This is a genomic window from Affinundibacterium baiyunense (genome assembly GCF_018139645.1).
GTDB classification, from domain to species: domain Bacteria; phylum Pseudomonadota; class Gammaproteobacteria; order Burkholderiales; family Burkholderiaceae_D; genus Undibacterium; species Undibacterium baiyunense.
On record NZ_JAGSPM010000001.1, the window covers coordinates 173,015 to 230,685 of the forward strand.

The 57,671-nt window shown below is 44.2% G+C and carries 50 protein-coding genes (2 of these 50 running past the window's edge); 29 read left to right on the forward strand and 21 right to left on the reverse strand.

Going from position 1 to position 57,671, the window contains the following annotated elements:
- Nucleotides 1-426, forward strand: the 3' portion of a protein-coding gene (locus tag KDM92_RS00745) for a M56 family metallopeptidase (RefSeq protein WP_212682565.1). It extends 885 nt beyond the left edge of the window; only the last 426 of its 1,311 coding nucleotides appear in the window; its start codon lies beyond the left edge, outside the window; the stop codon is at nt 424-426.
- A gap of 77 nt (nt 427-503) precedes the next feature.
- Nucleotides 504-1,232: an SIMPL domain-containing protein gene (locus KDM92_RS00750; protein ID WP_212682566.1), complete on the forward strand. Its 729-nt coding sequence runs from the start codon at nt 504-506 to the stop codon at nt 1,230-1,232.
- A gap of 89 nt (nt 1,233-1,321) precedes the next feature.
- Here KDM92_RS00750 and serB read toward each other — a convergent pair whose 3' ends face one another.
- On the reverse strand, nt 1,322-2,170 hold the full coding sequence (gene serB / locus KDM92_RS00755) for a phosphoserine phosphatase SerB (protein WP_212682567.1): 849 nt from the start codon (nt 2,168-2,170) through the stop codon (nt 1,322-1,324).
- A gap of 5 nt (nt 2,171-2,175) precedes the next feature.
- Entirely contained in the window at nt 2,176-5,616 is a 3,441-nt protein-coding gene (mfd, locus tag KDM92_RS00760; protein ID WP_212682568.1) for a transcription-repair coupling factor, read from the reverse strand.
- A gap of 151 nt (nt 5,617-5,767) precedes the next feature.
- Here mfd and ispD point away from each other — a divergent pair, with 151 nt between their 5' ends.
- The 3 genes from ispD (at nt 5,768) to KDM92_RS00775 (ending at nt 7,378) form a co-directional block, all read left to right on the forward strand.
- The gene (ispD, locus tag KDM92_RS00765) at nt 5,768-6,499 is read left to right on the forward strand and encodes a 2-C-methyl-D-erythritol 4-phosphate cytidylyltransferase (RefSeq protein WP_212682569.1); all 732 of its coding nucleotides are present in this window, start codon (nt 5,768-5,770) and stop codon (nt 6,497-6,499) included.
- On the forward strand, nt 6,496-7,020 hold the full coding sequence (gene ispF / locus KDM92_RS00770; protein ID WP_329603109.1) for a 2-C-methyl-D-erythritol 2,4-cyclodiphosphate synthase: 525 nt from the start codon (nt 6,496-6,498) through the stop codon (nt 7,018-7,020). Before ispD ends, ispF begins: the two co-directional genes overlap by 4 nt.
- 85 nt (nt 7,021-7,105) lie before the next feature.
- The gene (locus KDM92_RS00775) at nt 7,106-7,378 is read left to right on the forward strand and encodes a DUF4404 family protein (protein WP_189344115.1); all 273 of its coding nucleotides are present in this window, start codon (nt 7,106-7,108) and stop codon (nt 7,376-7,378) included.
- A gap of 167 nt (nt 7,379-7,545) precedes the next feature.
- Here the strand turns inward: KDM92_RS00775 and KDM92_RS00780 are convergent, their stop codons facing one another.
- From KDM92_RS00780 to KDM92_RS00815, 8 genes are all read right to left on the reverse strand, one after another.
- Nucleotides 7,546-8,319: a peptidylprolyl isomerase gene (locus KDM92_RS00780; RefSeq protein WP_189344116.1), complete on the reverse strand. Its 774-nt coding sequence runs from the start codon at nt 8,317-8,319 to the stop codon at nt 7,546-7,548.
- A gap of 54 nt (nt 8,320-8,373) precedes the next feature.
- Nucleotides 8,374-8,649 (reverse strand): BolA family protein, encoded by a 276-nt coding sequence (locus tag KDM92_RS00785; protein ID WP_212682570.1) that lies wholly within the window; start codon nt 8,647-8,649, stop codon nt 8,374-8,376.
- Nucleotides 8,646-9,263 carry a septation protein A gene (locus tag KDM92_RS00790; RefSeq protein WP_212682571.1) on the reverse strand — a complete coding sequence of 206 codons (618 nt, stop codon included), beginning with the start codon at nt 9,261-9,263 and terminating at the stop codon, nt 8,646-8,648. Before KDM92_RS00790 ends, KDM92_RS00785 begins: the two co-directional genes overlap by 4 nt.
- Nucleotides 9,264-9,270: 7 nt before the next feature.
- Entirely contained in the window at nt 9,271-9,666 is a 396-nt protein-coding gene (msrB, locus tag KDM92_RS00795) for a peptide-methionine (R)-S-oxide reductase MsrB (RefSeq protein WP_230408102.1), read from the reverse strand.
- An 82-nt stretch (nt 9,667-9,748) separates the two neighbouring features.
- A complete protein-coding gene (locus tag KDM92_RS00800) occupies nt 9,749-11,248 on the reverse strand; it encodes a protein adenylyltransferase SelO (RefSeq protein WP_212682572.1) in 1,500 nt (499 codons plus the stop codon).
- A gap of 123 nt (nt 11,249-11,371) precedes the next feature.
- Nucleotides 11,372-13,177 (reverse strand): chemotaxis protein CheA, encoded by a 1,806-nt coding sequence (locus tag KDM92_RS00805; RefSeq protein WP_212682573.1) that lies wholly within the window; start codon nt 13,175-13,177, stop codon nt 11,372-11,374.
- A complete protein-coding gene (locus KDM92_RS00810) occupies nt 13,178-13,918 on the reverse strand; it encodes a protein phosphatase CheZ (RefSeq protein ID WP_212682574.1) in 741 nt (246 codons plus the stop codon). It abuts the gene before it with no gap.
- Between the two features lie 223 nt (nt 13,919-14,141).
- Entirely contained in the window at nt 14,142-14,588 is a 447-nt protein-coding gene (locus tag KDM92_RS00815) for a putative toxin-antitoxin system toxin component, PIN family (protein WP_212682575.1), read from the reverse strand.
- Between the two features lie 150 nt (nt 14,589-14,738).
- On the opposite strand from KDM92_RS00815, the gene yaaA reads away from it, so the two are divergent.
- On the forward strand, nt 14,739-15,515 hold the full coding sequence (yaaA, locus tag KDM92_RS00820) for a peroxide stress protein YaaA (RefSeq protein ID WP_212682576.1): 777 nt from the start codon (nt 14,739-14,741) through the stop codon (nt 15,513-15,515).
- Between the two features lie 95 nt (nt 15,516-15,610).
- Here yaaA and KDM92_RS00825 read toward each other — a convergent pair whose 3' ends face one another.
- Nucleotides 15,611-16,408: an outer membrane protein assembly factor BamD gene (locus tag KDM92_RS00825; protein ID WP_189344122.1), complete on the reverse strand. Its 798-nt coding sequence runs from the start codon at nt 16,406-16,408 to the stop codon at nt 15,611-15,613.
- A gap of 42 nt (nt 16,409-16,450) precedes the next feature.
- Between KDM92_RS00825 and KDM92_RS00830 the strand changes: the two genes are divergently transcribed.
- Both KDM92_RS00830 and pgeF read left to right on the forward strand, forming a co-directional pair.
- Nucleotides 16,451-17,479, forward strand: a complete 1,029-nt coding sequence (locus KDM92_RS00830; RefSeq protein ID WP_212682577.1) for an RluA family pseudouridine synthase — start codon at nt 16,451-16,453, stop codon at nt 17,477-17,479.
- Complete coding sequence (gene pgeF, locus KDM92_RS00835) at nt 17,476-18,261, forward strand: peptidoglycan editing factor PgeF (protein ID WP_230408103.1); 786 nt, start codon at nt 17,476-17,478, stop codon at nt 18,259-18,261. The genes KDM92_RS00830 and pgeF overlap by 4 nt, the downstream gene beginning before the upstream one ends.
- Before the next feature lie 6 nt (nt 18,262-18,267).
- Here pgeF and KDM92_RS00840 read toward each other — a convergent pair whose 3' ends face one another.
- A complete protein-coding gene (locus tag KDM92_RS00840) occupies nt 18,268-18,492 on the reverse strand; it encodes a hypothetical protein (protein ID WP_212682578.1) in 225 nt (74 codons plus the stop codon).
- A gap of 99 nt (nt 18,493-18,591) precedes the next feature.
- On the opposite strand from KDM92_RS00840, the gene phaC reads away from it, so the two are divergent.
- From phaC to KDM92_RS00870, 6 genes are all read left to right on the forward strand, one after another.
- Nucleotides 18,592-20,325 (forward strand): class I poly(R)-hydroxyalkanoic acid synthase, encoded by a 1,734-nt coding sequence (phaC, locus tag KDM92_RS00845; RefSeq protein ID WP_438947451.1) that lies wholly within the window; start codon nt 18,592-18,594, stop codon nt 20,323-20,325.
- Nucleotides 20,326-20,392: 67 nt separating this feature from the next.
- Nucleotides 20,393-21,133 (forward strand): 3-ketoacyl-ACP reductase, encoded by a 741-nt coding sequence (locus tag KDM92_RS00850; protein WP_189344124.1) that lies wholly within the window; start codon nt 20,393-20,395, stop codon nt 21,131-21,133.
- A 168-nt stretch (nt 21,134-21,301) separates the two neighbouring features.
- Nucleotides 21,302-21,856, forward strand: coding sequence for a polyhydroxyalkanoate synthesis repressor PhaR (phaR, locus tag KDM92_RS00855; RefSeq protein ID WP_212682579.1), 555 nt, complete (start codon nt 21,302-21,304; stop codon nt 21,854-21,856).
- 98 nt (nt 21,857-21,954) lie between these two features.
- A complete protein-coding gene (gene rimO, locus KDM92_RS00860; protein ID WP_212682580.1) occupies nt 21,955-23,337 on the forward strand; it encodes a 30S ribosomal protein S12 methylthiotransferase RimO in 1,383 nt (460 codons plus the stop codon).
- Nucleotides 23,338-23,413: 76 nt separating this feature from the next.
- Nucleotides 23,414-24,583, forward strand: a complete 1,170-nt coding sequence (locus KDM92_RS00865) for a cystathionine beta-lyase (protein WP_212682581.1) — start codon at nt 23,414-23,416, stop codon at nt 24,581-24,583.
- A gap of 26 nt (nt 24,584-24,609) precedes the next feature.
- Nucleotides 24,610-25,089: a GNAT family N-acetyltransferase gene (locus tag KDM92_RS00870; protein ID WP_212682582.1), complete on the forward strand. Its 480-nt coding sequence runs from the start codon at nt 24,610-24,612 to the stop codon at nt 25,087-25,089.
- Between the two features lie 120 nt (nt 25,090-25,209).
- Here the strand turns inward: KDM92_RS00870 and KDM92_RS00875 are convergent, their stop codons facing one another.
- From KDM92_RS00875 to KDM92_RS00895, 5 genes are all read right to left on the reverse strand, one after another.
- A complete protein-coding gene (locus KDM92_RS00875; protein WP_212682583.1) occupies nt 25,210-25,473 on the reverse strand; it encodes a hypothetical protein in 264 nt (87 codons plus the stop codon).
- Between the two features lie 121 nt (nt 25,474-25,594).
- Nucleotides 25,595-28,330 carry an aconitate hydratase AcnA gene (gene acnA / locus KDM92_RS00880; RefSeq protein ID WP_212682584.1) on the reverse strand — a complete coding sequence of 912 codons (2,736 nt, stop codon included), beginning with the start codon at nt 28,328-28,330 and terminating at the stop codon, nt 25,595-25,597.
- 102 nt (nt 28,331-28,432) lie between these two features.
- Complete coding sequence (locus KDM92_RS00885) at nt 28,433-28,939, reverse strand: hypothetical protein (protein WP_230408104.1); 507 nt, start codon at nt 28,937-28,939, stop codon at nt 28,433-28,435.
- 64 nt (nt 28,940-29,003) lie between these two features.
- Nucleotides 29,004-29,981 (reverse strand): HpcH/HpaI aldolase/citrate lyase family protein, encoded by a 978-nt coding sequence (locus KDM92_RS00890; protein WP_212682585.1) that lies wholly within the window; start codon nt 29,979-29,981, stop codon nt 29,004-29,006.
- A 155-nt stretch (nt 29,982-30,136) separates the two neighbouring features.
- Entirely contained in the window at nt 30,137-31,126 is a 990-nt protein-coding gene (locus KDM92_RS00895) for a malate dehydrogenase (protein ID WP_212682586.1), read from the reverse strand.
- 412 nt (nt 31,127-31,538) lie between these two features.
- Here KDM92_RS00895 and KDM92_RS00900 point away from each other — a divergent pair, with 412 nt between their 5' ends.
- The 13 genes from KDM92_RS00900 to KDM92_RS00960 all read left to right on the forward strand — a co-directional run bounded on the left by KDM92_RS00900 (nt 31,539) and on the right by KDM92_RS00960 (nt 45,622).
- Complete coding sequence (locus KDM92_RS00900; protein WP_230408105.1) at nt 31,539-32,291, forward strand: GntR family transcriptional regulator; 753 nt, start codon at nt 31,539-31,541, stop codon at nt 32,289-32,291.
- Nucleotides 32,292-32,449: 158 nt separating this feature from the next.
- On the forward strand, nt 32,450-32,857 hold the full coding sequence (gene sdhC / locus KDM92_RS00905) for a succinate dehydrogenase, cytochrome b556 subunit (RefSeq protein ID WP_212682587.1): 408 nt from the start codon (nt 32,450-32,452) through the stop codon (nt 32,855-32,857).
- Complete coding sequence (sdhD, locus tag KDM92_RS00910; RefSeq protein WP_212682588.1) at nt 32,858-33,226, forward strand: succinate dehydrogenase, hydrophobic membrane anchor protein; 369 nt, start codon at nt 32,858-32,860, stop codon at nt 33,224-33,226. It begins immediately after the preceding gene.
- A 2-nt stretch (nt 33,227-33,228) separates the two neighbouring features.
- Nucleotides 33,229-35,004, forward strand: a complete 1,776-nt coding sequence (sdhA, locus tag KDM92_RS00915) for a succinate dehydrogenase flavoprotein subunit (RefSeq protein WP_212682589.1) — start codon at nt 33,229-33,231, stop codon at nt 35,002-35,004.
- 10 nt (nt 35,005-35,014) lie between these two features.
- Nucleotides 35,015-35,725, forward strand: a complete 711-nt coding sequence (locus KDM92_RS00920) for a succinate dehydrogenase iron-sulfur subunit (protein ID WP_189344137.1) — start codon at nt 35,015-35,017, stop codon at nt 35,723-35,725.
- Between the two features lie 147 nt (nt 35,726-35,872).
- Complete coding sequence (locus KDM92_RS00925; RefSeq protein WP_212674450.1) at nt 35,873-36,142, forward strand: FAD assembly factor SdhE; 270 nt, start codon at nt 35,873-35,875, stop codon at nt 36,140-36,142.
- A 102-nt stretch (nt 36,143-36,244) separates the two neighbouring features.
- Entirely contained in the window at nt 36,245-37,549 is a 1,305-nt protein-coding gene (gene gltA, locus KDM92_RS00930; protein ID WP_212682590.1) for a citrate synthase, read from the forward strand.
- Between the two features lie 311 nt (nt 37,550-37,860).
- Entirely contained in the window at nt 37,861-40,716 is a 2,856-nt protein-coding gene (locus KDM92_RS00935) for a 2-oxoglutarate dehydrogenase E1 component (protein WP_212682591.1), read from the forward strand.
- A gap of 75 nt (nt 40,717-40,791) precedes the next feature.
- Nucleotides 40,792-42,045 (forward strand): 2-oxoglutarate dehydrogenase complex dihydrolipoyllysine-residue succinyltransferase, encoded by a 1,254-nt coding sequence (odhB, locus tag KDM92_RS00940; RefSeq protein ID WP_212682592.1) that lies wholly within the window; start codon nt 40,792-40,794, stop codon nt 42,043-42,045.
- Nucleotides 42,046-42,070: 25 nt separating this feature from the next.
- Complete coding sequence (locus KDM92_RS00945; RefSeq protein WP_212682593.1) at nt 42,071-42,418, forward strand: PspC domain-containing protein; 348 nt, start codon at nt 42,071-42,073, stop codon at nt 42,416-42,418.
- A 91-nt stretch (nt 42,419-42,509) separates the two neighbouring features.
- Nucleotides 42,510-43,937, forward strand: coding sequence for a dihydrolipoyl dehydrogenase (gene lpdA, locus KDM92_RS00950; protein ID WP_212682594.1), 1,428 nt, complete (start codon nt 42,510-42,512; stop codon nt 43,935-43,937).
- Between the two features lie 169 nt (nt 43,938-44,106).
- Nucleotides 44,107-45,216: a cell division protein ZapE gene (gene zapE / locus KDM92_RS00955; protein ID WP_212682595.1), complete on the forward strand. Its 1,110-nt coding sequence runs from the start codon at nt 44,107-44,109 to the stop codon at nt 45,214-45,216.
- Between the two features lie 49 nt (nt 45,217-45,265).
- A complete protein-coding gene (locus tag KDM92_RS00960) occupies nt 45,266-45,622 on the forward strand; it encodes a hypothetical protein (RefSeq protein ID WP_212682596.1) in 357 nt (118 codons plus the stop codon).
- Between the two features lie 33 nt (nt 45,623-45,655).
- Here the strand turns inward: KDM92_RS00960 and KDM92_RS00965 are convergent, their stop codons facing one another.
- Nucleotides 45,656-46,822, reverse strand: coding sequence for a pyridoxal phosphate-dependent aminotransferase (locus tag KDM92_RS00965; protein WP_230408106.1), 1,167 nt, complete (start codon nt 46,820-46,822; stop codon nt 45,656-45,658).
- Between the two features lie 305 nt (nt 46,823-47,127).
- On the opposite strand from KDM92_RS00965, the gene KDM92_RS00970 reads away from it, so the two are divergent.
- Entirely contained in the window at nt 47,128-52,275 is a 5,148-nt protein-coding gene (locus KDM92_RS00970; protein ID WP_212682597.1) for a hypothetical protein, read from the forward strand.
- Between the two features lie 170 nt (nt 52,276-52,445).
- Here the strand turns inward: KDM92_RS00970 and KDM92_RS00975 are convergent, their stop codons facing one another.
- Nucleotides 52,446-53,018 (reverse strand): hypothetical protein, encoded by a 573-nt coding sequence (locus KDM92_RS00975; protein ID WP_212682598.1) that lies wholly within the window; start codon nt 53,016-53,018, stop codon nt 52,446-52,448.
- A gap of 529 nt (nt 53,019-53,547) precedes the next feature.
- On the opposite strand from KDM92_RS00975, the gene KDM92_RS00980 reads away from it, so the two are divergent.
- Nucleotides 53,548-54,912 carry a hypothetical protein gene (locus tag KDM92_RS00980; protein WP_212682599.1) on the forward strand — a complete coding sequence of 455 codons (1,365 nt, stop codon included), beginning with the start codon at nt 53,548-53,550 and terminating at the stop codon, nt 54,910-54,912.
- 150 nt (nt 54,913-55,062) lie between these two features.
- Here KDM92_RS00980 and KDM92_RS00985 read toward each other — a convergent pair whose 3' ends face one another.
- Both KDM92_RS00985 and KDM92_RS00990 read right to left on the reverse strand, forming a co-directional pair.
- Nucleotides 55,063-57,075, reverse strand: a complete 2,013-nt coding sequence (locus KDM92_RS00985) for a hypothetical protein (protein WP_212682600.1) — start codon at nt 57,073-57,075, stop codon at nt 55,063-55,065.
- A 100-nt stretch (nt 57,076-57,175) separates the two neighbouring features.
- Nucleotides 57,176-57,671 carry the 3' end of a hypothetical protein gene (locus KDM92_RS00990; RefSeq protein WP_212682601.1) on the reverse strand. 1,373 nt of this gene lie beyond the right edge of the window, so only the last 496 of its 1,869 coding nucleotides appear in the window; its start codon lies beyond the right edge, outside the window — the gene reads right to left on this strand; the stop codon is at nt 57,176-57,178.

A 57,671-nucleotide genomic window follows, 5' to 3' on the forward strand; every position in this document is an offset into this window, starting at 1 on the left:
GTGCGTCCAGAAGCACAAAGTATCAGTTGGAAAACCGCGGTTACTGTGATTGGGATTAGTGCAGCATGCCTTGGTTTGGCGGCGCACGCAAATGTAGCTCCGATCCAGACAGCTAAATCTAATCAAGTGGTTCCAGCTAAGGAATTTATGGGAAGGTTGAATTTCCTCAATGATGGTTGTACCCCAGAATACCCCAAAGAATCTCTAGCGACGAAGGAGGTTGGAGTAACTAGACTAAAAGTTTTCATGGCGACTGATGGTCGTGTTGAAAAAGTTGACGTGTTGAAGTCGAGTGGCTGGCCAAATCTCGATAATGCTGTGAAGGGGAAATTATTAGCTGGAAAGTGCAAAGGCACGATCGTTATGTTCAAAGGCGTTCCTCAAGCCACAGTGTCACTTGTCGATTATGTTTGGAAACTCGATTAATTCAATTTAAGCGGCACATAAGCCTTGAACCCAAGGCTTATGGTATCGATGAAAACCATTTGTGATTGGAATTATTCGTGAAGCTATTATTAAAGAGTATTTGTAGCCGACTGTGTATTGTGTTGACTAATTTTGCGCTGGCATCATCACTACCAAACTATCCTTTTATCCATGCCACTGGTGAAGCTAGTTTGAGCCTGCGGCCAGATATTAGTGAAATTGATTTTGAACTGACGGAACTTTCTGCTGATCCCGAATTAACTTTAAGCATGATAGAAAAAAGCTCTGCCGATGTGATGGGATTGCTTGCATCGTATGCGGTGGATGCCAATGATATTGAAGCCGCAGAAATTAAAAAATATGTGAGTCCTGTGGAATATTTGGAAACGCCAGAGACAGCAAAGAAATATCGTTTGATGCGTAATTTCCGTGTGATTGTTAGAGACATTCAAAAATGGAATAGCATCGTCACAAGTTTATTGGCGAAACCTTATTTGGGAAATTTTTCTATTAATTTTGGACGTAGCGACATGGATAGGATTCAAGCGGATTTAGTCATGATGGCGACGGCCAACGCCAAAGAAAATGCGAAACGATTGGCGCAAGGTTTATCAGTACGTTTAGGTGTTGCGAATGGAGATTCTCAATCTCCACTCAAAAGTATTTCCACATTATTGGGTTTAGATGGTGCCGTTAAGAGAGAGGAAATTTCAGTGCAAAATAAACCGATTACGAAAGATTTTGCTGTGCCGGCTTGGCTGAAATTTAAACAAAATGTGGAAGTCGTATTTCGAATCAAGCCTTGATTTATTTTCTTTATTGCTCTCCCTTGATAGGAATTTAAGCCGGATTATGTGATGCGCTCCGGCTTCTTTATTGAGAAGAAAAGAGGAGATCAAAACAAATTTAAAACCCCATCCAAGCCAACAAAATTCAAAGCGACATTTGCTTGCGCACGCACGACGGGCTTAGCTCTGAACGCGACGGACAATCCCGAGACGCCCATCATCTTCAAATCATTGGCACCATCTCCCATGACAATCGCTTGTCGGGTGCTGATGCCAAGCTCTTGGCAAACCTTTTCGACGGTTCGTTTTTTTTCTTCGGCATCAACGATGGTGCCAACCACTTTGCCGGTCAATTTGTCATCGACAATTTCCAGTACATTGGCATGGCTGTAATCGAGATTTAAACGGGATTTGATTCTGTCTGTAAAAAATGTGAATCCGCCCGATACCAACAAGGTTTTCAAGCCCGCTTGTTGCACTCGCTTAAGCATATTTTCAGCACCGAGCGAGAGTTGTAGGCGTTGATCATAAACTTTTTGCAGTGCAGACGCATCCAGCCCTTTTAGCAAACCAACGCGGCGAATCAAGCTTTCTTGAAACTCGATTTCACCCCGCATTGCCGCTTCTGTGATTTCGGCTACTTGTGGTTTGAGACCTTGCATATCGGCGATTTCGTCTATGCATTCTATGGTGATTAAAGTGGAGTCCATATCCATCGCCACCAATTTAAATTCATTGAGTTGGCGTGACGGACCATGATAGACGTCTAGTTGCGCGTTTAAGCAAAGTTCTTGTATCGATTGCAGTATCGAGGCATCGCACTGTACATTTTCTAAACGAACTGCGTTGCTTTTTAGTGGAATGATTTTTTCTGCCGCCGACATGGTCGCGATACTTTGCACCGTTGCCGTATGCTGCGATAAGACGGCATTTAAGCCTTGTATGATTAAGTTCATATTGATTATTTAGAGGGCGCGGAAGACGAATGTAATGATTTCATCGTGCTCTTAATCTGTGCAACGCGCGCTGCAAGATCAGGCATGTTGGCACTGATGCGTAATTTGTCTTGTCCGTTTAGTTTGATATGTTTGTGCTTTTGTACCAACTCGATGATACGCATCGCATCAATTGGCGGTTGTGGTTCAAATTGCAGAGTTGCGGCTTCGCTATGTGCATCGATTTTAATAATGCCAAGCGGCTTTGCGGCAACGCGTAGTCGGTGTGTTTCTAATAGCGATTTGACTGGCTCTGGTAATTTGCCGAAGCGATCAATCATCTCTTCTTGTAGGTCATCGATAGCATCAAGTTTGTTGCAATTTGCTAGACGTTTATAGATCGATAAACGCTCGTGTACATCACCGCAGAAATCACTGGGTAAGAGAGCTGGGATGTGTAAATTAATTTCGGTTGTGGTCGAAAGTGGTGCTGCCAAGTCGGGTTCTTTACCGTTCTTTAAACTACGTACAGCTTCGTTAAGCATGTCTGAATACATTTGGAAACCAATCTCATGCATTTCTCCAGATTGATGGTCACCCAATACTTCACCGGCACCGCGAATCTCTAGATCATGCATGGCGAGATAGAAGCCACTACCCAATTCTTCCATCTGTTGAATGGCTTCTAAACGACGGTTGGCTTGTTTGGTTAAGCCTTGCACATCATGGACCAGCAGATAAGCGTAGGCTTGATGGTGGGAGCGACCAACACGACCACGTAGTTGATGCAACTGTGCTAGGCCAAATTTATCGGCACGATGCATGATGATGGTATTGGCACTTGGTACGTCGATACCGGTTTCGATAATCGTTGTACATAACAAGATGTTGTAACGTTGCGCAACGAAATCTCGCATGACGCGCTCTAGGTCACGTTCATTCATTTGACCGTGCCCAACCCCAATTCGTGCTTCAGGTAACAAGGCTTCCAGCATCGCTTTACGATTTTCTATCGTTTCAACCTCGTTGTGCAAAAAGTAAACTTGCCCACCGCGTTTAAGTTCGCGTAAACAGGCTTCGCGTATGACAGAATCACCTTCACTACGCACAAAAGTTTTGATCGCCAAGCGTTTTTGCGGTGCGGTGGCAATGATAGAGAAATCGCGTAACCCCTCTAATGCCATGCCCAAGGTACGAGGGATTGGAGTAGCGGTCAGGGTCAGTACATCAACCTCGGCGCGTAAGGCTTTTAAGCTTTCTTTTTGGCGTACACCAAAGCGGTGTTCTTCGTCGATAATCACTAAGCCTAGTCTTGAGAACTTGACGTCATCGGACAATAATTTATGTGTACCGATCACGATATCAACCGTGCCATCACCCATGCCTTTAATTGCTTGCGTGATTTCTTTACCGCTTCTGAAACGAGACAATTCAGCAATCTTGACTGGCCAATTGGCGAAACGGTCGGTGAACGTTTGAGCATGCTGTTCAGCGAGTAGGGTAGTTGGCGCTAAGATAGCAACTTGTTTGCCCCCCATCACCGCAACAAACGCAGCGCGTAATGCGACTTCGGTTTTGCCAAAACCAACGTCACCACAGATCAAGCGATCCATTGGTTTGCCGGAAGTCATATCACTAATTACCGCATTAATTGCTGCGGCTTGATCAGGGGTTTCATCGAAGCCGAAACTTTCTGCAAAGGCGGCATAATCGTGCGCTGAATATTCAAATGCATGACCGTGACGTAAAGCTCGGCGCGCGTATAAATTGAGTAATTCTGCGGCGGTATCACGAATTTGTTGTGCGGCTTTGCGCTTGGCTTTTTCCCATTGACCCGAACCGAGTGTATGTAAAGGGGCGTCATCCGGAGAAGCACCTGAATAGCGAGAGATCACATGTAGCTGCGACACAGGTACATATAACTTGGTATCTTTGGCATATTCCAAGTGCAAGAATTCGGTCTCGCCTTCGCCCAAATCCATGCTGATTAAGCCCATGTAACGACCGATGCCGTGGTTACTATGGACAACTGGGTCACCGATTTTTAATTCAGATAAGTCGCGCACCATGTGCTCGACTTGTGTCACCGCTTCTTGTTTCTTGCGACCGATACGTTTGCCCGAACCAGCGTATAACTCAGCCTCAGTGATGAAGGCAATATCCTGTAATTGAAAGCCAGCATGGATAGGTGCAACACCCAGAACTAATTTCGCGCTACTTGTGAGAAAGTCGGTGTAATCCTCACAGATACTGATATCGAGTTGAAAGTCGCGGAAATATTGTTGCAGGGTCTCGCGCCGACCAGCTGTTTCTGCACAGATGAGTACGCGTTTATCTGTTTGCAACAAATAAGAGCGCAAATTCGTTAAAGGGTCATCGGCGCGACGATTGACTGCGAGATCGGGTAAGAAGCTAGAAACTTCCGATGCCGCTCCACCATTTTGTATGATCCAGCGTGACTCTGATTTAAGTGTGGCGAAGAAATCTTCGTCACGCAAAAAGATCGATTCTGGTGCCAGAACTGGGCGCTCTCTGTCTGATTTTAAAAACTGATAACGCGAGCGGGTATCTGTCCAAAAGCGTTGTATCGCTTCTTCAATATTGCCAATTAAAACGTAATGCGTTTGCTGGGGCAAATAGTCAAATAAGGTGGCGGTCGATTCAAAAAATAAAGGCAAGTAGTACTCGATACCGGCAGAGGCGATGCCATTACCGATGTCTTTATAAACCGTGGAACGAGACGGATCGCCTTCAAACTGTTCGCGCCATCTGTTTCTGAATGCGCTGCGACCTGCTTCATCTATAGGAAACTCGCGTCCAGGCAACAGCCGAACTTCTTTTACTGGATAGAGTGAGCGCTGCGTATCGGCATCAAAGGTACGGATACTTTCGATACTGTCACCGAACAAATCTAGTCGATATGGCAGCACCGAACCCATAGGGAATAAGTCAATTAAACCACCACGCACCGAATATTCGCCGGGTGACATGACTTGTGAAACATGGGTGTAACCAGCCAGCGTTAATTGTGATTTGAGTTTGCTTTCATTAAGTGTTTCCCCCACTTTAAAGAAAAAGGTATAAGCCGCCAAAAATGAGGGTGGCGCCATTCTGACTAATGCCGTGGTCGCTGGAACGATCAAGACATCACAGTTGCCGCTATTGATTTCATATAAGGTCGCCAGACGCTCCGACACTAGATCTTGATGCGGTGAAAATGCATCGTAAGGCAGTGTTTCCCAATCTGGTAGCAAGTGACAGCGTAGTTCGGCAGCAAACCAAGGTAATTCGCTAAGCAAGCGTTGCGCATCGGCAGGGCTGGCGACGAAGACGGTTAAAAACCGTTGTTCAGCCTTTAGTTTGACCGCTGCTTGTGCAATTGCGTAAGAATCGGCTGAGCCATGCGTCGCGGGCAATACGAATCGTTGACCAGCTTTGGGTAGCGCTTTGATGAAATCGAAAGACATTAGATGTAAAGCAAGGAGTTCTGCTAATTCCTGCAAAACAGCCTGGAAGAGGCTTGCAAAAAGCCTAGAAAAAGCCCAGACGCAGGAATTGGCGGTTAAAATGAGCGTCAATTATAAACGATGCACAAGCAGCGCTACTTGTATCCTGAAAATGACCCAACAATCTTCTGATTTAGCTGATTTGTCCCAGCATTTGCCAACAGAAAATTCGCGCTATATTGCCCTGATTCCAGCTGCTGGCATCGGTGCGCGCATGGCGAGCAATATTCCTAAGCAGTACCTCAATTTAGCGGGAAAAACTGTATTGCAGCGCACCGTAGATTGTTTTCTGGCGTGTGAAAAAATCGAGCATGTTTTTGTCGTGGTTGGTGCTGAAGATGGCTATATTGATGCTGCCTTGCTCCCAGATCCAAAATTAACAATCTTAAACTGTGGCGGCATTACGAGACGAGATACGGTGCAGAATGGCTTGGAAGTGATACGCCAATTTAGTCATTTCCAAGACCATGATCAAGTGTTGGTGCATGACGCTGCAAGACCTGGCCTGACACCGATGTTGGTGGATAAATTGATTGAGGCGGTTGGAATTGATGTAAATGGTGGCTTATTGGCCTTGCCAGTCGTAGATACCGTTAAGCGTTGTATCGCTGGTCAGGTCGAAACGATTGATAGACAACATCTCTGGCTGGCGCAGACGCCACAAATGTTCACACTAGGATTATTGTCGCGTGCACTAACCATGGCAATTGAAGTTACCGATGAAGCTAGCGCAATCGAGGCCATAGGATATCACCCCAAATTGGTCGAAGGGACGATGCGAAATCGAAAACTCACCTTGCCTGAAGATCTAGAATTATTGAACTTATTTTTCAAAGCATCATGAATTCAAATGTAGAACAAACAAACCCGATGCCACCACCATTTCGTATCGGTCAGGGCTATGATTGTCATGCCTTAGTAGCAGGACGTAAATTAATTATTGGTGGCGTTGATATTCCCCACAAAACGGGCTTATTGGGACATTCTGATGCCGATGTATTGCTGCATGCAATTACTGATGCATTACTCGGAGCAGCGGCACTTGGTGATATTGGAAAATTATTCCCTGACACTGATGCCAAGTTTGCTGGTGCGGATTCGCGTGTGCTGTTAAGAGAGGCAATTGCACGTGTGCACGCAAGTGGCTACTTATTGGGAAATCTCGATGCCACGATTATTGCGCAACAACCGAAAATGGCGCCACATATTCCCAGCATGATTGCGAATATTGCGGCTGATTTGCAAGTGTCGTTAGCGCAAGTTAATATCAAAGCCAAGACCAATGAAAAGCTTGGATATCTAGGAAGAGAAGAGGGTATTGCTGCTGAAGCTGTTGCGCTGTTATACAAAGCTACACGATTTTAATTGTGCCTATGCTGCCCTCAAGACAGTCAACTGATTGACACTTAGAGTGAACAAATTTGTGATTGTAAGAACTAAGGAGAAAATGATGAAACGCGATATGTTAAAAGGGTTGTTAAAGCAATTACAGGATGGCTTACATACCACAGAACAGGTTGATGCTGAGATGCGCACCTTGTTACAGCATCTGCATCAAGATATCGAAACGGTATTGGCGAAAGATGAGAATCCAGATGATCCGCTGTATGCCGCATTGAGTGATCGTTCGCGCGCGATTTATGCCGAATTTGCAAGCAAACATCCCAAGTTGGAACCTGCATTGCGTGAGCTTGGCAGTATGTTAGAAAAAATGGGTGTGTAGTTTCGCCATGCAATCAATTTATTTTGTCCGCCTTGCTTGAGTAGCTTAGCTTGCAAACGCGGCTAACGTAGCTAACGCATAAAAACAAAAAAAGACGCCTAGGCGTCTTTTTTGTTGTGTCATCTATCGAGGCATCAAAACATTTATGTTGAGCCTTGATAGTTGAATTATTTAATGACAGCTTGTTTGATCAATGATTGTTGATACGCCTGTACTTTTTCCTGTACCAAGCTTTCACCGATTTGCTGCTTTACTTCATCCAATGTTGGCAACTTTAATGGACGTACATCATCCAATTTGATGACATGGTAGCCAACTTCGGTTTTTACTGGTGTTTCAGTAAATTGACCTTTTTTCAAAGACGCTAAAGCAGTTGCAAATGCAGGAGGAACGTTGGCTTGGGAAACCCAATCCAAGTCACCACCTTTTGCTGCAGAACCTGTATCTTTTGATTGTTTTGCCAATTCTTCAAATTTAGCGCCACCTTTTAATTTAGAGATAATCGCTTTTGCGTCATCTTCTTTTTCTACCAAGATGTGGAATGGATGGTACTCATTGTCACCATTTTGTGCTTTCCATTTATCGTATGCAGCTTTGATGTCTGCTTCAGATACTGGATTTTTTTCGACGTGCGCACGCATCAAAGCTTGAATCAAAATTTGTTGGCGAGCCATTTCGATTTGGATTTTGACATCTTCATTTTTCGAGTAGCCAGCTTTTTCTGCGGCTTGCAACAATACTTCAGTACCAACCAAACGGTCTTTAATCATAGCGCGCAATTGTGGCGTGTCTTTTTGACCTTGTGCCAAAGCTTGCTTTACAAATGGTTCTGCTTTTGAAGCAGGGATTGCTTTTCCATTGACCGTTGCCAAGTTCTGCGCCATCGCAGGGAATGCGGTTACTAGAAGTACAACCAGCAAATGAGCGGGTTTAAAAGTCATTATCTGTTCCTAAAATACAAAGTAAGTAAAACAAAAAACGGTTAATAAAAATGTTTAATTGGGTGTTTCTGAAGGACTTAAAGCTTGGATAACAAGTGCATGTATTTCCGTATGCATTAAATCGCCAACGGCATCATACACTAGTCGGTGACGAGAAATGCGATTTAAACCGTCAAATTTTTCGCTAATAATTGTCACAGAGAAATGTCCAGCTCCACTCGCTGCGCCAGCATGCCCTTTATGCGCGGCTGAATCATCTGTTATCTCGCATAGAGTCGGTTGAAGAGCCGCTTCTAGAGATTGTTGTATACGTTCCACGCGTGTACTCATTTGGGTTCCTGTATATGTTTAGCAAGAAAAAAGCTTTGTAAAATCAAAAAGACGGGCAGTGCACCAATCGAATACAACTTGAAGCTGACCCAAGTACTTTGTGAAAAATGAAAAGCGACATAGATATTGAGTGCGCCCATAACGACAAAGTAAACCGCCCACACAAGATTTAATTTACGCCAAATCGCATCTGCCATGATGATTTGCCCGCCCATCGCCATTTTCAATAAATTTTTATTAAATAGGAAATCACTGATTAAGAAAGCTGCGCCATAGCACCAGTAAATAATGGTCGGTTTCCATTTAATGAACGCATCATTCTGGAAATAAATGGTGGCACCGCCGAACACGGTGATGATAAAGAAGGAGATCCACAGCATCGCATCAACTTTTTTCTTGGAAACAAGGAGATAGCCAATCTGAATCACTGAGGCGACAATCGCTAGTGCTGTTGCTAATAAGATAGGTGCTTGTTCTAGTCCGACACCATTGCCCGCGGTGAAGTGAGACAAAACTTGGTTGGCTAATTGTTGTGAGGATTCTGCATTTTTTTCACCCCATTTATAGGTGATGAAAAAAAGAATTACTGGAAAGACGTCAAACAGGAATTTCATCATAGCGTTAATTTTTTGCTTTAAATTTGAGTGAAGCGGAGTTTATACAATAACGTAAGCGGGTTGGTGGAGGTCCGTCAGGAAAAACGTGTCCTAAATGAGCGTCGCAGATGTTACACACAATTTCGGTGCGCGTCATGCCATGCGAATGATCCGCGATCTCTCTTACATGTTGTGGATTGAGCGCCTTGAAATAACTTGGCCAGCCACAACCCGAATCAAATTTGGCGTCGGATTCAAAAAGAGGCGTCTCACAACAGACACAAGTGTAGATGCCGTGCTCATGATGATCCCAAAATTTGCCTGTGAACGCACGTTCAGTCGCAGCGTGTCGGGTTACTTGATATTCAATTTCAGATAATTGTTGGCGCCATTCGGCATCTGTTTTTTTGATTTTATCCATGATTTTTAGATCAATAAGTTAACTTGAGGTCGATGTCTGTTCGTTTTCGATGTTTCAGATTTCTTTATCTCGATAGTATGCATCAAGACGAGCAACTAACAGATAATTGCGCCGTCCAATCGGGTGGCTGCTGCGCATAGGATTCAAACTCACTTTGTTCGGCATAAGGATTCTCAAGAATTTGGCGCAATCGATTGATCTCACTAAAGTCTTTTTGTTCTGCTTTTTCGATTGCTTGCTGTGCTAAATAGTTACGCAATATGAACTTCGGATTAACTAAATTCATCTGTACCGATCGTTCTGCATCGATCGAATTTTCTTGCTGCAAACGTTGGCGATATCTGATTAGCCATTGATCGAGTTCATCGCGATTGATGAATAAATCACGCAGGGCATTTTCTTGAGGGCTTGCTTGGGAGGTGATTTTACTAAGTATTCTGAATGCTAAAGTAAAATCGGTTTTGGTTGTGGCCATGACGTCTAGATAGCTATCAAATAAATCTTGATCACCAGGTAACTCGATACGAAGCCCAAATTTTGGACGTAGTTTCTTTAGGTAAGATGACTCATAGTGTTCTACATAGCAAGACAACGCATCTTGGGCTGCATCGACATCGCCAATGAGGGGCAACAGCGCTTGCGCTAAAGCATGACAGTTCCATTGGCCGATACGCGGCTGCATTTGATACGCGTAACGACCTTGCGAGTCACTGTGATTGCAGATGTGACTTGGATCAAAGCCATCCATAAAACCAAAGGGGCCGTAGTCTAGCGTTAGTCCTAAAATCGACATGTTGTCGGTATTCAGTACACCATGCATAAATCCTACACACTGCCACTGTGCGACTAATTCAGCGGTTCTTTTTACAACCTCTTTCAATAATTCTTGATATGGATTTGCCAGCTCTTTCAAATGTGGATAATAGTTGTCGATCACAAAATCGGCGAGTTGTTGTAATTGTTCTGGCTTATTATTGTAGTACCAGTGTTCAAACGATCCGAAGCGAATGAAGCTTGGCGCGGTGCGCGTAACAATAGCTGTTTTTTCTGGCATCTCTCGCATCGTATATTGATCCGATCCAATAATGCATAGCGCACGTGAACTTGGAATTCCTAAGCCAGCCATCGCTTCAGAGCACAAAAATTCTCTTACTGAAGACCTTAAAACCGCGCGCCCATCACCCATCCGAGAGTAGGGCGTCGTGCCAGCCCCTTTTAGTTGAATCTCGTGCAGGTCTGATTGTGTTTCGTGAGCGCGGCTTGCATTCAGATCTCCCAATAAGATCGCACGACCATCGCCTAGTTGACCTGCCCATACACCAAACTGATGTCCTGAATAAACAGTAGCCAGAGGTTTGCTGCTGTGATGGACGCGATTGCCGCTAAATACTTCGACAAAATCCCGAGTGTTTGTCACAGCTGGATCAATTTCAAATTGCTTCAATAAGGAAGGACTCACCGCGATTAGATACGGTGATTTGACTGGAGTCGGTTGTAAGTGCGTATAAAACTGCGAACCCAAGCGCGAGAAACGATTTTGAAAATTTAGATTGAGTTGAGTTTTTAATTCTGAAGTATTCATGAATTTTAAGACGGTGCCAAAAATTGGTTTGCGCTATTTTGACAGAGAAGCCAAGTTCATGTTGAAACGGCGGCAGATCGAATGATCAGCCGCCGTTGTTGATTTTACTGCTAGGATTTCGTATTAGCTGCTCAGTCGTTCTACCACTTTGCAGCCATCGAGCAAGAATGACAAACTTATCACCAAGACGAGTTCACCTTCAGCTGAGCGTGCCGTTCCGGATATGCCTGGTGTTGAAATGCAGGTTAGAGGTTTAATCACTAAATCGGAAGTGCCATCAACTGAATCCACAGAAATGATATAGGGATTCGGTGCCGCAATCACAATGCCGACACGTTCCGTGCTCTTTTCATAGCCCAATACTTGTCCAAGTGAACGGATAGGTAGAGGACGACCGAGATCGCGCAATACTGGTTGGCCACCAACACTTTCGAAGGTTTCTGGCAACTCGACTACGCGTTGCACGGTTGACATTGGCAGCGCAAGCGAGGCACCTGCGGTACGCACTAACATCGTTGGAACAATCGATAGCTCGATAGGCAAGCGAATGATAAAGGTCGTTCCTTTACCAAGCTGTGAGTTAATACGGATGGCTCCGCGATGTCTCTCGACAGCCGTCTTGACCACGTCCATACCGACACCACGGCCAGAAACACTAGAAGCAACTTCCTTGGTGGAGAATCCAGGTAAGAATACCAATTGAAACGCTTCATCATCGCTGCGCGCTTCGTGTGAATTAATTAAGCCTTTAGAGATGGCTTTCTCGCGCAAACGATTGGCATCCATGCCTTTGCCGTCATCGGTCACTTCGATCATGACGCTGCTAGCTTCTTGCCATGCTTTGAGTAAGATTTTGGCGCGAGCTGGTTTGGTTGTTTGCGCACGTTCTTCGCTTGATTCAATACCGTGATCAAGTGAATTACGTAACATGTGCACTAAAGGATCATACAAACTATCGACGACCACGCGATCAACTTCAGTTTCAGCACCAGAAATTTCCAAATCGACTTCTTTGCCGAGATCTTTGGCAAGTTCGCGAATTAAACGTGGGAACTTCTGGAATAATCGACCTACTGGCTGCATCCGTGTTGCTAAGGTCGCTCGTTGCAATTCGGTGGAGTAGCGAGAAGCTCGATTTAACGTCTCTGTGAGCGCGGTCATCAAAGGCGCAGCATCGCCATCAAATGAAAACTGCGATAATTTCTCTAATAATACAGCTGCTTGATTTGCTGCCTGCACCGATTCACCCGCAACTTCAAGCAAAACGTCGAGCTTAACTGCATCAATACGAATACTTTCTTCTTTAACGGGCGCGTTCTGCTTGATTTCATTGCTTGCCAGAGAAGACTTAACTGCTTCTTGCTCTTGCTTGATGACGGGATTAACCACCGCCGGCTCAGGCAAGGTGCCTGCTGGAGTGACGGCGCGGTAATAAGCCTCCCAAGGAACTTCGCCTTCCGCTACTTCAACTTGCGCGGCCGGCGCGGCAACCGCACTGCTTACCTTAGGTTCAGTCGTTTTGCTTGATGGTGCACTTGAAGTTGACTTGCCTTCAATTGCGTCATTCAGCAATTGCTCCAGTGCGGCGGGCATGGTTGATAGCTGATCAGGATCTGTACCATTGGAGAGCGCAGTTAATTGATCAGAAACGAAACCGCTTGCCTCCAAAGCTGCTTCGATCGCGATCGGCGTGACTGGCGACTTACCCGTGCGCAAAGCATCAAATAAATTTTCCGTTAAGTGGCAGGCTGACACCATTGCCGTCAGGTTCATAAAACCCGCGCCACCTTTGATTGTATGAAAAGATCTAAATACCGCGTTGAGCGTATTCATATCCTCTGGATTTCGTTGCAAAGAGAGCAAATGCTCCTCTACATTGACGGCCAGATCTAATGCCTCAACGACAAATTCTTTGAGCATGTCATCCATTTAGAAACCCAAACTATCAAGTAGGTTGTCTACATCGTCCTGCTCGAGTGCCGCATTTGGAACGGACGGGCCTTCCATCAATTCAATGGCTTTTTCTTTCAATTCAGTTGGTGCATTATCGAGCAAGATTTGTGCTAGTTCGCGTTCAACTGCTTGCGTAATGATTAATACTTTTTTAATCAATTGGCCAGTTAAATCTTGGAAGTCTTGCGCCATCATAATGTCGAGCAGGCGAGCTTTTTCTGCATCGGTTGATGCCACAACTTTATTCGCGAAGGATTTTGAATCAGAAGCCAATAATTTAAAGTCATCAACACTCATCTTGCCACTGAAAAGGGCAGCCCAACGCTCATCGATATCTTTGGCGTTTTTCGCTAAACCGTCTTGTTCAGGAATGCCAGCATCGGTTGCATTTAATACTTTGTTGGCCGCTTGTTCTGTCAGTGTGGCGACGTATTCTAAGCGTCCTTGCGCGTCAGCGATTTGTGAAGCGACATCGGAAAGTGAGCGATCGTACCCGAGTTCACGCATGGAATCATGCATCATACGAACTAGGTTGCCCAAGCGATCAAACATGGGTTTTCCAGCTTGCCCACCATCTAGATTGAGCGACAATTTATTATGAGACTGATCGTGTGCTGGCGCTTCTGGCTCTGGCGCAGGAGTAGCTGGGGCACTTGTATCTCTCTGACTGGACATCTCTTCAAATAATGCATCTAGATCATCTGCTGAATCTGTCATAATCTTTTTCTCTCCTAAATGCCAATCGTGGGGTGCAAAACACGCGTGAAAGTCTTGTGTTTTTGCTCATCGAAATTGCATCAAAATCAATCCCTAGGCATAGATGCTGCCTAATCAGAATCATTCGACAATATTTATCGATGGCAAGCTGACTTATGTGTTGTAAGGATAACCCCGAGCAACAAAATTTGTCATCACTTTATTGTGTATTTAATGAAATTAGTTACGAAACTTGCGCTTTTGCAACTAGCCTCGCAACAAATTTCTCAGGCGTTTCAATAATGAATAGATTCAAGTTCTGTATTTTTCGAGCAAGCTTTAATAAAGCCTTGTCCTTTGTAATCAAAACCTGCGCGCCTGCATCTCTGCAGGTTTCTAGGAATTTTTGGTCGTCTTTGTCGCTACATACAGGAAGCTTGATTTCCTTTGTTGGATTTTCTTCTACGCAAATCAATTCATCAAAACTTGATACAATTTGCGCGCGATTTTCCTCGTTGACTGGTAAGTGTTGGTAATGCAAAACCGCCAGCCACTCATCTCTGCAATCTTGACGAGTAATTGCTGTCAGCTTGTGGTTATTTAATTCGTCTAATATTTTTTGCCAACGTGGGTCTTTGAATACAAATAAGTCTAAACAGACGTTGGTATCCAACACGATTTTAAATGACATGATTTTTATCCTGTTTTGATTGTGCAAGCTTTGAGCTTGTGCGCAATGATTGCCCTGTACGATTTTTGAATTTGTTTTCAGAGTTTTGAGTATTGCTCAATAATGCTGACATTCTGAGATATTTGTACTTAATCTTCTAATTTTTGATTTATGTTGATACTGCTGTCCCCCGCAAAAAGTCTTGATTTTGATTCACCAAGCATCGTAAAGACGTCCAGCGAAATACAATTCCCAAATGAGGTAAATTACTTAGCAGATGTTGCCTCGCAATTATCTGCGTCCGATTTACAAACCTTGATGAAAATATCTCCAAGCTTAGCCAATTTAAATGTGGAGCGTTTTACAAATCTGGTTGATAGCGAAGCGCCAAAACTGACAAGACAAGCGGTATTTGCATTTGATGGCGACGTCTACTCTGGCTTGCAAGCACGAGCTTTGGCAAAGAAAGAAATTAATTATTTACAAAAGAATCTGCGGATTCTATCAGGCTTGTATGGTTTGCTAAGGCCTTTAGATCTCATTCAAGCTTATCGCTTGGAGATGGGAACTGCATTAAAAAACGTGGCGGGCAATAATTTATATGCTTATTGGTCAGAAAAATTAACTGCGCATTTAAATGCAGAGATTAAAACGCTAGGCGCAAAATTTCTAGTTAATTTGGCTTCAGAAGAATATGCAAAAGCGATTAAGCTTAAAGCCTTAAGCGTCCCAGTTATTCATCCAATTTTTCAAGATTATTCTAGCGGACGGTACAAGGTCATATCGTTTTTTGCAAAAAAAGCGCGTGGCAGCATGGTGAGATTTTGTGCTGTTAATCAAATTAAAAACGCCGCAAAGCTGAAAGATTTTGCTGAGCATGGTTACCAATTCGTAGAGGAAGAGTCTACTGCGTTGCAGTATGTTTTCCGTCGTAAAGAAGCGCTTTAAAAAAAACAGAGCCTCAAATAAATTTGAGGCTCTGTTATTAGGGGCATCTATTTTCTTCGAACCAAACTTAGCTAACTGAGTTTTAGCTCACTGAATTAGCTCCAAAACTTCCACCAAGCTTTTTTGCTGCCATAGGTTTCTAAAAGCGTACTTTTCGGGAAGTTGCTGGTGAATACTCTTTTCGCATCATCGCGCAATTCGACCATTCCCATTCCATCATAGGCTTTAATTAATACAACTAAAGCTTCTTCAACCGCTGGTGCATCTGGATATTCCTTGATCGCAGATTGTGCGCGGTTTGCTGCAGCGACGAATGCATTCCGACGCAAATAGTATTTTGCTACGTGTAAGTCATATTGCGCCAATGCATTTACCAAATACTTCATGCGTGCGATCGCATCTGGCGTATACTTACTATTTGGAAATCTGACTGCTAATTCTTTAAACGCATCAAATGAATCGCGCGTCGCTTTTGGATCACGTTCGGTTACATCTTGATTGGCGATAAAGCTAAAAAAGCCCATATCGTCATTAAAATTGATTAATCCACGTAGATAGTACATGTAATCAACGTTGGCGTGATTGGGGTGTAATTTAATGAAACGATCAACTGCCGCTAAAGCTTGTGCTTGATCGCCTTGTTTATAGTGTGCATAAGCGATTTCTAATTGTGCTTGCTGCGCGTAAGCACCAAAAGGGAAGCGGGATTCGAGTTTTTCGAATAATTGTACTGAGCGATCGTAAGATCCAGATGCTAATTCATCCTTTGCTTCAGCGTATAATTTCTCAGCGGTCCAATTCTTACTTTCCTCTACTTTGTCACCGAAAATACCGCAACCTGCTAGTGAAAAAGATAGAGCCAAACCTAACAATTTTATATATTTAATGTGCATAAACTTTGCATGTGCATGAGAATAATTTACGGATTATAGCCGATGGTAAATACTGTTATACCAAAAGACCAAATGATTTTAACCGATACTGAACTAGAACTTGATGAAATTGATCATGAAGAATCAATTAAGTCAGATCAAGGGAGTGATCCGATTAGTTTAATCTTGCCTGATAGTATTTGTGGTGATCGTTTAGATAAAGTTTTGTCAAAGTTGGTTCCACAATTTTCTCGTGGACGCCTACAACAATGGATTGAAGACGGACACGTACAAGTTGATGGCAAAACATCGAAGATCAAAACGACGATGCTCGGTGGCGAGTTAATCACAATTCAACCGCAGCTTGCAGCTGAAGATAATGCTTTTGTGCCGGAAGATATCCCGTTAACTATTGTTTATGAAGATGATGCAATACTGGTGATTAATAAGCCAGCAGGTTTGGTTGTGCATCCTGGGGCAGGGAACTGGTCTGGTACCTTGCTGAACGGATTATTGTTTCATCGACCAGCGCTAGCCAGTGTGCCGCGTGCCGGCATTGTGCATCGACTTGATAAGGACACCTCAGGTTTGATGGTGGTCGCCAAAACTATCATGGCGCAGACAGAATTGGTACGTCAGTTGCAAGCACGTACGGTAAAGCGTGAGTATGCTGCTTTAGTTTGGGGAACGCCAAACGCTTCGGGAACCATCGATGCGGCGATGGCGAGACACTCCAGAGATCGCTTGAAAATGGCGGTTTCTCAAAGTGTTTTAGCCAAGCCAGCCATAACGCATTTTCAAAGATTGGCGACTGGTATGCTGGAAAAGTTTCCGGTTTGCTTGGTTGCATGTCATTTAGAAACGGGACGTACGCATCAAATTCGCGTACATATGTCGTCTTCTGGCTTTCCTTTGGTTGGCGACACTTTGTATGGCAAGCAGCATCTAGCACGATTTTTCCCTCGCCAAGCACTACAAGCACGTAAATTAGGATTGGTTCATCCAGTAACCCATCAGACGATTGAGTGGGAAATACCTTTAGAGCCTGATTTCATTGAATTATTAAGCCGCGCAGGAATGTCTGAATCATGACTATGATTTTAGATGACGACACAGGCTTGATGCTAATTAAGCCTGATTGGCCCGATTGTCCAACAAATGTGCAGGCTTTTTCTAGTACGCGAGTTGGCGGCGTGAGTCTAGCGCCGTATGGTGATGCCAGTGGTGATGCCGGTCTTAATTTGGGTGATCATGTTGGCGACTTAGACGAATCAGTTCAATTAAATCGCGCGTGTATCGCCGAATATATGCCGCAGCCTGTCATATTCTTATCACAAATTCATGGCAACATGGCGGTCAATCTTGCTCAACGTTCGAATACAAATCCTGTGCAGGCTGATGCCAGTTATACCAATTTACCGAATCAGGCATGTGCAGTACTAACAGCGGATTGCTTACCCATTTTGCTTGCCTCTTTAGATGGGAAATATGTTGCGGCGATTCATGCCGGGTGGCGTGGCTTGGCCAATGGCGTCATTCAAAATACTTTGCAAGAGTTACGCGTGAAAACATATGCTGAATTTACTGTTTGGTTTGGCCCTGCAATTGGATCGAACGCGTTTGAGGTGGGTCAAGAGGTTTTTGATCAATTCGTTCAACAATCGAATGAGCATCGTGCTAGCTTTAAACAAGCAAAATCAAGCGGTAAATTTTTGGCTGATATTTATGGTTTAGCGCGTCATATCTTACACGGTTGTGGCGTTCAACGAATACATGGAGGCCAGTACTGTACTTATGAAGAAGAGACACTTTTTTACTCTTACCGACGCGATGGAATTACTGGTCGTATGGCAAGTTGGATTTGGCTTGAGTAGCGTATGCTATTGGTTGTTCTCATGCCGCTGCCGCTCTTCCAATGCGGCGCGCTCACGTTCTTTGATCTGACGTTTACGCGCAGGAGAGCTGAGAATATATAGCACCAAACCAAGAGGTATGACGCAATAAAAAATAAAAGTCATGATGCCAGCGATAAATGAGGATTCCGCTAAAGACATCAAGAGTACGACATAAATCCACGCGATTGCGATAAGATATAAGAAAGCCATAGTTGTTCTATTAGATGTTTCGTTTTAAATGTTCGGTTTTAAATGGTCGATCGATTGTCGAAAGCATCGACAATACTCTATAACGAGGAAAATTGCATAATGAGTGACACTTCTCAGTCGATGTACATGAATTGGATGCAGGAATTAATCAAGCATAGCCCTATGCAAGAGTGGATGAAAAATGCGGGAGCGGGAGTGCAAAATCCTTTTGCGCCAGACTCATCAATTCTCGCTAGTTTAAAAGAATACGGTGCTGAGATCGATCCTGCCGTGCTCACTCGATTGCAATCCGAGTACTTCATTGAACTCGGAAATCTCTGGAAAGATTTTATCGCTGCCAAGTTACCACAATTTGATGATCGACGTTTTTCTTCCAGCAATTGGCATGAGCAAACAAATCATGCTTATAACGTCGCGATTTACTTACTGAATGCGCGTTTCCTCAGTTTGCTAGCTGAATCAGTGCAAGCACCAGAAAAGAAGAAACAAAAGATTCGATTCGCTGTACAGCAAATGGTTGACGCGATGTCGCCCGCAAACTTCCTCGCCACCAACCCCGAAGCGCAAGCCAAGCTGATTGAAACGAAAGGCGAAAGTTTAATGTCGGGCATTGCGCTGATGCTGGAAGATTTGCAAAAGGGACGAATTTCATTGACTGATGAGTCTGCGTTCGAGGTCGGTAAAAATGTGGCGACGACAGAAGGCTCTGTAGTCTTTGAAAATCGCTTGTTCCAATTAATTCAATATAAGCCTTTGACCAAAACCGTGCATCAACGTCCCTTGTTAATGATGCCGCCATGTATTAACAAGTTCTACATTTTAGATCTGCAACCTGAGAATTCATTGGTGCGTTATGCCGTAGAACAAGGGCACACGGTGTTTTTGGTTTCTTGGGCCAACCCCGATCAAAGTATGTCAGACATTACTTGGGATGACTACATCGAACAAGGCGCAATCAAGGCGATTGAAGTCGCGCAAGAAATTAGTAAGCAAGATAAATTGAATGTGTTTGGTTTCTGCGTTGGCGGCACCATCGTTTCAACCGCGTTAGCAGTATTAGCAGATCGGGGTAATCATCCAGCGAGCAGTTTAACTTTGTTAACGACTTTGTTAGATTTCTCCAATACTGGTGTGCTTGATGTGTTTGTCGATGAGCTGCAGGTAAGCATGCGTGAACAGACACTAGGACACGGTGGCTTGATGCCAGGACGTGATTTGGCAAGTACGTTTTCTAGCTTGCGGCCGAACGATTTAGTCTGGAACTACGTTCAATCCAATTATTTGAAGGGACAAAAACCACCGGCATTTGATCTCTTGTATTGGAATTCTGATAGCACTAATTTGCCTGGGCCGATGTTTTGCTGGTACTTGCGCAACACTTATCTTGAAAATAGTCTCAAAATCCCGGGTAAATTAACAGTGGCAGGTAATAAAGTTGACTTGTCTAAGATTGATGCCCCGGTTTTTATTTATGGCTCTAAAGAAGATCATATTGTTCCTTGGCAGGCGGCTTTCGCCTCGATGAGCTTATTAAATCCGAAGAAGAAAACTCGAAATAGTTTTGTGTTAGGTGCATCGGGCCATATCGCTGGAGTTATCAATCCAGCGTCAAAAAATAAACGCAATTACTGGATTAATGATCAATCCGCAGTCGATGCGCAATCTTGGTTGGATGCAGCTACAGAGTGTCCCGGTAGCTGGTGGCCACAATGGGCAACATTTTTAAAAGAAAATGCAGGGAAAATGGTAAAAGCGCCCGCGAAACTAGGGGCGGTAGGGTATAGTGAGTTAGAGTCCGCACCAGGACGATATGTCAAAGTACGTGCAGATTAATTGATCTGGTAAATTTGTTTACCGATTCGTGTAGTAGTGCCTTTTATAAAAACTCTGGAGATTAAGTATGTCAAAGCGAATTGCTTATGTAACAGGTGGTATGGGTGGTATTGGGACTCCAATTTGTAAACGTTTATGTAAAGATGGTTATACAGTCGTTGCAGGATGTGGTCCAAACTCTCCACGTAAAGATAAATGGTTGGCCGACATGCGTGCTGAAGGCTTTGATGTGCATGCGTCTGAAGGTAATGTGTCAGATTGGGAATCAACGCGTGCAGCTTTTGAAAAAGTACGTGCTGAAATTGGTGAAATTGATGTGTTAGTAAATAACGCAGGCATTACCCGTGATGGCCAGTTCCGTAAGATGAGCAAGGCCGATTGGGATGCAGTTATCGACACTAATTTGAACTCCTTGTTCAATGTCACGAAACAAGTAATTGAAAGTATGGTTGACCGTGGTTGGGGGCGTATCATTAATATTTCTTCTGTGAATGGGCAGAAGGGACAATTTGGACAAACCAATTACTCCACAGCTAAAGCTGGTATCCATGGTTTTACGATGGCGTTGGCACAAGAAGTAGCGACCAAAGGTGTTACGGTTAATACAGTTTCACCGGGTTATGTTGGCACCGATATGGTTCGCGCAATTCGCCCAGACGTGTTGGAGAAAATTGTTGCGGGAATTCCTGTCAAACGACTAGCAGAGCCTGAAGAGATCGCGTCGATTGTTGCATGGATTGCATCGGATGAAGGTGGTTATGCTACCGGTTCTGACTTCTCAATTAACGGCGGTTTGCATATGGGATAAGCATTCGGCATTGGTCGAATGAACTATTTCTAAGAATTTTGCACTAAGTATAATGCTGCAAGTTGGCACATAGTTTCGCGTGAAATTCACCCAAGATGCTTATGATGAAGTGGGGATTCATAAGCATCTCAGTTTTATTCTTTAATGCAGTTTTTGAACGAGAATGCAATGAATAGTACAAAAAAAATAAGCAAACATTTGATTAAGAAATATCCAAATCGTCGCTTATACGATACCCAAACCAGCAGCTACATCACCTTGGTCGATGTAAAACAATTTGTGATGGAAAATGATGATTTTGCAGTGGTCGATGCAAAAACTGGTGAGGATTTGACGCGTAGTATTTTATTGCAAATCATCTTGGAAGCAGAGGCGGGCGGTGCGCCGATGTTTTCTAGTGTCGCTTTAGCGCAGATTATTCGTTATTACGGACATGCGATGCAAGGGATGATGGGTTCCTATTTAGAAAAAAATATCCAAGCGTTTATCGATATTCAAAATAAACTCACCGAAGGTGCTGCTGCTGGTGGATTGGATGGTAAACCATTCAGCCCTGAAATGTGGACGCAATTTATGAATGTGCAAGGGCCGATGATGCAAGGCATGATGGGCAACTACATTGATCAAAGTAAAAATCTTTTTGTACAAATGCAAGAGCAGATGCAAAATCAATCGAAAAATATGTTTGGATTTCCATTTGTTCCAGATGATAAGAAAAAGTAATGGATTCAAGCGCTTGCAGTTCATTTAGTGGTGCATGTGCTGTAGTAAGTGACTCAGAAAGGGTACAATAGCGAATTGCTTTGTATCCTTTTTTTATTATGTCTAACGAAACATTCTCTTCCGCACATCAAGCCACAGCACCAAAAGTTGGCTTTGTTTCCCTCGGGTGCCCGAAAGCCTTGGTCGACTCCGAACAAATTCTGACCCAATTGCGAGCAGAAGGCTATGAAACTGCGAAGTCGTATGATGGCGCGGACTTAGTCGTCGTCAATACTTGCGGTTTCATTGACGCTGCGGTTCAAGAGTCATTGGATGCGATCGCGGAAGCGCTCAATGAAAATGGTAAGGTCATTGTGACAGGATGTTTAGGCGCAAAGAAGGATGCGAATGGTAATGATTTAATCAAAAGTGTACATCCGAAGGTGTTGGCGGTTACCGGACCCCATGCTTTGACTGAAGTGATGACGGCAGTGCATGAACATTTGCCTAAACCGCATGAGCCGTTTATTGACTTAGTGCCTGCACAAGGCGTGAAGTTGACACCTAAACACTTTGCGTACTTGAAGATCTCTGAGGGATGTAATCATCGCTGTAGTTTCTGCATCATTCCATCAATGCGAGGTGATTTGGTTTCACGACCAATCGGCGAGGTGATGGTTGAAGCAGAAAATTTATTTAAAGCAGGTGTTAAAGAACTTCTCGTTATTTCTCAAGATACCAGTGCTTATGGTGTCGATGTGAAATTCCGCACTGGATTCTGGGATGGAAAACCAGTCAAGACGCATATGACGCAATTGGTTGAAGCTTTAGGCGAACTTGCTAAGCGTTATGACGCGTGGGTACGGCTTCATTATGTTTACCCTTATCCGCATGTCGATCAAATTATTCCGTTTATGAACAATGGACACGTACTTCCTTATCTCGACGTTCCCTTGCAACACGCACATCCTGACGTGCTTAAGCGTATGAAACGTCCAGCAAGCGGTGAGAAAAATATTGAACGGATCAAAGCTTGGCGTGAAATGTGTCCAGAGATAACGATACGTTCGACATTCATTGCTGGATTTCCGGGAGAAACTGAGGAAGAGTTTGAATACCTATTGGACTTCTTAAAAGAAGCAGAAATTGATCGTTTAGGCTGTTTTGCTTATTCTCCAGTGGAAGGCGCTACTGCAAACGAACTGGCAAATCAATTACCAGATGAAGTGCGTGAAGATCGTCGCCGTCGCGTCATGGAATTGCAAGAATCCATTTCGAAGAAACGTTTGCAAGCCAAGGTCGGTAAAACCATGCGTGTTTTGATTGATAGTTTGGATCGCAGCGGTGGCGTTGGTCGAAGTGCGGCTGACGCGCCTGAAATTGATGGTGTGGTTTATGTGAAGCCGCCATTTGAACCGCATCGCAAACTAAAAGTTGGCGAATTTGTTGAAGTGAAAATCACAGCAGCAGATGCGCATGATCTGTGGGGCGAAGCTATTTAAGTTAGAAATGAACAGAACAATAGGGGCGTAATCGCCCCTATTTTTTATCTGCGTTATATTTTTTGAGAACAGTATTATGACGAATAAAAAGCAAGGTCAAAACACAAGCATAGTGCATCCTGAATACCGGGCTCCGGAGGGCTTCGCATCTTTTCCTACGGCGATTCATCATGCGTCAACTGTGCTATTTAAAGATGTTGAGGCAATGCGTTCACGCAGTTGGTTGAACAAGTCGGCATACACTTATGGACTACATGGTACCCCAACCAGCTTTCAACTTGAAGGTGAAATCGCACATATCGAAGGCGGAAAACATTGTGTATTGGCGCCGAGTGGATTGTCAGCAATTAGTTTGGTGAGTCTGACATTTTTAAGTTCTGGCGATGATGTTCTCATTCCTGATAACGCCTATGGTCCGAACAAAGAATTTGGCATGTGGTTGAAAAATAGCTTTGGGATCAGCGTACGATTTTATGATCCTATGATCGGCAGCGCGATTGGTGAATTAATTTTGCCAAACACCCGATTGATTTGGGCAGAAACACCCGGCTCTGTTTCGATGGAAGTCGCGGATATTCCTGCGATTTGCAATGCTGCACATAGTCGAGGCGTGTTGGTGGCAGTTGATAATACTTGGTCTGCTGGTTTGGCGTTTAAACCGTTTGACCATGGCGTAGATATTTCGATGCAAGCTTTGACGAAATATCAAAGCGGCGGCTCAGACGTGTTAATGGGAGCAGTTATCACACGTGATTCTGAATTGAATAACCGTATATTGATGACACACATGCGTCTCGGTTTGGGTGTCGGCATGGATGACGTGTATTTGGTACTGCGCGGACTGCAAAGTATGAAATTGCGATTCGAAGCGCATGATATTGCAGCACGCAAGATTGCAGCATGGTTAAAGACACGTCCAGAAATCATCAAGGTTCTACATCCTGCTTGGGAAGATTGCCCTGGTCATGCGATTTGGAAACGTGATTTTACTGGCGCAGGAGGGCTGTTTTCCGTTTTGTTTGACGAGAAGTTTTCAGAAGCGCAAACCGATCAATTCGTAAACCAATTAAAGCTTTTTAAAATTGGTTTTAGCTGGGGTGGCTCACATAGCCTATGCGTACCCTACCGAATTGAAACGATGCGTGAAAATTGGCAAGACAAAGGAATTTTAGTGCGTTTCAATATTGGGCTAGAAGATGTCGATGATTTGATTGCGGATATCGAACAGTCATTGAACTTACTGTAAACATTTGAGAATAAAAGAGGCATATCTTGACAATTACTATTCGTAAAGCAGTCGCAACAGATGCAGCGAGCATACATGGATTTATCGTCGAGTTGGCGATTTACGAGGAAGCCGAGCACGAGGTCAAAGCGAAAATGGCGGACATTGAGAGCAGTATTTTTTCTGCAGAATCACCGGCGAAGGCCTTGATTTGCGAATCGAACGGTGTCCCGATTGGCTTTGCGGTGTATTTCTACAATTACTCTACATGGCAAGGAAAAAAAGGTTTATATCTCGAAGATTTATATATTTCACCGAAACATCGTGGCTTGGGAGCAGGAAAACTATTACTCCGTCATTTAGCGCAATTGGCGGTAGAGGAGGGTTGCGGACGTTTTGAATGGAGTGTGCTTGATTGGAATCAGCCTGCAATTGATTTTTACCAATCTGTCGGCGCAAAGCCACAATCTGAGTGGGTGAAGTATCGCTTAGCAGGGGATGATTTATTGAATTTTGCGAATGCCTGACCACCGTCGATAAGTAACAAATATCCAAAAATAATGAAGCCTGCGTTCTATACTGAACGCAGGCTTTTTTTACATAGGTCAAACTAAATACTGATTTGATTCAAACTAGATTTAATTTGATTATTTGCTTGCAGCAGATGCGCTTGCTTCCATTGTTGGCGCTGGCGCGGATGCTGGAGCCGAAGCAGTTGATGCTGCAGCATCTGCCGTTGGTGCTGGCACACTTGCTGCGGAAGCTGCTGCTGATGCAGAAGCCACGTGTTCAGACGCTGCACCTGTATGAGCACCAGCCTCACCTTGCATGTCCATTTTGTCGCCTGATGTAAAGATAAAATATAAAGCGATTGCTGCAAAAACTAAAAATCCTACTAGTGCCTTCCACATATTGCTCTCCTTGTTATTGGATAATACTGAAAATACTTTGCTTGGGACTTAGAAAAAAGGGAATGTGCCACTTGCTGTCACATTCCCTTTTATTTAACACACTCGCGCTACACGCACTTAATTAAGCAGCCAATAATTGACGCAACACGAATGGCAAGATACCGCCATGCTTATAGTAGTCAACTTCGATCGGTGTATCGATACGCAACAAGACTTTTACTTCTTGTTTGCTGCCATCGGCGCGGTTGATCACCAAAGTCACTTGTTGCTGTGGCTTGATGTCGTTTTCGATACCTTTCAAATCAAAAGATTCATTGCCAGTGATGCCCAATGAATCAACGCTGTCGCTGCCTAAGAATTGCAATGGCAAGACACCCATACCAACTAAGTTGGAGCGGTGGATACGTTCGAAAGATTTCGCAATAACTGCTTTTACGCCCAACAATTGCGTGCCTTTAGCTGCCCAGTCACGTGAAGAACCTGTACCATATTCTTCACCGCCGAAGATCATGGTTGGCGTGCCTTCAGCAACGTATTTCATCGCTGCATCGTAGATCGCCATTTGTTCGCCAGTTGGTTGGAACAATGTTTCGCCACCTTCAACGCGTGAGCCGTCTGGTTTCGCAGGAATCATCAAGTTCTTGATACGCACGTTGGCAAAGGTGCCGCGCATCATGATTTCGTGATTACCACGACGTGAGCCGTAGGAGTTGAAGTCTGCTTTCAACACACCGTTTTCTTTCAACCACTTACCAGCTGGGCTCGATTCTTTGATGGAACCAGCAGGGGAAATGTGATCGGTTGTGATGGAGTCACCAAACACGCCCAAAGCGCGCGCGCCAGTAATCCCAGTTGCCGCTGCCTTAGGCTCCATAGTGAAATCAGCGAAGAACGGAGGTTCAGCGATGTAAGTGGAGCTTGGCCAGTTGTAGACTTCGCCTTCTGCCACGCCTTTGATGTCTTCCCACAATTTACCTGGCGCACCTTTAACGTCCGCATAGTTCTCTTTGAATGTTTTGGAGTTCATCGCGAACTTCATCAACTTGTTGATCTCTGCGCTGGTGGGCCAGATATCGCCCAAGAAAATGTCTTTACCTTTGACGCGACCAACAGGCTCTGTCATCAAGTCTTTAGTAACGTTACCAGCGATTGCGTATGCGACAACCAATGGTGGCGATGCCAAGAAGTTAGAGCGAATGTTTGGATGAATACGTGCTTCAAAGTTACGGTTGCCAGATAAAACAGCGGCAGCGACGATATCGTTTGCAACGATGGCTTCGTTCATCGCAGGTGTCAAGTCACCAGCATTACCGATACAGGTTGTACAGCCGTAGGCAGTAACGCCGAAGCCGAGTTTTTCCAAGTATGGCAACAAACCAGCTGCCTCGAGGTATTTAGTGACCACGCGGGAGCCTGGCGCTAGAGATGTTTTGATATGCGCTGGCACTTTCAAGCCTGCTTCAACTGCTTTTTTCGCCAACAAACCAGCTGCCAACAAAACGCTAGGGTTAGAAGTATTGGTGCAAGAAGTAATTGCAGCGATCAAGACGTCGCCGTTCTTCACTTTAACGCCATCTGCATTGGTGTAAACCGCACCCAAATCTTCTGCTTTTTTGTTGAAACCATTTTCAGAAGTTGGTTTGCTGAACAAGTCTGCGAAAGTGGATTTTACATTGCCGATTTCGATACGATCTTGTGGGCGTTTCGGACCTGCCAAAGATGGTGCAACTGTCGACAAGTCGAGGCTCAACTCAGTGGTGTAGTCGATCTCACCTTTTTTCGGAATACCGAACATTTTCTGAGCTTTGAAATAGCCTTCGAATGCGTCGATTTCTGCTTTGGTACGACCTGTGCCTTTGAAGTAATCGATAGTTGCTTCATCGACTGGGAAGAAGCCCATCGTTGCGCCATATTCCGGTGCCATGTTGGCGATTGTTGCGCGGTCTGTCAATGACAATGAGCGCGTACCTTCACCGAAGAATTCGACAAATTTGCCAACCACTTTTGCCTTACGCAGCATTTCTGTGATGGTCAAAACTAAGTCTGTCGCCGTGCAGCCTTCGCGCAATGCGCCAGTCAAGTTCACACCGACTACGTCAGGTGTCAAGAAATAAACTGGTTGGCCGAGCATGCCAGCTTCTGCCTCGATACCACCAACGCCCCAACCAACTACACCGATACCATTGATCATGGTGGTGTGTGAATCTGTACCTACCAATGTATCTGGATAGTAAACATCGTTTTTCTTCGCATCATTTACTTTATGCACGCCGCGTGCCAAGTATTCCAAGTTAACTTGGTGTACGATACCAAAGCCTGGAGGAACCACGCCGAAAGTATCAAATGCTTGCATACCCCATTTCATGAACTGATAACGCTCGTTGTTACGAGAGAATTCCAATTTCATGTTCAGGTCGAGTGCTTTCTTTTCACGGAAATGATCAATTTGAACAGAGTGATCAACTACCAAATCCACTGGAACCAAAGGTTCGATATTTTTTGGATTTTTACCTTGTTTCGATGCGACATTACGCATTGCTGCCAAGTCAGCCAACAATGGAACGCCAGTAAAGTCTTGCAAAACTACGCGTGACACGACAAATGGAATTTCGTCGGTACGAGCTGCAGTAGCGCCCCAATTTGCCAATTGCTTGACGTGTTCTTCGGTCACTTTCTTGCCGTCGCAATTGCGCAAAACGGATTCTAGAACGATACGAATTGACACTGGTAAGCGTGAAATTTTCACACCGAGATTTTTTTCCAATGCAGGTAGGGAGAAAAACTTACCTTTCTTGGTATCGGTGATTTTAAAATCTTTCAGCGTTTTAAACGCGTCCTGATAGTTAGCTTGGCTCATGGCTGTTCCTTATTTTCGATGATGAACAATGAAGTGAGGTGATGCGGATATAAAAATAAAACGGAAAACTAAAAAATAATCTTTGATATAACTTGCAGATACTTATTTCACTACGGTGTCTGTTGTTTCTAAACTGGCGATCTTGGTACTTTTGCATTCGTTCGCTAGCTGATGCCCACGACGGGAATCGAGCAGCATGCCTTTAGAGGGGATATTGATCCACACTAAACCAATTTTTTCATTTTCAAAACGATGTGCACCGGTTGATGTTTCGACGCGCGTCAGTTTGTACAAACGATTTTTCCAACGCATCGCCAAACTTTTGTTGTCTTCTGGATGGGCATACATTACCAATGAATTACCGAGTTCGCACTTGTATTCGGTATCAGAACTTTGTTCGATGTTTGGTTCTGGTTCGCTTGCATCAATCTCAGCACTTTTGCTACTAGCCTTGGCGACTTTTACTGGTTTTGCTTTGACTGTCTTTTTTGCTGAGCTCGTACTGTTTGAAATATCATTTGCGGCTGCAGATGTCATGAGACCAGCTGCCAGCAAAGCTATCGTAGCTTTGAAAAATAATTGTAGAGAATGAGAGCTTGAATTTTTCATGATGTTTCTTCTTTGATTCGAGTGCTTTATGGAGTTCTTCGGGCTTGTTCGTGTTACCGACGTTTTAAACTAAGTATTGTGCACCTTCGGGTAGATTGACGCCACTGATACTTGCTTTTTTTAAGACAGTCCAATAATAGCGATAACTTGCTCTGTCATGTAGTCGACCATGAATTTCAATTGGACCCCATTGATTTTCCTGAGCAGTACTTAAAATATGGATCGCTTCTTTAATTTCTGTGCTACGTGGTGCCATCGCCTTGATGATCGGTTTTATTTGATTGGGATGGATACTCCACATTCTCGTATAAGCGAACTCTAGCGCTGCTCTTGTAGCATCACTTAATGTAATTGATGGATCTTTAAAGTCCGTGGAAACATTATGTGATGGAACCTTGCCATGTAAATGACAGGCTGCTGCGATTTCTAGTTTCGCTCTCGTTACCAAAGGGTGAGTAAATTGACCTGGTGAGCGCATAGCACTTGCAGGTATCGCGCCCCAATGGGATGAAACAAAATCCATAATTCCAAAAGACAGGCATTCAACTTGAGGAACTGCCGCGAGTTCGCCTACATTAGCGAGTCCTGCTTGGCTTTCAATCAGAATATGGATAGGGATAGAAGTGCGACCATGTTGTGTCGCAATTTCATTAATGAAGTGAATCGATGTGTTCACTTCCGAAACGTTATCTACTTTTGGTAAAACTAGGTAGGCTAACTTCTTGCACACATCGGCTTGACTCAACAAGACTTCAATATCTTGTCGAAAGCATGGATGCGCGAGGTGGTGGACACGAACGCCAATTCGATTAAATTGATTATCACTTGAAGCAATAATCTTCGACAGCATGCGTATGTGTTCTAGCTCGTTACCAACTGCGGCACCATCTTCACAATCAAACGTGATATCAAACACAGGACCTAGTTCGTTTTGTAGGCTCAACGATTTCAGCATCAACTTTTCAGAGCCTGCATAGTGATCGCATACTGGCAGAAAAATTGGCGCAGCCTGTTCTTGAAATAATGCCTGAGATGGATGCATCAGCGACTTGAATGATAAGAATTTGCGAATAAATCTGAATACTTTTTTATCAAATTTGCGTGAATAGTGTTATCCAATAATTCAATGCAAAAAACGATAATTTTAAAATCGTATAAAACAAGTGGGCCCAACTAACAAGTCAGGCCCAAAACAAATTAGCCTACCAAATGCTTCACGCCATCACGCTCTTCTTGCAATTCTTTGAGCGTCACGTTAATACGTTCACGTGAGAATTCATCGATTTCCAAGCCTTGAACAATCGTGTATTCGCCGTTTTCTGTTGTTACTGGGAAGCCAAACATCGTGCCTTCTGGAATGCCATAGGAACCATCGGATGGAATGCCCATAGTTGTCCATTTGCCGTTTGTACCGAGTACCCAGTCACGTACGTGATCAATCGCTGCATTCGCTGCAGACGCTGCAGACGACAAGCCGCGTGCTTCAATGATCGCTGCGCCACGTTTGCCAACTGTTGGCAAGAACACGTCTTTGTTCCATTCTTGATCGTTAATCATGTCTTTGACTGATTGACCAGCAATAGTCGCAAAACGATAATCGGCATACATAGTTGGAGAGTGATTACCCCAAACGCAGAGTTTTTCGATATCAGCAACCGCTTTGCCTGTTTTCGCAGCAACTTGTGACAATGCACGGTTATGATCCAAACGTAACATCGCTGTGAAGTTTTTCGCTGGCAAGTTTGGTGCCGATTTCATCGCGATGTAAGCGTTTGTGTTAGCTGGGTTTCCAACCACTAATACTTTCACATTACGTGATGCAACTGCATCCAATGCTTTACCTTGGACAGTGAAAATTTGCGCATTTGCTTCTAGCAAATCTTTGCGTTCCATGCCTGGTCCACGTGGACGTGCGCCAACCAACAAGGCAACGTCAGCATCTTTGAATGCGGTCATTGGATCGCTGTGCGCTGTCATGCCTGCCAATAATGGGAATGCACAATCATCGATTTCCATCATCACGCCTTTGAGCGCTTTTTGTGCTTTTTCATCAGGGATTTCTAATAATTGCAAAATGACTGGTTGATCTTTGCCCAGCATGTCGCCGTTAGCGATTCTGAATAGTAGGGAATAGCCGATTTGGCCAGCTGCGCCAGTTACAGCAACGCGCATTGGGGATTTAGACATGGTATTTCTCCGCAGTGGTGTAAAAATAATATTGTAATGCTTTAATCCAAGAATTAGATTGAAGCAAATCTTGGATTATCGAATTCATTCATGTTTGCAAACAATCGAAAGTAAATGAAAACAGCAGCTGAAATAATAACGCTGAATTCTTGATTATTGCGATTGAATTTACAATTATGCTGCCTAACACGCGTTGAATTTATCAAAAAATGTGATCAACATTGAGCTAGATCAGTCTAATCTACCGAAGTTTATTGCCACCCTATGATTGTGTCAATCGATATCTTATGTCTTATATAAGACATGTTAAGTTTTTTAGTTTTCTCTAGACTTGTTGGCAGTTTTTGTGGTGAAATTGCGGACTATGAATCCAACTGTGCCATCAACTATGCCGCCCAATGAATCGAAAAGTATGACAGCTTCCGATACGGATTCGTATGCTTCTGCGGCGCCGACTTTTAGCCCTTTGTATCAGCAAATCAAGGGCTTAATCACACAAAGTCTACAATCTGGTGAGTGGAAACCGGGTGAGTTAATTCCAAGTGAAATTGAATTGGCTGCGCGCTTTAAGGTTAGTCAGGGAACTGTGCGCAAAGCAATTGATGAGTTATCCGCTGAAAATCTCGTGGTTCGCAGACAAGGTAAGGGCACCTTTGTGGCAACCCATCACGAGGCTCGTTCTCAATTTCGCTTCTTAAGATTAGTGCCAGACAATGGCGAGAGATCTTATCCTGAAAATAAAATTATTGAAGTAAAACGATTGCGCGCACCAGCTGAAGTTGCGCGACTTTTAGAGATGAAGTCAGGTGAATCTGTCGTTTTTCTAAAGCGTGTACAATCTTTTTCTGGTGTGCCGACCATCTTGGAAGAGTTGTGGCTGCCGGGTTCCATCTTTAAAGGCTTAACGATGGAGCGATTGAATGAGTACAAAGGCCCGATGTATGCCTTGTTTGAGTCTGAGTTTGGTACACACATGATTCGAGCGCAAGAACAAATTCGTGCCGTGTGCGCTGAGGAGGAGGCGGCAGAGTTATTGAAAGTTGCGTTGGGTGTTCCGCTATTGAGTGTAGAGCGAATTTCTTTCACTTATGGTGATCGTGCGGTTGAATTGCGTCGCGGTTTGTATCTAACTAATGCGCATCACTATCGCAATGAATTGAGTTGAACCGTGTGTGTGAAGGCAATTGACCCAACTTATTTGCTTAATCCTTGATCAAATTTAAGAATAATTTTCAGAAAACCATCAAATCTGTTGGTGCAATGCATCAAAATAGGCGAAAATTATAAAGTTGTAGTGCTGAGTCATTTTGAGGGAGTTTATTTATGTCTGAAGTTGTTAAAAATAAGAAGCGTTACGGTGTAATGCGCTTAACTGATGCACTCGGTTATCGCTTGCCCTTGGCCGGCTTCGTATCCATTTTGCATCGTGCAAGTGGGCTATTGATGTTCCTTTTGTTGCCATTTGTTCTGTATTTACTGGAGCAAAGTCTGCAATCGGAAGTTTCATTTGCGATGATGCATATTTTTGCTTCCTCGATCATCGTTAAGTTAGTGCTGTTAGCTCTGGTTTGGGCTTATTTGCATCACTTTAGTGCTGGTGTTCGCCACTTATTCATGGATTTTCATGTCGGTGTTGATAAAGATTCCGGTCGTCGTTCAGCGGTCGCAGTTTTGTTGATTAGCTTGGGTTTGACTGCCTTGGTTGCATTGAAATTATTTGGAGTATTTTAAATGGCAAACAACAATATCGGACCTAAACGCCTAGTTGTTGGCGCTGGCTATGGCTTGCGCGATTGGATGGCGCAGCGTGTTACTGCCATTTTAATGGCGCTCTATACGTTGGTTATTTTGGCTTTGTTTTTGACGGGTACGCGCTTCACTTATGAAGCTTGGGTTGGTGTATTTTCGATGCAATGGTTTAAATTATTTACCTTTGCCGTAATTGTCGCTTTGTTATATCACGCTTGGGTTGGTGTGCGTGATATTTGGATGGATTATGTAACACATTCAGTCGTGTTGCGTTTGATTTTACAGGTCGCTACTATTGTGTGGCTGATCGCTTGTGCTGGTTATGCAGCGCAAATTTTGTGGAGAGTGTAACCGTGGCTGCGATTAAATCAGCAATTCCTTCCCGTCGCTTTGATGCAGTAATCGTTGGTGCTGGTGGCTCTGGCATGCGCGCATCTTTGCAGTTGGCAGAAGCTGGCCTGAATGTGGCTGTTCTGTCTAAAGTATTCCCAACCCGCTCACACACTGTTGCTGCACAAGGTGGTATCGGTGCATCACTAGGTAATATGTCAGAAGATAATTGGTTCTGGCATATGTTCGACACTGTCAAAGGCGGCGACTATCTCGGTGATCAAGATGCAATTGAATTCATGTGCCGCGAAGCTCCAAAAGTTGTGTACGAACTAGAACATTTTGGTATGCCATTCGATCGTAATGCTGACGGCACTATCTATCAGCGTCCATTCGGCGGCCATACCGCGAATTTTGGTGAAAAGCCAGTTCAACGTGCTTGTGCGGCGGCAGATCGTACTGGTCACGCGCTTTTGCATACTTTGTATCAACGTAATGTGCGTGCACGTACGCATTTCTTCGTTGAGTGGATGGCGATTGATTTAATTCGTGATGCAGATGGCGATGTATTGGGCGTTGTAGCGCTCGAAATGGAAACTGGCGAAGTCATGATGCTGGAAGCGAAGACGACAATTTTTGCAACTGGTGGTGCGGGTCGTATTTTTGCAGCATCAACCAACGCATTTATTAACACCGGTGACGGCATGGGTATGGCAGCGCGCGCTGGCTTGCCTTTGCAAGATATGGAATTCTGGCAATTCCATCCAACTGGTGTGTCCGGTGCGGGCGTATTGATTACTGAAGGTGTGCGTGGTGAAGGCGGCATCCTGATTAATAGTCAGGGTGAGCGCTTCATGGAACGTTATGCGCCAACGCTCAAAGATTTGGCACCACGTGACTTCGTTTCCCGTTCTATGGATCAGGAAATTAAAGAAGGGCGCGGTTGTGGTCCAAATAAAGATCACGTGTTGCTCGATTTGCGTCATATCGGCGCGGATACGATTCAAAAACGTCTGCCGTCGATTTTGGAAATTGGTCATAAATTTGCGAATGTGGATGCAACTAAGGAACCAATTCCTGTCGTTCCAACGATTCACTATCAAATGGGTGGCATTCCAACTAATATTCACGGTCAAGTCGTCACGACGAAGAATGGCGTGAATGAAGTGGTGAATGGCTTGTATGCAATCGGTGAATGCGCTTGCGTATCTGTTCACGGTGCGAACCGTTTGGGTACGAACTCCTTGCTCGATTTGATCGTTTTCGGTCGCGCAGCAGGTAACCACGTTGTGGCGAGCAATTTAAAAACGCGCAGCAACAAAGAATTGCCAAAGGACGCAGCTGATTTGGCATTGTCTCGTTTGTCTAAATTGGAAAACAGCACTGGCACAGAGCGCGTTCAAGATGTTGCTAATGCGATTCGTAGCACAATGCAACAATATTGTGGTGTGTTCCGTACCGATGACTTGTTGCAAACAGGTTTGGGCAAAATCATGGAATTGGATGAGCGTCGCAAGCACGTTTCATTTAAAGATAAGTCCAAAGTATTTAATACTGCACGTGTAGAAGCCTTGGAATTAGATAATTTGATCGAGACTGCGAAGGCAACGATCACTTCAGCAAATGCACGCAAAGAATCACGTGGGGCGCATGCGCATCGTGATTACGAAAAACGTGATGATGAAAACTGGATGAAGCACACTTTGTGGTATTCCGAGGGTAATCGCTTAGATTACAAACCAGTTGTAACTAAGCCGCTGACAGTGGAAACCTTCCAACCTAAAGCACGTACATTCTAAAGAGATCACTATGGCACGTACCTTAAAATTTAAAATCTATCGCTACGATCCGGACAAGGATGCGAAGCCTTACATGCAAGACTTGACAGTTGAATTGCAAGATACCGACAAAATGTTGCTAGATGCTTTGCAGCGCATTAAAGCAGACGTTGATGATTCTTTGGCGCTGCGTCGTTCATGCCGTGAAGGTGTGTGCGGCTCCGACGCGATGAATATCAATGGCAAAAATGGTTTGGCTTGCACCACGAATTTGAATGAGTTGACTGAGCCTATCGTTTTGCGTCCATTGCCTGGCTTGCCGGTGATTCGTGATTTGATCGTTGACATGACGCAATTCTTCAAACAATACAATTCGATCAAGCCATATCTGATCAACGATAGTATTCCGCCTGAAAAAGAGCGTTTGCAATCACCAACAGAACGTGAAGAATTGGATGGTTTGTACGAGTGTATCTTGTGCGCATGCTGCTCAACTTCTTGCCCATCTTTCTGGTGGAATCCTGATAAATTTGTCGGTCCAGCTGGTTTGTTGCAGGCTTACCGCTTTATCGCAGACTCTCGTGATCAAGCAACGGGTGAGCGTTTAGATAATTTGGAAGATCCATATCGTTTATTCCGTTGTCACACAATTATGAATTGTGTTGACGTTTGCCCTAAAGGTTTGAACCCAACAAAAGCCATCGGTAAGATTAAAGAGTTGATGGTTCGTCGCGCAGTGTAAATGACGCTAATTGCTCATTTCTGGTGGTTTAATTAGGTAGCTAGCCGAACATTAATGAGTCGTTTAGGGTCTCCTGAGTCAGAATCTTCGATGTACGTTGGAAGATTCTGACCAGTTTGAGAGATAGGAAAAATCATGTCAGGTGTGATGTCTGGTTTGCATCAAAGCGATCCAGTTAATCGAGCAAGATTACGATGGCGCGCGCGCCGCGGTTTGCTAGAAAATGATTTGATACTTACGCGCTTTTTAGATGCGCATGAAGAAACAATGTCAGATGAAGAGGTGGATGCATTTAGTCGCCTAATGGATATCTCTGACAATGCATTAATGGATTTGTTGATGGGAAAAAAAGAGCCGGAAGATCAGCTCGATTTGCCTCATGTGAAAGCGCTGTTGACGCGTTTGCGCGCAGCTTAAGATTGTATAAAGAACGTGTAATAAGGTAGTTTATTTCGCTCGTTTTTCTCTCATTTTTTCTCACTTTTTTATTAACGACTCACCTGCAACGAAGGAAGAGCCATGACTAACTCTGAAACAAAAGCAACGCTATCATTTTCTGATGGCTCCCCATCGATCGAGATGCCAATTTACAAAGGTTCGATCGGACCTGACGTAATCGACATTCGTAAATTGTACGGTGCCACAGGTAAATTTACTTATGACCCAGGCTTCATGTCGACCGCGGCATGTAATTCCTCCATCACCTACATCGATGGCGATAAAGGTGAGTTGTTGTATCGCGGTTACCCAATTGAACAATTGGCGCAAAATGGTGGCGACTTTTTGGAATCTTGCTATTTGTTGTTGAATGGCGAATTGCCAAATGCTGAACAAAAGCAAAAATTCGTTGATACCGTGACCAAGCACACCATGGTGCACGAACAGATGCAATTCTTCTTCCGCGGTTTCCGTCGCGATGCGCATCCTATGTCCGTATTGGTTGGTACAGTCGGCGCGTTGGCTTCGTTCTACCACGATTCTTTAGATATCAATGATGCACACCACCGCGAAGTATCCGCAATTCGCTTGATCGCGAAAATGCCAACTTTGGTCGCAATGGCCTACAAATACTCTATCGGTCAACCATTCGTATATCCACGCAATGATTTGTCGTATAGCGCGAATTTCATGTACATGATGTTCTCGAATCCATGTGAGCCATATAAAGTCAATGAAGTATTGGTTCGCGCTTTAGATCGTATTTTGATTTTGCACGCTGATCACGAGCAAAATGCATCGACATCAACGGTTCGTTTGGCGGGTTCTTCCGGTGCGAATCCATTTGCGTGTATCGCTGCTGGTATTGCATGCTTATGGGGCCCTGCACACGGTGGTGCAAACGAAGCGGCTTTGAGTATGTTGGAACAAATTGGCTCTGTTGACAATATTCCACGTTTCATCGAGCAAGTAAAAGACAAAAATTCTGGCGTGAAGTTGATGGGCTTTGGTCATCGTGTGTATAAAAACTACGATCCACGTGCGAAATTGATGCGCGAAACATGCTACGAAGTCTTGAACGAATTGGGCTTGCAAGACGATCCATTGTTTAAATTGGCAATGGCATTGGAAAAAATTGCGCTGGAAGATGAATATTTCGTATCACGCAAATTGTATCCAAACGTCGATTTCTACTCTGGCATCGTGCAACGTGCATTAGGTATTCCAACTGCATTGTTCACTGGTATTTTTGCCTTGGCGCGTACAGTAGGTTGGGTCGCGCAATGGAAGGAAATGATTTCTGATCCAGAACAAAAAATTGGCCGTCCACGTCAATTGTTTGTCGGCGCAGCAAAACGCGATGTGCCAGCAATCGATAAGCGTTAAGCAAAATTAGTAAGATTTAATAGTAAGTATTATTTAAGCGATTAAATATATTTTATAAAAGCGAGTAGAAATTACTCGCTTTTTTTATGACGAAATATGTTATTCTCGCGATTGATGTTGAAAGTCAATATTTCTCCTGTCCGTTTTAAGTGGTATTCCTTTGAATGCTGGATAAAAACTTACGTTGAAAATCGAATTTCGAATGAGTCCTTCCCCACAACTTGATGTGCAATCCGCTAACCGGTCAGGCCGTGTCGCGGAAGGTTAGATTAACCCGCTAATCTCGCGAAGCGCGAAGAAAGGTGAGCAATATGATGCAACAATATAACGCTAACTCGTATCTGTTCGGTGGCAATGCACCGTATGTCGAAGAACTGTATGAGGCGTATCTCAATAATCCTGGTTCCGTGCCAGATAATTGGCGTGCGTATTTCGACGCCATGCAACACGTTCCCGCAGTTGATGGTTCTGCTAAACCTGACGTCGCTCATGCGCCAGTCATCGCGTCTTTCGCTGAACGTGCTAAGCAAGGTCCAATCCGTACCGTAAGTGCAGCTGGTGATGCTGAAATGGGACGCAAACGCGTCGCCGCACAGCAATTAATCGCAGCTTATCGCTTCTTAGGTAGTCGCTGGGCCAATCTCGACCCATTGCAACGTCAAGAACGTCCGCCACTGCCAGAGTTAGAACCAAGTTTTTACGGTTTTACCGATGCAGATATGGACACACAGTTCAATATCAGCAATACCTATTTTGGAACAGAGACCGCATCTTTACGCGACCTGCTCAACTCATTACGTGACACTTACTGCCGCTCTATCGGCGCTGAGTTCATGTACATCAGCGATCCAGCCGAAAAGCGTTGGATGCAAGAAAAACTAGAATCAATTCGCTCCACACCGAATTTCACTGCAGAGAAGAAGAAACATATCCTCGAACGCTTAACCGCAGCTGAAGGCTTGGAGCGTTATTTACATACTCGTTATGTAGGTCAAAAGCGTTTCTCTCTCGAAGGTGGTGAGAGTTTTATCGCATCTATCGACGAAACCATTCAACGCGCGGGTGAGCGCGGTATTGAAGAAATCGTCATTGGTATGGCACATCGTGGTCGTTTGAATGTGTTGGTAAACACCCTCGGCAAAATGCCACAAGATTTGTTTGCTGAATTCGAAGGCAAACATGGTGATGATTTACCAGCGGGTGACGTGAAATATCACCAAGGCTTCTCCTCAGATATTTCTACACCAGGCGGCCCAGTTCATTTGTCTTTAGCGTTTAATCCATCGCACTTGGAAATTGTTAATCCAGTAGTAGAAGGTTCCGTGAAAGCACGTATGGATCGTCGTGGCGACAAAGATGGCTCACAAGTGTTGCCAATCTTGGTTCACGGTGATGCCGCTTTTGCTGGTCAAGGTGTAGTGATGGAAACGCTGAATTTAGCGCAAACACGTGGCTACGGCACCGGTGGTACTGTACATATCGTTATCAATAACCAAATTGGTTTCACGACTTCTGACCCGCGTGATGCGCGTTCTACTACATATTGCTCCGACGTTGTGAAGATGATTGAAGCACCAGTGTTGCACGTGAATGCCGACGATCCTGAAGCGGTTGTATTGGCAACTCAAATTGCGCTCGATTATCGCGTTGCGTTCAAAAAAGACGTAGTGGTCGATATCATTTGTTATCGCAAGCTTGGTCACAATGAGCAAGATACACCAGCATTAACACAGCCATTGATGTACAAGAAAATCGCTAAGCATCCTGGCACACGTAAGATGTATGCAGATAAATTGGCAGCACAAGGTACGATCAGCGCCAATACTGGCGATGATATGGCGAAGGCATTCCGTGATGCGATGGATGCTGGTAAGCACACGCATGACCCAGTGATTTCCAATTTTAAAAATAAATACGCTGTTGATTGGATTCCATTCTTAAATCGTAAGTGGACTGATGCAGCTGATACAGCGATTCCGACTACAGAATTAAAACGTCTGGCCGAGAAAATCACCGTTGTTCCTGAAGGCTTTAAACCGCACAGCTTGGTTGAAAAAGTATTGGCTGATCGTGCAGCAATGGGTCGTGGTGAAATGAATCTCGACTGGGGTATGGGTGAACATCTTGCATTTGCAAGCTTGGTCGCTGCAGGCTATCCAATTCGTATTACTGGTCAAGATGCTGGTCGCGGTACATTCGTTCATCGTCATGCGGTATTGCATGATCAAAACCGTGAACGTTGGGATGCTGGTACGTATATTCCATTGCAAAATGTTTCTGATAAACAGGCTCCGTTCACGGTAATTGATTCTGTGTTGTCTGAAGAGGCCGTATTGGGCTTCGAATATGGTTATTCCAGCGCGGAGCCAAATACATTGACGATCTGGGAAGCCCAATTCGGTGACTTCGCGAATGGCGCACAAGTCGTTATCGATCAATTCATTAGCTCTGGCGAAGTGAAGTGGGGTCGTGCTTGCGGTCTCGTGATGATGCTGCCACATGGCTATGAAGGTCAGGGTCCAGAACATTCTTCTGCTCGTCCAGAACGTTTCTTGCAATTGTGTGCAGACAATAATATGCAAGTCGTTCAACCAACGACAGCATCGCAAATTTTCCATTTGTTGCGTCGTCAAATGATCCGTCAATTCCGTAAGCCTTTGGTCATCATGACGCCGAAGTCTTTATTGCGGAATAAGGATGCAGGTTCTCCATTGTCAGAATTGGCAAAAGGTAGCTTCCATACCGTGATCGGTGAAGTGGACGAATCTATCGATGCGAAGAAAGTCAAGCGCGTGATCGCTTGTTCCGGCAAGGTTTACTATGATTTGGTCAACGCACGTAAAGAGCGCGCTCAAACTGATACAGCGATTATTCGTGTGGAACAACTCTACCCATTCCCACATAAGAGCTTTGTCGCGGAATTGAAAAAATTCCCGAACATGGTGGAATTGGTCTGGGCACAAGATGAGCCACAAAATCAAGGCCCATGGTTCCAAATTCAACACAATATCTTTGAAAGTTTGGATGAAGGTCAGAAGCTTGCTTACGCAGGTCGTCCTGCAAGTGCATCGCCAGCTGTCGGTTACTACGACAAGCACTATGCGCAACAAAAAGCATTGCTTGATGCAGCCTTTTCAAAACTCAAGGGCTATATCTTGACCAAATAATCCTAGGCGGCACTGCCAATAATAAAGAAAGCGCAGTGCCGAATTAGAAATAGACATCCTACACGGAGAATAAACATGGCAATTATCGAAGTAAAAGTTCCTCAGTTATCTGAATCTGTCGCTGAAGCGACCTTGCTCTCTTGGCATAAAAAAGTCGGTGAAGCAGTTAGCCGCGACGAAAATTTAGTTGACGTAGAAACGGATAAAGTGGTGTTGGAATTGCCAGCACCAGGCGCAGGCGTGATTACGCAAATTATCAAGGGTGATGGCAGCACAGTCGTTGCTGGTGAAGTAATTGCGATGCTGGATACGGAAGCAAGTGCTGGTGCATCGGTACCTGCGGCTGCAGCCCCAGTTGCAACCGCAGCGGCAGCAGCGCCAGTCGCTCCTGCTAGCGCAATTTCAGCTGCCGGTATTGCGATGCCTGCAGCTGCAAAAATTTTAGCGGAAAACAATTTGTCTGCTGGTGCGGTTGACGGCACTGGCAAAGATGGTCGCGTAACAAAAGGGGATGCATTGGCTGCGGTTGCCGGTAAAGCGGCACCAGCAGTTGCTCCTTTGGCAGCTCCAGTTGCGGCGAAACCAGCTTTGCAACAAGTTGCAGCGCCAGCGGTTGCTAATCTTGGTGATCGCCCAGAAGAGCGCGTGCCTATGAGCCGTTTGCGTGCGCGTATTGCAGAACGTTTGGTGCAATCACAATCCACTAACGCGATTTTGACGACATTTAATGAAGTCAATATGGCACCAGTCATGGACTTGCGTAACAAGTACAAAGACAAGTTTGAAAAAGAACACGGCGTGAAATTGGGCTTTATGTCCTTCTTCGTTAAAGCCGCAGTTGCCGCATTGAAGAAATATCCAATTTTGAACGCGTCTGTTGATGGCAATGACATCGTGTACCACGGTTACTTTGATATTGGTATCGCAGTGGGTTCCCCACGCGGTTTGGTGGTGCCAATTTTGCGTAACGCAGATCAAATGACGATCGCTGAAATTGAAAAGAAAATCGGCGAATTCGGTGCTAAAGCAAAAGACGGTAAATTGACTTTGGATGATTTGACTGGCGGTACTTTCTCTATCTCTAATGGCGGTACGTTCGGTTCTATGTTGTCGACACCGATCATCAACCCACCACAATCCGCGATTTTGGGCGTGCATGCGACGAAAGATCGTGCCGTGGTTGAAAACGGTCAAATCGTTGTTCGTCCTATGAACTACTTAGCAATGTCTTACGATCACCGTATCATTGACGGTCGTGAAGCGGTGCTTGGTTTGGTCGCCATGAAAGAAGCCTTGGAAGATCCAGCACGCTTGTTGTTAGACCTCTAATCTCTCGATAAAGAGCCAGCGCATTATGAATATTGCTGACGAAATTGATCGTCTGCACAAACTGCATCAGTCGGGAGCACTGACTGATGCCGAGTTTGCACAGGCCAAAGAAAAATTATTAGCTGGATTGAATGCAGGGAATGCGGAAACTTCAGCTAGCAATTCGAATGCGGAGAATCCATTCGCGCAATTAAACTATTTGCGTCGCTCAAAAACAGACCAATGGATAGGTGGTGTTTGCGGCGGCCTCGGCAAGTTCACCGGCATGCAGTCATGGATTTGGCGTTTGGTTTTTGTGATCTTTGTTGCCTGCTTTGGCTTCGGCATTATTTTCTATTTGCTGGCTTGGATCTTTATCCCAGAGGAAGACTAAGTTCGTACTACTGAGCACAGACATTTTGCTAAAAAATGACTGCGCTCATTCCCCATTATTTATTGAAAAGTAAACCTGACAAGGTAAGACTATGAGCAAACAATTTGATGTCGTCGTTATCGGCGGCGGTCCTGGTGGTTATATCGCTGCGATTCGCGCGGCACAATTAGGTTTTTCAACAGCTTGTATCGACGCTTGGACTAACGACAAAGGTGGTCCAGCGCCCGGTGGTACTTGTACTAATGTCGGCTGTATTCCGTCAAAAGCATTGTTGCAATCTTCCGAGCACTATGAACACGCTGGTCACGCTTTTGCGGATCACGGTATCAGTGTGAGTGGCTTAGAATTAGACGTTGAGAAAATGCTGAAACGCAAAGACACCATCGTGAAGCAAAACAATGACGGTATCGTTTATTTGTTCAAAAAGAACAAAGTTACTTTCTTCCACGGCCATGGCTCGTTTGTAAAAGCTGCTGATGGCGCTTATGAAATCAAAGTGGCGGGCAAGGCAGAAGAAACGATTACTGGCAAACATATTATCGTCGCAACAGGTTCGAATGCACGTTCATTGCCAGGTGCAGCGTTTGATGAAGAATTGATTTTGTCAAATGATGGCGCATTGAAAATCGCCGCAGTACCGAAAAAATTAGGCGTGATTGGCGCTGGCGTTATCGGTCTGGAAATGGGTAGCGTTTGGCGTCGTTGCGGTGCTGAAGTGACTGTACTCGAAGCATTGCCAACATTCTTGGGCGCGGTGGATGAGCAAATCGCGAAAGAAGCGCATAAATTGTTCGTCAAACAAGGATTGTCTATCAATCTTGGTGTCAAGATCGGTGAAATCGTTAAAGGTGCAAATGATGTCACAGTCAATTACACCGATGATAAAGGAACAGAGCACAAAGCCGTATTCGATAAATTGATCATATCGATTGGCCGTACGCCAAATACTAATGGATTGAATGCAGAGGCAGTTGGGTTGGCTTTGGATGAACGCGGTTTCATCGCTGTCGATGGTGATTGCAAAACGAATTTGGCGAATGTATGGGCAGTTGGTGACGTAGTTCGCGGACCTATGCTTGCACACAAAGCGGAAGAAGAGGGCGTTGCCGTTGCTGAGCGTATCGCTGGTCAACATGGTCACGTCAATTTCAATACGATTCCTTGGGTTATCTATACTTCACCAGAAATAGCATGGGTTGGTCGTACAGAACAGCAATTGAAAGCGGACGGCGTTGCTTACAAAGCAGGTACATTCCCGTTCATGGCAAATGGTCGTGCACGTGCATTAGGTGACACTTCTGGTATGGTGAAATTCTTGGCTGACGCAACGACAGATGAAATCTTGGGCGTTCATATTGTTGGTCCTATGGCCTCTGAATTGATTTCTGAAGCGGTTGTGGCGATGGAATTCCGTGCTTCTTCTGAAGATATCGCACGTATTTGCCATGCACACCCATCTTTGTCTGAAGCGACTAAAGAAGCCGCTTTAGCTGTTGATAAGCGCTCTTTGAACTTCTAATAATTTCTTCAATAATTTGTTTTAATTATTCGTTTCTAAGTGTTTTTCTAATTCCTTAGAAAAAGAGAGTTCAGACCCAGAGGCGCAGAGCACGTTGAGAAAGATAATTGATTTCTCTATGTGTTCTGCGCCTCTGCGGTTTATATAGTTTCATTTTTTGTGTAATGACATGAACGTTCACGAGTTTTACCAAGAAGCGATCGACAAACGCGGCTTTCAAATTGACGCGGCGCAAAAGCGTGCCGTCGACCGATTGCAACAAGCTTATGACGATTGGGTCACTTTCAAAGCAAAGCGCTCAAATCGATTGGTGCGTTTGATTAGTCGCCCTGAAGTTCCGCGTGGCGTTTATATGTGGGGTGGGGTTGGCCGGGGTAAATCCTTTTTAATGGATAGCTTTTACTCCGTGGTGCCGGTGGTGCGTAAAACGCGTTTGCATTTCCATGAATTTATGCGCGCCGTGCATCGTGAATTAGATGAGCTGAAAGGTGTCGCCGATCCACTCAATGAAGTCGCTGCACGTATCGCGAAAAAGTATCGATTAATTTGTTTTGACGAATTTCATGTGTCGGATGTGGCCGATGCGATGCTTTTATATAATTTGATGAAAGCGCTATTTGATAATGGCGTCTCATTTGTGATGACTTCGAATTATCAGCCCGATACGCTTTATCCAGATGGACTGCATCGTGATCGCATGCTGCCGACGATTGCCTTAATCAAAGAACGTATGGATGTTCTAAATGTTGATTCTGGTAATGATTATCGCAAACGTGCGCTGGAACAGGTCGAAGTGTATTTGACGCCCTTGGGTGCTAAGACCGACCGGCAATTACGTGAAGCATTTACACGTTTAGCAGAAACCAAAGAAGAAGATCAGCATGTGGATATCGAAGGGCGTCGTTTAAAGGCTTTGCGACGTGCCGGCACCACGATTTGGTTTGACTTTGCTACCTTGTGTGGCGGGCCACGATCACAGAATGATTATTTGGAGATCGCAAGTCGATTTCATACGGTGATTTTGTCGTCAATTCCACAAATGTCCGCCGGTATGTCTTCTGAAGCACGTCGTTTTACTTGGTTAATTGATGTATTTTATGATAATAAAGTCAAGTTAATCATGTCAGCAGAAGTTACACCAGAATTGCTGTATATGCAAGGAACTTTATCGAATGAGTTTCATCGTACAGTCTCTCGGATTATCGAGATGCAATCACAAGAGTATATGAACGCCGAGCAGCGCGAAATCGTAGCGATGCTAGATCATTCAAATAGCTAAGCTTTTTATGATAAAAAAATCTACGCTCGCCTTTATCCTAGGTTTGCTAATGACCGTAAATTCGCATGTCTATGCGAATGAGGCGAATGAGGCAAATAAATTAGCGATCGAGTCAGACATCGTCGCGCTGGAAAAAGAATTTTCTAGAGGCAGTATTTCCTCATCACAGTTAGCTGAAGCGGCTTTGAGCAAGCTTGATTTGGTGCAAGGTAAATTACAAACGCAGCTACAGGAACGTGAATCTGCTTGTTTGGATAATTTTTTTACCAATTCTTGTTTGCAAGAAGTTCGTCTAAAGCGCCGAGAACTACAAGAAATATTGCGGGCAATTAGTGTCGAAGCAAAATCCTTCTTACGCCGTGCTCGTGCAGATCGCGTAAAACCGGCAACGACGCTAGAGTTTTAACAAAATTTAGCTAAGCGACCAAGAAAGCGCTAGCTATATTTGTTGAAGGCGTTTTAAAGCCGCATTTAAGGTTTCTGTTTTCTTAGCAAAACAAAAACGCACCAGTTTGTTTTGTTTTTGTTCTTGATAAAAAGCGGATACCGGAATTGCCGCGACGCCAATTTCTGTAGTCAACCAGGTTGCGAACTCCAGTTCTGATCGATCTGATATAGCGGAATAGTCAACGCATTGGAAATAAGTCCCATCACACGGCAATAGCTTAAATTTAGAATTTGCTAAGGCATTGCGAAAAACATCGCGTTTCTCTTGATAAAAATCGGACAACTGCAAGTGATGACGATGATCGTGCATAAAATGCGCGATGCCTACTTGCATCGGTGTATTTACCGTAAATACATTGAACTGATGCACTTTTCGAAACTCAGCGGTTAGTGATTTAGGCGCTAACACGTAGCCAACTTTCCACCCTGTTACATGGTAAGTCTTACCAAAACTAGAAATAATAAAGCTACGCTGCGCCAGTTCAGCATGCGACGCCACTGAATGGTGTTGATTGCCATCAAATACCATGTGTTCATAGACTTCATCCGAAATTAGTAAGATTTTGGTATCACGCACTATGTTCGCCAAGCGTGCTAAATCTGCTGTACTGAAAGTCATTCCGGTTGGATTGTGCGGTGAGTTAATCAGAATGCATCGTGTTTTCAAACTGATTTTGGAAGCAAGTAAATCCCAGTCAACCGAAAACCGATTATCCTCAAACCGCATTCCAACTAACACTGGAATCCCACCTGCTAGCTGAATAGTGGGAATATAACTGTCATACGCAGGCTCAATCACAATCACTTCATCACCTGGATGTACACATGCCAATATGCTTGTCATGATCGCTTGTGTTGCGCCCGCTGTGATGGTAATTTCGGAATCGGCATCATAGTGTGCATGATAAAGCGCGCTGACTTTTGTCGCTATTGCTTGGCGTAACACCGGTGTGCCGGGCATCGGTGGATATTGGTTGTGACCAGCTAACATGGCTTGATGAACCGACTCAATTAATGTTGGATCGCAATCAAAATCGGGAAAACCTTGGCCCAAGTTGATCGCTTGATGTTGTTGTGCCAGCTGAGACATGCTTGAGAAAATCGTCGTTTTTACTGCTGGCAATTTAGATTCAATTAAACCGGAGGGTGTGATCTGCATAAATGAAAGGAAATAAGAATTGAGATAATAATCAAACAAACTCGACAACAAACGAACTAATAATCGAAGCAACAATTCTACTTGCTATTTAAGTATCGAGATATCGACGATTTAGATATTCTGAATATAAGCTCATACTGAATTGAGTAAGGTCTTAGGTGAACCAAACTAAATTCGCAAAAGCTGGAATTGCAGGCTTTTTCTCATTCTTCTTCACACTTTGTTTTCTTGTGATTGCTTGATAATTCAAGCTATATATATATCACTACTCAGAGATTTATCATCACTAAACGATGAGGTGTGCAATGAACGACTATCAAATGATACTCAACCGACTCTCTATGGGCTCAATGGCGTTAAACGCTGTGGATGAAGCACATAGTCCAGCCCTGGATATAGTCAATGATGAAAGTTTGGCTGCGCATGCACGCATCGACATCAAAGGAATTCGTGCCGCGATAGCTCGCGTGGAAGCACAAGCGAATGCAGACGCGAAACCGATCGAGCTTGAGTCCGCTTCGACAGCGTTAAGTTCAAGTCCAGTAAGTGCTGATGAGCAGACTAATATTCAATCTGAAGTCGATTCAGATTCTGAAGAACATAAATCCTTGAAAGAGGAAACAAAATTTCAAGCTGGCTTGCGCTATAAAAGTGAGCAAGCAGCGAAGAAAATAGTGATTGAACAAATCAAAATTGATACGCAACTTAATTTCAAAGCAAAAATAGATGCAGAACAATTAGCAGCTGAAGCAGAAAATGCCAAGCAATGGGCTGCTGAGCGTGCTGCCGCATCGTATGCCGCGAAGCAAGAAGCCATCGAACGTGCACGCGTTGATGCAAAAATCGCGGAGCAAGCCAGAGAACGTGAACGTCAAGAGCGTGAAGCTCGCCTCAACGCAGAGCGTTTAGCAAAAATTCGTAACGAGGCACAGCAAATTAGTCGTGAACGCGACCAAGCCGAAGCGATTGCTTTAGAAGTGTCACTAAGTCGCACACCTCTAGAAATTCGTGCTCGTGAAGAAGCAAGAGCGCGTGCCGAATTGGAACGTGAATACGAAGCTATCGCACAAGCAAGAGTTGAATCCGAAAAACGCGCGGCAGATGCAATTCAATTACGTCTACAAGCAGAAGAAGCATTGCTTGCGGCAGCAAATCGACGCGAACAAGCAGAGAAAATTGCAGCCGAAGCGGCACTTGCACGCAGCGAGGCGGAAGAAAAAATTCGTTATGCTACCGAGTCACGCATCGAAGCCGAGAAAGAATTGCAATCTAAAGCTTTAATGCGGGTCGAAACTGAACAGTATGCCGATGCTAATGCACGCGCTCGATTAGATGCGGAAGAGCAGGCAAATGAAGAAGCAAAACGTCGTCGGCAAGCGGAGTTAGAAGCAACGCAAATGGCGAAACAACGCCGTGAAGAGGAAGAGCGCGCGGAAAAATACGCGAAAGAGAAAGCGACTTTGGAACGCGAAGCCGTTCAATTAGCGCGTGAAAAAGCCGATGCTGAACAAAAAGCATTGGCAGCTATCGCATTGCAGGCAGAATATTTGAAGCAAGCAAATCAAGCAGCCAACTCAAAAGCTAAAAGTGTGATCGAATTGGCGAAGGCTGAAAAGATGCGCGCCGAAGCAGAACAACGCGCGGCGAAAGCGATACAGGCGAAGGTCTTAGTCGAGCAAAAGGTGAAAGCAGAAGCCGAAACGATTGCCAAAGTTGAAGAAACGCAAGCTGAAGTTTTGAGCATGCAGCATCAAGCGCAACAGGCGATTCGCATTGCGCAAGAAACTAAAGTCGTTGCTGAAAAAATTGCCTTAGAAAAGACTGTTGAAAACGTCAAGCTGGGCCAACAGTTGGCAATGATCGCTATTCAGAAAAATCAAGATTCACAAGCACTGCTAGAAACGCAACAAGCGCGTGTTGAAGCTGAAGGTAAGGCTTTGGAATTGATTCAAGAAAAGCTTGCACTGGAAAAACGTCGTGCTGAGTCTGCTGAAAAATTACTACAAGCATCCCAAGAAAAGCTCGCTAGTGAAAAAGATGCTGAGGCGGCTGCCGTAGCACGATTGCAAGCTGAGGAAGAAGCGATCGCTCTCGCTGCACAAAAAGAAGAGTTGGAGCGACAACAGCAGCAAGCATTAGAAGCGAGCACAGAGGCCGAGCGCCAAGCGATCGCTCAAGCACAAGTACAAGCGGAGTTGCAAAGAAAAGCGGCTGCTTTAGCGCTTTTGAAGGCCCGTCAAGTGGTCGAAATGACGAAGGCGGAACAACTCCGAATCGAGGCAGAACGCAACGCAGCTATTGCCAATCAAGAAAAATTAGAAGCAGAGCGCGAAGCTGCTGAACAAGTTTTAGCACGTGCAAAAGCAGATCGCGAACACGCACAAATGCTGTTTGCCCGTCAAGAAAAAGAAAAAGAATCAAAACTCGCGCGTCAACAATTGCTGCAAGCTGAACAATTGCGTTTGCAAAAAATGACAGAGCACGCGCAGTTACAAAAACAAACAGCCGACGTCGCTAAGTCGAAAGCCACTGAAGCGGTTGAATTAACAAAATTAATGCGTCAACGCGAGCAAGAAGAATTGCGTAAGCTTGCATTAATCGAAGAGAAAAAGGCAGTCGAACAACAGTTGATCGCCGAGATTAAAGCAAAGACAGATGCTGAACAAAATCAAATCCAGTTAAACCAAGAACGTTTGGCGTCTGAACAAAAAATCCGCTTGGCTTTGGAAGAAAAAGCCCAAGCCGAACAAGCATTGCTGTTGCAAAATCAAGAAAAAATTCAACTTGAGCAGCAAATCAAAGAAGCGACCGAGTTGCGTGCAAAGCGTGCTTGCGAATTGGCTGAGATCGAAAAAACGAAATTGCAAGCGCAGCAAACTGCTTTAAAAACATTAGAAGAAATTACCAGTCTAGAGCAGCAGCAAAAACAAGCAGCGTTGGAAGAAGCACAGTTGCAACAGCAGCGTGTAGAACAAGAACGCAAGGCAGCCGCAGCAGCGGAAGAAAAATTAGCGCTGGAAAGACAGAATGCCAAGTTGGCCGAAGAACGCGCTCAGGCTGAACGCAATGCGCAGCAATTAGCACAAGATAAATTGCGTCAAGAGCAGGAATTACACGCAAAAGCGCATGCTTACGCTGATCTGCAAGATCAAGCGCGTCAAGTCCTTATTCAAAAGAAACAACGTATAGCCGAGTTAGAAAAAACGGCACAGGCGCGTTACGCTGCCGACCAAGCTTTGTTAATGACAACCAACGAAAAATTGGCGATCGAACAAAGTACCTTAATCAGCTTGGAGCAGCAACAAAAAGCAGAACAGCAAGCTTTGAAAACAGCTGTCATCAATGAAGAGCTTGCCATTGTGGGGCAGGAGGAAGCGGGTAGGGCGCTTGAAAAAGAACTCGCTTTACATGACGCATTAGCTGCCAATGTCGAGGCACAAGCGATTTTTGCGCGCATTATGCAACAGCGTGTTGAAGAGGAATTGAAGCTACACCAAATGCACGAAGCGCGCATCGCACAAGAAAAGCAGGCATTAGAGGCTTTGGCGTTTTCGCAGTTAGCAGAAAAAAATGCTTTGGATGAAGCTAGTCGCTTACAAGCGAAAGAAGAAGAAAAACTAACACTGGCGACACAACGCCAAAAGCAAGATGAGCAAGCACGTATCGAGTTGGAAAAGCTCAATGCAGAAGAATTAAATTATCTCGCTTTGGCTGAAAAAGAGAGCATTGCAAGACAACAAGCAACGGCTTCCTTGGAAGAAAAGAATCAATCTTTAGCGCAAGCTTTGGCGATCGCAGAAGAACAAGCGCGCATCGAAATGCAATTGAACGCAGAAATCCAACAAAAAATTGCAGACGAACAGCGCGCAATGTTGGCCTTGAATGAGCGCTTGCGTTTGGAAACGATGTTAGCTGAAACCGAACGTCAACGAGCCGAAGAAGAAGCGTTGGCAGCGCAAATTATTCAAGAAAAGTTTGAAACTGAAAACGCATTGTTGCTCACTTCACGTGAACATGCGGAAGCACAAAAAACTGCCTTAAGTTTGATTGAGGCGCGTTTGGCGCAAGCACAAGAATTAAAACAGTTTGAAGAACAACGTGTTGCGCTTGAGTCTCAAGAAATGCAAGTGTTGGCGCAAAAAACAGTCGCAGAACAATGCCTTGCAGAGGAAACCCAAAAACGTGTCGAAGCAGAGCAAGCGTACTTGGCAGAGTGTGAACGTCGTATTTGCGCAGAACAAGAAGCCAGAATTGCGATGCAAAACCGTTTCGCTGCTGAAAATGAAGTCAAGGTGTTGGCGCAACAGCAAGCAGAAGCAGATGCAACTGCTGCAATGACTGCACAAGATAATGCAAATCAATTATTCAGTTTGCAGCAAGCACAGTTGAATCGTATCGAGCTAGAAGCCGAAGTTGCAGCTCAATTGGCGGCACAAGTAGCAGCAGAAGAAGAGTTAAACGCGCTGCATCAAGCGACTTTACGTGACATCGAATTGAAATTGGAAGCAGAAACCCTGCTCATTGAAGAATCAAAACGTCGTGCTGAATTAGAATCGCAAGCATTGATGCAAGCACAAGCACGTTTAGAAGCTGAGCGTCTTGCCGCTGATAGTGAACAAGCTAAGTTCGAAATGGAATTAGCTTTAACGATCGCTGCCAATGCAAAATCTGAGCAAGATGTAGTACAGACTGAGGCGATGTTGAAGAATCGCGATCAACAAACTTTATTGACGGAATTGGAACAAGATAACACTGAGGCAGAAAAACATATCGCCCGTTTGTTGGCAGAACAAATTATTGAAGCACAAACAATACGTCAAACCAATGCAGAGCGTTTGCAACGCGAGCAAGAGGCACAAAAGTTAACACAAGAACGTTTGCAACAAGAACAAACCGCCCTCGCTTTGGCTGAGCAAAAATGTGCAGAAGAACAAGCATTGATGGAGCAAAGCAAAGTCTTGGAAGCGCAATTGCAGCAAGAAGTGAGCTTACAAAAAGAAAATTCATTGGCTTTGCAACAGCAAATTGATAATGAAAAACGGGCAGCAGAAGACTTGACCAAACAGTTGTTGGATCGTTTAACTTTGGAACAAGGTAATCATCAGCAATGGTGTGATCGCGCCAAAGAGGTTTTGCAGGCATCACCAATTCCGGTGGAACTGAATGCATTTACGCCTGTGAACAAACGCCGTAGTTTGCGCTCGCCGGTGCTATTTAGTATCTTAATGAGTATTGGTATGGTTGGCGCTGCAAGCTGGGGAATGTTACAAGCGCAAACCAGTAATGCTGCGAATGTCAGCTTGCGTAAATTGGCAAAAGCAAGCGTTCCAACAGCAAACCTTAAAGTCAATCAGACACCAGTTAATGATAACTTGCGTATGAGCTATCAGTTAGCTGATCAGTCAGCAGTTCAGCTAGGAGATAAGTTGACAGCCAAAGATGTGACCAACTAATCCAAGTTATCCCAGTGATTCTAGTGATTGCTAAATCCTCTTAAACGATTTTTCACCAGCATAGAAGCTGGCTGCTTAGCAATCAAAAGAGGGGGCTTAAAGAAAAAACGAAAGGGTGGAAGCCAGAACTTTCCACCCTTTTTTTGTTTCGAGCAAAACACTTCAGCTTATTATTTTAAATAGGTCTCAGGCAAACTTAATTGCGCCCTTTCTGCTTCAAACAGCAAAGAAACAATCCACCATCTTGTACCATCATTCATTAGTTGCACGCTATTAATGCCACGTTGTGCAGTTTTACTTTTTTCGGTATTGGTTTCATAGGTTGTGAAGATATGAGCTAATTCACCCCAAACTTCGGTTTTACGGCTTAACTCTTTCTCGCGAAATCCCGTTTCAATCAAAATTGGTCCAGAGTTGGCAATATAATCACTGACCGTCATGATACGAAGAGCGAGATCTTTAGAGTCACGTTTAGGCCCAATCGCCATGATTCTTGCTTCCGGAATAAACAAAGACCGCATACGATTCCAATCACGCGGCTGACCAATGCCGCCAGAAATCACATCGTATAGAGCCGCGACAATGCCATCAATCGTTTGAACATCAGCAACACGTGCCACAGGTGAAGTTACGAGAACCGGTGAATTTTGTTGCAGCATGGCTGGTTTATCTGAGGCAAAGCTTGGGGCACCAAATAAAGTTGCACCAAGCAAGACTGAGCTAGCGATTATTTTTGAATACATTTTATTTTTACTCCTAATGTTGATGGGTACATTGAGATTGGACTTGATCAAATAGCGTACGAGTAGAACATTAACGTGATCACGCCGGTTCGACGTTTGTGATGAGATAAAGTTCATAGCTGCTTTTTGCGAATCTTTGTTTGGGTGGATTGATAGTTAGTGTTCTTGTTTGTCGTTGGTGTAGAGTTGGTTTTGTTTGGAGCAGCTTTAAATACTCACACAAAAGCACTAAACAGGATAATACAATATTCGCAATCTTGGTCGTTTAGGGTGGGTGTTGCGAACGTAACTCGTTGAATAATTTAGACTTCTGTGTTTTTTATATGCATCACATGTTGCTATTAAAAATTAACCATTCGTGTTGCGTATTCTTTATCTTAAAGGCAGCACTTAAAACCAACTTCGAATGTAAATTCCAGATAAGAGTTCTTCTCCTTCAGCGATAATTTTCAAGCCATTTGTCAGCATCTTGATTGTTAACGCAGAAACATGTCGCGTTCTTTTAATATATAAACGTGAAAATGTTATGATGGAAATGCAAACTCTAAACCTGCCCTTCGAAAAAAACAAAATGAGTCTCAATGCTTCCGAGGCGCGCTTAAGCGCGATGACCCGCAAGACATTCCTTTCAATGTGGAGTTATGAAAATCCGTTTTACAAACGAGGAAAGGAGCTCTGCGATGTGTTAGTCGTATGCGGTAACGACGTAATCATAATCTCGGATAAACTTAACGCCTTCGGCGATCATCCAGATGCTAAAGTGAATTGGAAGCGCTGGTACAAAAAAGCAATCGATGCGAGCATACGACAACTATGCGGGGCTCGAAATCAACTCAAAAGAGATCCAGGTAAAGTTTATATTAATGCTCAGGTATCTTCGCCATTACCTCTGCGTCTTCCTTCAATTGATCAAATGCGTATCCATCTTATTGCGGTAGCCAATGGATGCGAAGAACCATGTCTCAAGTTATTTGGGCGATCAAGCATAACGATCAATACCCAAATAAAAGATAGTTCAGAAATTTTCTCAGTCGGCACTCTTACTGACGATGGGGACTTTATTCATATCGTTGGAACTAAGGCACTCGATGCCATATTTCAATGTTTCGATACAACGAGAGACTTCATCGACTATCTTAATCGAAAAAAAGAGGCACTATTGCGTGAGCACTGGATAATAGATGGTGAAGAGAACCTTGTAGCCCTGTATATGATGAGCCAACGAGGAGACAGACCTTTCTCTATTCCATTGCATGCTATACCTATTGAAAAGGATATTCGCGTTGTTAAAGGTGATAAATGGTTAACATACTTGGGAGGGGCAGCTCACGCATATCGTCAGGAGTCAAATGCTAGAGAGATGTCGTATTTCATCGATCATCTTATCGAGGGTGTCGTCGAAGACTACACTTCTGAGAGAATGATAATCGGGCAAAATCAAAGCATTTCTTATCACGAACAGGCATTTCGGATGCTAGCTAGCGAATCTCGCGTAAGTCGTCAATTGTTAGTTCAAGCATTGATGGATATCTACCTAGAAAGTACAAATACATTTTGGTGTAACATCGCTGAGTCTATCGATGAACCTAGCCTCTATTATTTGTGGTTGTTATATCCGCCAGCACCTATGGAATGGCAAATTGAAAAACTTGAGGCACATCTGCTTAATGAACTAACAAAATACATGATTGTATGTCGATCAAAATTCCCTAATGCGAGACGAATATTTGGGATTTGCTTACCAAATAGGGACTGCAATCACACTTCGCAAATATATCGAGTTATTGATGGTGAAAAATGGACGGATGAGATGCAAGAGGCTGCGAACAAATACGAACAAGTTGAAAACATCTTAGCAGAAACACAGGAAATCACATTGATCGCAGCACGGTAACTTTGTTATAGACTCTGATTCTGTGATGAGTATCTCGATCTCAGGTATATGAATCGGTGACTTCCGTATTGATTCTATTAGGAGGATTCAATCTGGGGCTTCAAATATTACAAGTAGTCTTTCATCAAAGTAGAATGAATCAATCGTCACTTAATAAAGTGTGTCACAAAGCCTGTCTTCGATCATGCGGTCCCACAATGGGTTTAAAGTCTCAGAGATAACCACCATTTCAGGTTCCGGAAGCCGTTCTATGTTCCATATCAGCGCGAGTAATGAGCGAAGAGCCATATCCAAGAGTTTCGAGGAGTAAGAAGACTCTTGGCTACTCTCTATACGTTTTTCAAGCTCTTCACTCAAACTGCCATCGCCAAGCTGCAAATTGCCGCGAATATGGCGATCTGAATTCTCGTTAACCATATTTGCCAATCGCTTTAATAGCCTTAATACAGGTAAGACGTCGCTCGTATTAAGTGCCGCATCTCTTCTGTACACATGAAAGTGAGATTGAAGTTGTTCAGCATTCTTGGTCAATGATTCCAAAGTGGGGTTGCTATTAGACATTGATCTAGCTGGAAACCCCTGAAGTGAATAGATGTGTGGAGAAAGGTCAACACTCGGCGCCGGACGCATAACCAGTTTAGTGAAAAAATTCGCTCCGTCTTTGGCTTTTTGGACCTCTTCCCGAATGATCCATTCATGTACAGCAGGAAGAAATTCATTGAAGAGCCAATTATGTGCATATTCAGCATCCCAAGCGTGGCGGGGATGCATCGCCACGGGTTCATTCGAAATAGAGGTGATAGCTGACCAGCCAAGATCGACTTTTTCGTCGTAGGGAAGGGTGATTCCGCCCTGCTGATAGGCGTCTAAAATTAGATGATAACCTCTGTCAAGTGATTCTGTGTCAACATCGACAAATACTTTAAGTGAGCCAGTTGATCGTTCGAAAATATGCCATTTTGTGTTCCCCTGGCCTGAATCATGTTCCTGTGCGAACGAGAGAAATGCTCTCCAAAGTGGCCGACTTATCTTCGCAAGAGCAAATGTTTTTTTCTGTGTCTCTTGTATTGGGTCAAATCTAATAAAACGCCAATTTGCTTCTAACGACTTGGCCGCCTCCAGATAAGCTCTCCAAGCTCTTGAGAATACCCAATGCAAATGGCGAACTTCACTCTCGTCTAAAAAGAGGCGTATATCTGGGGCAACAAAAATATAGCGCCCGTTAAATCCAGGTAGCGGTTTTGCGTATGGCGCCTGTGAAAGATCTCTTGTGTGGCCAACCCATTGAAGCCATTTGATCATTGTCAAGCTTGGTATGGAAAACGTTATGCCGCTCAAGTCTACACGCGCAAACGATAAGATTGATGTAAATCTTGGGGAACGTTCGTTAGGAACAAATACATCAAGTCTTAATGTTTCATTTTCAAATATAAAATTGTTTTCGAATTGGCTTTCAAACTCGCAGCGGTATCGCTCAGGGTATTTATCAGGAACAAGTGTTGTAGAGCAAAACCGTGAAGAAATTTGTGCTCCGAAGAAGACTTCAACTAACTCAGGTTGGTTGCTAAGTAGAGTGTTTAACTTGTTTAAGCTCCAAAGCTCGGCGGTAACACCTTTGGAGTCCAATAAGAATACTTGTTCCGTCCACTCCTCAAGCAGCTTCGTATCTTTTTCGACAGCGAACGGTATGCAAAGAATGTAATGCTCAGTATCAACTACCTTTTTATCTTCGATAAATTTTCGCACCCATGACCGCAATTCCCCTTTTCTCAAATTTCTGACATTTTTACATTGCATTACGGTCTGTTTTTTCGATCCTACTTTCAATGCGATAATGTCGACCCCAAATTGTTCTTGTCCTTGTCTGCCATAGCCGAATACCTGCAGCATACGGCTGCTATAGGTTGCATCAAGTAAGCGTGCACTTAGTTTTTCGAAAGAGGGCCATGGAACCTGTTCGAATGGAAGCGAAGTAAGCTTTGGATCATACGCGAAGTAGTCAGAGCAATCGGGCGCCTCGAAAAACTTATTGAGGTCAAGTTCGCGTGGATTTTCTTGGTCGTCACTCATTCTAATTTCTATGAAATAGTCGTTTACCTGCAGACTTAAGGTTGTTTGGCTGACAAAGATCCAGTATCCCGTTTCAGTAGGTACTGAAATCATCTAACAAACTCTAACGATAGACTTGTTCTTTCCTTATATGAAACGAAAAATTAGCGGCATTTCTATAATATGATCATAAACCGGCATTTCAACGAGGTGCTTAATTGATTGTAGGTGCGTCGTCATCGCCGTTCTCATCAAATTTACCAGCAACATCGCTAATGTTGACTTTGTCTCGAACAGGGTAAAAGCCATACCTACCTTTGCCGATATTACCCGTAAAGGTGATAGGATCTAGCAATTTTGCCGTGTCTGTTTTAATGGGCTCGTTCTCAAGAACGATAATTTGGCCACGCCCGTTCCACGTAGACATCCAATCATAGAATAAGTCAATCACCGTCGTCGCTGGCACGTCAAGTTCCTCGTTAGACTCAGGGTCCGCATACGTCTTAAGCGGTGAATCTAGGAGAACCACACCAAGATGTGGATGGCCTTTTTCAAGGGCGTGCTCCATAAATGAAATCACCAATGCTGAAAGGTATAGGCCTCGTACACCTGCGCCGTAACTTAATCGTGAGCGGTCATCTATGCGCAGATCACAGGATTCATCGTCAAGTGAAATATTTTCAATCGCGCTAAAGCCCCATTTTTTGAGA

Bases quoted from the DNA above. Each gene is read 5' to 3' on its own strand.
- serB (WP_212682567.1), bottom strand. From the start codon at position 2,170: ATGAACTTAATCATACAAGGCTTAAATGCCGTCTTATCGCAGCATACG.
- KDM92_RS00970 (WP_212682597.1), top strand. From the start codon at position 47,128: ATGAACGACTATCAAATGATACTCAACCGACTCTCTATGGGCTCAATG.
- lpdA (WP_212682594.1), top strand. From the start codon at position 42,510: ATGAGCAAACAATTTGATGTCGTCGTTATCGGCGGCGGTCCTGGTGGT.
- msrB (WP_230408102.1), bottom strand. From the start codon at position 9,666: ATGGATAAAATCAAAAAAACAGATGCCGAATGGCGCCAACAATTATCT.
- KDM92_RS00980 (WP_212682599.1), top strand. From the start codon at position 53,548: ATGGAAATGCAAACTCTAAACCTGCCCTTCGAAAAAAACAAAATGAGT.
- KDM92_RS00935 (WP_212682591.1), top strand. From the start codon at position 37,861: ATGATGCAACAATATAACGCTAACTCGTATCTGTTCGGTGGCAATGCA.
- KDM92_RS00830 (WP_212682577.1), top strand. From the start codon at position 16,451: ATGGTAAATACTGTTATACCAAAAGACCAAATGATTTTAACCGATACT.
- acnA (WP_212682584.1), bottom strand. From the start codon at position 28,330: ATGAGCCAAGCTAACTATCAGGACGCGTTTAAAACGCTGAAAGATTTT.
- KDM92_RS00865 (WP_212682581.1), top strand. From the start codon at position 23,414: ATGACGAATAAAAAGCAAGGTCAAAACACAAGCATAGTGCATCCTGAA.
- KDM92_RS00780 (WP_189344116.1), bottom strand. From the start codon at position 8,319: ATGACTTTTAAACCCGCTCATTTGCTGGTTGTACTTCTAGTAACCGCA.
- KDM92_RS00850 (WP_189344124.1), top strand. From the start codon at position 20,393: ATGTCAAAGCGAATTGCTTATGTAACAGGTGGTATGGGTGGTATTGGG.
- KDM92_RS00945 (WP_212682593.1), top strand. From the start codon at position 42,071: ATGAATATTGCTGACGAAATTGATCGTCTGCACAAACTGCATCAGTCG.
- KDM92_RS00805 (WP_212682573.1), bottom strand. From the start codon at position 13,177: ATGGATGACATGCTCAAAGAATTTGTCGTTGAGGCATTAGATCTGGCC.
- KDM92_RS00920 (WP_189344137.1), top strand. From the start codon at position 35,015: ATGGCACGTACCTTAAAATTTAAAATCTATCGCTACGATCCGGACAAG.
- KDM92_RS00825 (WP_189344122.1), bottom strand. From the start codon at position 16,408: ATGCACATTAAATATATAAAATTGTTAGGTTTGGCTCTATCTTTTTCA.
- KDM92_RS00815 (WP_212682575.1), bottom strand. From the start codon at position 14,588: ATGTCATTTAAAATCGTGTTGGATACCAACGTCTGTTTAGACTTATTT.
- KDM92_RS00975 (WP_212682598.1), bottom strand. From the start codon at position 53,018: ATGTATTCAAAAATAATCGCTAGCTCAGTCTTGCTTGGTGCAACTTTA.
- rimO (WP_212682580.1), top strand. From the start codon at position 21,955: ATGTCTAACGAAACATTCTCTTCCGCACATCAAGCCACAGCACCAAAA.
- KDM92_RS00800 (WP_212682572.1), bottom strand. From the start codon at position 11,248: ATGAATACTTCAGAATTAAAAACTCAACTCAATCTAAATTTTCAAAAT.
- ispD (WP_212682569.1), top strand. From the start codon at position 5,768: ATGACCCAACAATCTTCTGATTTAGCTGATTTGTCCCAGCATTTGCCA.
- KDM92_RS00985 (WP_212682600.1), bottom strand. From the start codon at position 57,075: ATGATTTCAGTACCTACTGAAACGGGATACTGGATCTTTGTCAGCCAA.
- KDM92_RS00785 (WP_212682570.1), bottom strand. From the start codon at position 8,649: ATGAGTACACGCGTGGAACGTATACAACAATCTCTAGAAGCGGCTCTT.
- KDM92_RS00810 (WP_212682574.1), bottom strand. From the start codon at position 13,918: ATGACAGATTCAGCAGATGATCTAGATGCATTATTTGAAGAGATGTCC.
- phaC (WP_438947451.1), top strand. From the start codon at position 18,592: ATGAGTGACACTTCTCAGTCGATGTACATGAATTGGATGCAGGAATTA.
- KDM92_RS00895 (WP_212682586.1), bottom strand. From the start codon at position 31,126: ATGTCTAAATCCCCAATGCGCGTTGCTGTAACTGGCGCAGCTGGCCAA.
- KDM92_RS00885 (WP_230408104.1), bottom strand. From the start codon at position 28,939: ATGAAAAATTCAAGCTCTCATTCTCTACAATTATTTTTCAAAGCTACG.
- KDM92_RS00960 (WP_212682596.1), top strand. From the start codon at position 45,266: ATGACCGTAAATTCGCATGTCTATGCGAATGAGGCGAATGAGGCAAAT.
- mfd (WP_212682568.1), bottom strand. From the start codon at position 5,616: ATGTCTTTCGATTTCATCAAAGCGCTACCCAAAGCTGGTCAACGATTC.
- yaaA (WP_212682576.1), top strand. From the start codon at position 14,739: ATGTTGATACTGCTGTCCCCCGCAAAAAGTCTTGATTTTGATTCACCA.
- KDM92_RS00900 (WP_230408105.1), top strand. From the start codon at position 31,539: ATGACAGCTTCCGATACGGATTCGTATGCTTCTGCGGCGCCGACTTTT.
- KDM92_RS00775 (WP_189344115.1), top strand. From the start codon at position 7,106: ATGAAACGCGATATGTTAAAAGGGTTGTTAAAGCAATTACAGGATGGC.
- gltA (WP_212682590.1), top strand. From the start codon at position 36,245: ATGACTAACTCTGAAACAAAAGCAACGCTATCATTTTCTGATGGCTCC.
- zapE (WP_212682595.1), top strand. From the start codon at position 44,107: ATGAACGTTCACGAGTTTTACCAAGAAGCGATCGACAAACGCGGCTTT.
- KDM92_RS00790 (WP_212682571.1), bottom strand. From the start codon at position 9,263: ATGAAATTCCTGTTTGACGTCTTTCCAGTAATTCTTTTTTTCATCACC.
- sdhD (WP_212682588.1), top strand. From the start codon at position 32,858: ATGGCAAACAACAATATCGGACCTAAACGCCTAGTTGTTGGCGCTGGC.
- KDM92_RS00965 (WP_230408106.1), bottom strand. From the start codon at position 46,822: ATGCAGATCACACCCTCCGGTTTAATTGAATCTAAATTGCCAGCAGTA.
- KDM92_RS00840 (WP_212682578.1), bottom strand. From the start codon at position 18,492: ATGGCTTTCTTATATCTTATCGCAATCGCGTGGATTTATGTCGTACTC.
- pgeF (WP_230408103.1), top strand. From the start codon at position 17,476: ATGACTATGATTTTAGATGACGACACAGGCTTGATGCTAATTAAGCCT.
- odhB (WP_212682592.1), top strand. From the start codon at position 40,792: ATGGCAATTATCGAAGTAAAAGTTCCTCAGTTATCTGAATCTGTCGCT.
- KDM92_RS00875 (WP_212682583.1), bottom strand. From the start codon at position 25,473: ATGTGGAAGGCACTAGTAGGATTTTTAGTTTTTGCAGCAATCGCTTTA.
- ispF (WP_329603109.1), top strand. From the start codon at position 6,496: ATGAATTCAAATGTAGAACAAACAAACCCGATGCCACCACCATTTCGT.
- sdhC (WP_212682587.1), top strand. From the start codon at position 32,450: ATGTCTGAAGTTGTTAAAAATAAGAAGCGTTACGGTGTAATGCGCTTA.
- phaR (WP_212682579.1), top strand. From the start codon at position 21,302: ATGAATAGTACAAAAAAAATAAGCAAACATTTGATTAAGAAATATCCA.
- KDM92_RS00925 (WP_212674450.1), top strand. From the start codon at position 35,873: ATGTCTGGTTTGCATCAAAGCGATCCAGTTAATCGAGCAAGATTACGA.
- KDM92_RS00890 (WP_212682585.1), bottom strand. From the start codon at position 29,981: ATGCATCCATCTCAGGCATTATTTCAAGAACAGGCTGCGCCAATTTTT.